This window comes from Amycolatopsis sp. PS_44_ISF1 (assembly GCF_032335455.1).
GTDB lineage: Bacteria > Actinomycetota > Actinomycetes > Mycobacteriales > Pseudonocardiaceae > Amycolatopsis.
This window is the reverse complement of sequence record NZ_JANUXO010000005.1, coordinates 57,672-115,342: the sequence shown is the minus strand read 5'-3', so window position 1 is coordinate 115,342 and position 57,671 is coordinate 57,672. Positions and strand designations below refer to the sequence as shown.

Genomic DNA, 57,671 nt, shown 5'->3' with positions numbered 1-57,671 from the left:
TGAACGAAAAACTGGGCCGCCGCCGCACGATCATGGTGGCCGCGGTCATCGTCATCGCCGGCACCGTCGCGGCGAGCGTCTCCCCGACCTTCGCCCTGCTCATCGTCGCCCGGCTGGTGATCGGCGTCGGCATCGGATTCTCCTCCTCCACCGTGCCGACCTACCTCTCGGAACTGGCCCCGGCCCGCCTGCGCGGCGCGATGGGTGCGCTGAACCAGATCTTCATCGTGCTCGGCATCCTGATCGCGTTCCTGGTCAGCTACGGCCTCGGCCCGTCCGGCAACTGGCGGCTGATGTTCGCCGGTGCCGTCGTGCCCGCCGCCGTCCTGCTGATCGGCCTGCTCTTCCTGCCCGAGACCCCGCGCTGGCTGGTGGCCCAGGGCGAGGAGGACGCGGCTCGGTCCGTGCTGATCAGCTCGCACGGCACCTCGGTGAACGTGGACGAGGAGATCGGCACCATCCGCGAGGTCATCCGCCTCGACACCGAAACCGCGAAGACCCGCTTCCGCGACCTGCTCACGCCGATGGTCCGGCCGATGCTCGTCGTCGGCCTGCTGCTCGCCGTCGGCCAGCAGTTCAGCGGTGTCAACGCGGTGAACGCGTACTTCCCGACCATGCTGATCGGCCTCGGCTTCGCCACCCAGGCGGCGCTGCTGTCCGGCGTGCTGCTGGGCGTGACCAAGTTCCTGTTCACCGCGTGGGTGGTCTTCGTCGTCGACCGCTGGGGCCGCAAGCCGCTGCTGCTGATCGGCAACGTGATCATGGTGCTCACGCTGGTCGCCGCCGGGCTGGTCGTGCACCTGGTGCACGACACCGGCACCAAGGGCGTCCTGATGCTCGTGGCGATGGTGCTCTACCTGGTCGGCTACGAGCTGGGCTGGGGCGCGGTGGTGTGGGTGATGATGGCCGAGGTCTTCCCGCTCAAGGTCCGCGCCGCGGGCATGGGCGTCAGCAGCGTGGTGCTGTGGGCGGCGACCGGCGTGATCAGCGCGGTCTTCCCGATCATCTCCGACCCGGGCGTGCTCGGCATCGGCGGCTCGATGTTCCTGTTCGCGGCCATCAACGTGGTGCTGTTCGCGCTCACCCGGTGGCTGGTCCCGGAAACCAAGGGACGCACGCTGGAGCAGATCGAGCTGGACCTGCGCGGTGGCCGCCGAGGCGCGGTGGAGGCGGCCTGAATCCTTCCGGCGCGGCGGCCGGGCGCGGCGGGCCCCTTCCCCCCTCCGCGCCCGGTGCGGAAGTGTTTTCGGGTCCACTTCGGACGGCTTTCGCGCACTTGTCCTTGGCCCGGACGCGAGCACGGTGCTGTACTGCCCTCCTGAGCCCGAGGAGGTGCCGCCGTGAGCGAGTTCCCCGGCCGCGGGCCGGCTACGGGACGCCACCGGCTGCCCGACCCCGGCGAACCGGCGCCGGACCGGCCGCCTGCCCCCGGGACGATCCCACCGCGGACCGCCCACCAGCTCGCCCTGGAGACCCTGGTCTCGACCACCGAACAGGGCTACCGGCTGCGGCGGCTGCTGTGGGACCGGTACGCCCGGGTCTGCGAGCTGTGCGTGGCCACGATGTCGGTGGTGGAGCTGTCGGCCCACCTGGGCCTGCCGCTCGGCACCACCCGCACCCTCGTGGAAGACCTGCTGGCGGAACGGCTGCTGCGGGCGCACCAGCCGGTCGGCACCTACGCCTCGGAGGCCCGCACCGAGGTGCTGGACCGCGTGCTCGACGGGCTGGACCGGCTGTAGGGCTCGGTTAGAGTCGGCCCGGTGACGGTGATGACCGCGGTGGCCCGGCTCGACCGGTGGATCCGGACCGAGTTCGTCGAGCACAACACCGAGCTGGAAGAAGCCTACTTCGCCGAACGGCGGGAGATCGTCCACCGGCGGCCGGAGCTGGAGAAGGTCAAACAGGCACTGGTGGCCGAGGGCAGCCACCTGATCCGCGCGGTGTCCGCCGCCGGACCGCTGCCACCGGCGAGCCGGGAGAAGTACCAGTTGCTCGGCATGGTGGGCTTCTACCTGGCCGCCTGCCGGCGACACGAGGTGACTGCGCTTTCCGAGGACACTGCGTCTTTCGAAGACGCTGCCTCCGGCAGCAGTGCACCCGCCCATGGCGCCGGGCCGCCCGGGAACACCGCGTCGTTCGAGCCGGTGTGGTCGCTGGCGCAGCGGCTGGGTTCGGCGCTCGGCGTGGCGCCGCGGTTCGTGTTCGCGCACCAGGCGCTGTACAACCCGGCGGTCCGCGACCGCTACCAGACCTTCACCGCACTGCCGGACGAAACCGTTTTCCTGACGAGCAACGGCCTCGCCGTGCTCGCGTACCAGCGGGCCGCCGACGCGCTGCGCCGCATCCCGCCCATGGGCGTGTCCAATCCGCTGACCACGTACCTGCTGGAGACGGCGCTGTCCGCGCTGGAGGACGTGCTGCGGTTCACCCAGGACCTGGGCCGGGCGCTGGACGTCGACCGGTTCTTCTTCAACATCCGGCCCTACTTCAAGTCCCACCGCGTGGGCCCGGTCGAGTACCGCGGCGCGAACGCGGGCGACTTCTCCGCGATCAACGAGCTCGATCTGCTGCTCGGCCTCGGCGACACCCGGGATCCCTTCTACCAGAACGTAATCGCGGAAAAGTACGCTTACCTCGCTCCCGAAGACCAAGCGCTGCTGCGCGCGGTCGTCGACGAGGAATCACTGCTGGCCCGGTTCCTGCGCGAACCCGAACCCGGACCCCGGCTGCGGCGCAACGCCGAGCTGTTCCTGGCCGTCTGCCGCGCCCACGGCGCCGCCTCCACCTACCACCACCACCGGCTGGTCAAGCCGTTCCTCGTGGTCCCGGCGGAGCAGGCCCCGGCCGAACGGCTGAGCGGCATCACCGCCAGCGGTCCTCCGCTGGACGTGGTCGTCGCGGCCCTTTCGCGGTTGAGCGACCTCCGCTCGGCCCGCGACCGGCCCGGGGTGCCGACGGCGCGAGCAGCGCTGGAACGCTTGCGCTCGTTGATTTCCGACCCCTCACCCGCCGTCTCCCCGCGGTGACCTCCGGTCGTCGAACCGCCGTCAGCAGCTCAAGAGCAGGCTGGTGATGGCCGAGCAGGAACGCGAAGCCCGGTCGTTGGCGGCATTCGGGTCCGCGGGGGAACTCTGCTGCCGCTGGACCGAAGTGGTGAAGGTGCCGATGGTGAGCAGCTCGGCCTCGGCGGTGAAGCTCGCCTTGGCCGAAGACCCGGACGGGATCGACGGGACGGTGCAGTTCACCGTGCGCCCGGAGGCGGTGCAGGACGAGGACTTCGAGAACACCAGCCCGGACGGCAGGCTCGCCTGGAGCTTGACGCCGGTGGCCGCGTCCGGCCCGTGGTTGGCCGCGGTGATCGTGTAGGTGGCCTGCGAGGCCAGCAGCCCGTCCGACGAAGCGGCCAGCGACACGGCGACGTCGGCCGAGCCCGCCGCCGGCCCGACGGTGAGCGCGGCACCGTCGAGGATGTCGAACGCGTAGTTGTCACCGACGAACTGGTGCTGCAGCGTCAAAGCACCGAGCGGCGCGGTGTCCTTGACCTTGAGCGTGAACGTGACGGTGGCGCTCTGCAACGGCGCGAGATCCCCGACCACGGCCCGGTAGCTGCTGCCCAGCGCCCCGCAGGCGACGTCGCAGGACACCAGGTCGGCGACGTCGGTGATCGCCGCCTCCTGGCCGTAGAGCGCGGGCTTGGCCCCGCTGACGATGAAGTTCTCCGGGTTGTAGATCGTTTCGGTGACCGTGAAGGTCGCCCCGCGCGACAGTGTCGTCTGGCTCACGACGACCGCACTGGTCGGCGTGTCGGCCGACGCCACCCCCGGCGCCCCGAACACCATCACCACGGCGGCTGCCGCCATCGACAGAATCGTGGTGATCCGCCGTCGTCTCAGCAGGCTCATGTCATTCCTATTTCGTTCGGGGAAGTACCGACGTGACATTTCGGGAGGCAGGTGGAAGCGGTCGACGGTCCCTCCGTCGTCAGAACCCCGTGGTTCGTTACACGGCTTTCACCCTGCCCACGCCCGCCCACGAGCCGCCCCCCAGTCACCGGCAACCCTAGGCGGGGCGGGCTGCCCGGGGCGCGAGCATCCGACGCCCGCGGCAGGCCAACTGCGAGCTACCGCCTGCGATCGGTGCGCGGTGGACTGTGGGCCGCGGTCCGTGGGCCGCGACCGGTCGTTCGCGGTCTGCGCGTGGTGGGCGGTCCGTGGCGGGCACCCCGTGCCTCCGTTCGCCGGGTCCTACGATCGGCTTCCGGGTCCGGGCTCAATCCGGCAGCAACGGCGCCTCCACTCCCGCCTCGTACCCCAGCAGGGCCGCGCGGGTGACCGCGCCCGCGCCGAACCGGTCGCGCAGCCCGTCCAGCGTCGTGTCCAGCTCGTCGCCGTCCGCGGCGTCGAACGGCAGGGCCAGCTGCACCGAGCCGTCACCATCCAAATTGGACAGCGAGACCCCGATCAGCGTCAGCCCCCGGTCGTGGACCAGCGACTGCGATTCCCGCAGCAGCCGGCGGGCCGTCGCCAGGATGGTCTCCGTGTGGTCCGTCGGCTTCACCAGCGTCCGCGAGCGCGTCGCCCGGCTGAAGTCCGCGAAACGCAGGCGCAGGACCACCGTGCGGCAGACCCGTTTCGCCGCGCGCAGACGGCGCGCGAGGCGGTCGACGGTGGCCACCACGATCTCGTCCAGCTCGGCCATCGAGCGGCGACGGCGGCCGAGCGCGCGCTGGGACCCCATCGAACGACGGCGACGGGCCGGCTGGACCGGCCGCGGATCCCGGTTGCGGGCCAGTGCGTGCAGGTGCAGGCCCGGACCCCGGCCGAGCAGCGAGACCAGGTCCACCTCCGGCATCGCCGCCACCTGCCGCACCGTGTGCACGCCCCGCTCCCGCAGCTTCGCCGACGTCACCTTCCCCACTCCCCACAACCGCTCCACCGGCAGCGGGTACAGGAACTCCAGCTCCCGGCCGTGCGGCACCACCAGCAGCCCGTCCGGCTTCGCGACGCCGCTCGCGACCTTGGCGAGGAACTTCGTCCGCGCGACGCCCACCGTGATCGGCAGCCCGACCGCGCCCAGCACTTCCGAACGCAGCCGCGCCGCGATGCGCGACGGCGAGCCCGCTATCCGCAGCAACCCGCCGACGTCCAGGAACGCCTCATCGATCGACACCCCTTCCACCATCGGCGTGGTGTCGCGGAAGACCGCGAACACGGCCTTGCTCGCCGCGCTGTAGGCCGGCATCCGCGGCGGCACCACCACCGCCTGGGGACACAGCCGCCGGGCCTGCGCCCCGCCCATCGCGGTGCGCACGCCGCACGCCTTCGCCTCATAACTCGCCGCCAGCACCACGCCGCCGCCGACGATCACCGGCCGGCCACGGAGCCGGGGATCGTCGCGCTGCTCGACCGACGCGTAGAACGCGTCGAGGTCGGCGTGGAGGATGGGTCCTTCGCTCGTCACGAACATATGTTCGCATCCAGCACCGACGAAAACCGGCATCCCGTCACTCCAATGGAGCAATCCGACGGAAAAATCGGCAAGCTGAGCAGGACCAGTCCGACTCAGTGAGCAGGATGCGAGAGCGGTCGGCGACGAGCGCACGGGGTGCGGCGGATGTCCGCCTCCGGCGTTCGGAGCAACACCGCTACCCCGGGTGGACGCGGCGGTGCGCCGGCCGGGGCGTCCGGGGCTGGTCGGCGTGCGGGGCCGGGGAGGGTCGGCTTAGGCTTGTTCCCGTGCGGCTGGTGCTGTTCGACCTCGACAACACCCTGGTCGACCGGGCCGAGGGGCTTCGCCGGTGGGCCTGGGAGTTCTGCGCCGACCACCGGCTCGGCCCCGAAGACGCCGAATGGCTGGTGGCCGCCGATCGTGACGGGCTGGAGCCGCGGGACACGTTCTTCGCCGCGGTTCGCGCACGGTTCTCGCTGTCGGAGAGCGTGGCGGAGCTGATCGAGGACTTCCGTGAGCGCAACTCCGCGTTGATCCCCGTGGTCCCGGGCGTGCGCTGCGGGTTGCCGCGGCTGCGCGCCGCAGGCTGGCGGATCGGCGTGGTCACCAACGGCGACGCCGATGAACAACTGGGCACCCTCGTCCGCACGGGTCTCGCCGGGATGGTCGACGGCTGGGCGATCTCCGCGCACGAAGGCGTCGGCAAACCCGACCGGCGGCTGTTCGAGATCGCCGCCGGACGGTGCGAAGCCCCGCTCGACGGCGGCTGGATGGTCGGCGACTCCGCCGCGGCGGACATCACCGGCGGCCGCGCCGCGGGCCTGCACACGGTGTGGGTCCACCGTGGCCGCCGCTGGCCCCAGGACGACGGTGCCCCCGACCACGTCGTGGGCGACGCGGCCGGGGCGATCGAACTGCTGCTGGGCTGAAAGCCCCCGGCGGACCCGGATTTCCGGCGGAGCCGGTGCTCCCGTGACGCCGGTGCCCGAGCGGCTCAGCTCTCGGAGTCGATCTTCCAGACGCCGTCTTCCTGCACCATGCGGTAGTGGTGCGGGTCGGTCTCCTTGCCGCCACCGGGCCTGATGTACGTGACATCCGCGTTCAGCGTGTCGGAACCGGTCTGCTGGACGTTCGACACCGAGACGCCGCTGAACTGCCGCCAGTACCGCTTGTAACTGTCCAGGGTCTGTCCCCGTTTGGCGAGGAAGTTCTTGGACAGCAAGGTGAACCCCGTGTCGGTGTTCCCCGGCAGCAGGCCGAAGTAGTTCTGCAGGGCCTGCACGGTGGTCTGCGACGGGTTCGCGCTGGACGAGGGCGGAGCGCTGGACGAAGTCGGGGGCGCCGAGGACGAGCTGGGCGGCGTCGTGGGGATCGTGGGCGTTGCCGGTGACTCGGACGGGCTCGGGGCCGGGGAGGAAGCCGGCGGCTGGGAGCTGGACGGCGAGGGTCCGGCGGTGTTGCCGCTGGTGTTGCGGTTCACGAGCACGATCGCCACGACCGCGAGCACCACCAGCAGCGCGCCGATCCCGGCGAGGATCATGGGCCGCCGTCTCCGGTCCACCCCCGGGCTTCCCGGCGGGGCCGAGGCGGCGGAGGAGCCGGCCGCCCCGGAACCCACAGCCTCCGAATCAGCGGCCTCCGAACCGGCCTTGGAACCAGCAGCTTCCGAATCGGCGGCCGCAGCGGCGGAGGCCGAAGCGGCGAGCGCGACGGGCTTGGTCCGGGGCAGGGTCAGCGGTTCGGGAACCGTCGCGACCGGGGTGACGCCGCCGTCCAGCTCGCGCAGCTCGGCCAGGACCTCCGTCATCGACGGCCGGTCCTCCGGCTTCAGCTCCAGCAGCTTGAGCAGCAGCGGCTCGAGCCGTCCGGCCCGCTCCGGCGGGATGATCTCGCCCGAGGACACCCGGTACAGCAGCGCGATCGCGTTGTCGGCGGTGCCGAACGGCGGCGCGCCCTCGACCGCCATGTACAGCGTGGCGCCGAGCGCGAAGACGTCCGACGGGAACGTCGCTTCCTCGCCGCGGGCCGCCTCGGGCGCGAGGAACGCGGGGGTGCCGGAGATCTCGCCGGTGGCGGTCAGGGTCACGTCGCCGACGGCGCGGGAGATGCCGAAGTCGGTGACCTTCACCGTGCCGTCCTCGCCGAGCAGGATGTTGCCCGGCTTGACGTCGCGGTGCACGATGCCCGCCCGGTGCGCGGCGGCCAGCACGCCGGCCAGCTGCACGGCGACCGGGATGACCTCGTCGACGGTCATCGGGCCGTCCTCGTGCAGCTTCGCCGAGAGGCTGCGCGAAGGCAGGTACTCCATGATCAGCCACGGCCGATCCTCGTGCTCGACCACGTTGAACACGGAGATCGCGTTCGGGTGCTGAAGCCGCGCGGCGATCCGGGCCTCGCGCATGGCCCGGCTCTTGGCCTCGGCCACCTTCTCCTCGCCCTGGTTCACGGGCATGAGCAGTTCCTTGACCGCGACCACCCGGCCGAGGATCTTGTCCTCCCCGCGCCAGACCATGCCCATGGCGCCGCTGCCGATGAGTTCGACGAGCTGGTAGCGACCGGCGACCTGCCGGCTCTCCTCGGTCAACGGACTACCCCTCGGTGCGGCGTTCACGGACGGCGACCACCAAGTTTTTCACGGCGCCCGCACGCCGGTCCAGACGACCCACCTGAGCTCGCCGGGGTTGCCCCTCGGGGCCGGACCCGGACACCCTGATCCCATGAGCCCGGCCGCCCCCACGTTCCGGAAGGTCTTCGCAGTGGCCGAATTCCGGGCGCTGTGGCTGGCCCACGTGCTGTCCGTAGCCGGCGACCAGCTCGCCCGGGTGGCGCTGACCGTGCTCGTGTTCGACCGGACGGCCTCGGCCGGCTGGGCCGCGCTGGCCTACGCGCTCACCTACCTGCCGGATCTGCTCGGCGGCGCGCTCGGCGGGCTGGCCGCCCGCCACCCGCGGCGGTCGGTGATGGTCGTGGCGGACGGGCTGCGGGCCGCGCTCGTCGCGGTGATGGCGATCCCCGGGCTGCCCTGGCCGGTCGCCGCGGCGCTGCTCGTGGTGGTCCAGCTGGCCGCGGGCCCGTTCCAGTCCGCGCGCCAGGCCGTGCTGCCGGACCTGCTGGGCGCGGACCGGCTGCCGGTCGGCCAGGCCGTCCTGTCCTCGACCTACCAGGCCGCACTGGTGATCGGCTTCGGCGCGGGCGCGGCAGTGGTCGCCTGGCTCGGCGTGACCGGGGCGCTGTGGGTGGACGCGCTGACCTTCGCCCTCTCGGCGGTCGTCCTGCGCCGGGGGCTGCGGCCGTACCCGGTGGCGGTGGCGGATTCCCACGCGCCGCAACGGTTGTCGCAAGGCGCCGCGCTCGTAGCGGGCTGCCGGCTGGTGGCCGCGGACCGGAAGCTGCGGTCGTTGCTGGCGATCGCCTGCTGCTGCGGGTTCTACGTGATCCCGGAGGGTCTGGCGGTGCCGATCTCGGCCCAGCTCGGCGGACCGGGAGCGCTGGGCTGGCTGCTCGTCGCGAACCCGGTCGGCACGGTGCTGGGCGCGCTGCTGATCAGCCGGCTCCCGCGGACGCGCCGGCTGCGGCTGCTGGGCCCGCTCGCGGTGCTGACCAGCCTGCTGCTGCTGCCGACCGGCTGGTCGCCCGGGCTGATCCCGATCGTCGGGCTCTGGACGCTGTCCGGAGCCTGCTCCGCGCACGACCTCATCACGCAGGTGCAGTACAGCCTGGCCGCACCGCCGGAGCAGCGGGGCCAGGTGATCGGCGTCGCGATCGCGGCGCTGCGGGCCGCGCAGGGGGTGGGCATCGCCGCCGCGGGCGCCCTCACGCAGGTGCTCGCGCCGACCGCCGTGGTCGGTGTCGCGGCGGCGGCCGGGTCGGTGGTGGCCGCGCTGGCCTCCGCGGCCTGGACCCGCGCGGCGTGGCCCCGCCGAAGCCCCCTCGGCGGGACCACACCGCCCGCTGCGGGCTGACCGCTGGTCACCCCGGGTGTCGTCTCGTTCACCTCCCGGACCGGAGTCGGGTGGCCGTGCGACGGCTCGGCGTCACCGGGTCCAGTTGTTGTCACGCATGTCTTTCACCTCCTCGTCGGGATGGCGCTCGGCCGGGTACCGGATTTCAGGCGGTCCAGTTGTTGTCGCGCATCGCACTCGCCTCCTCTCGGGCTCGTCGCCGGGTGGTGGGCCGTCGGCCGTCAGCAGGTCCAGTTGTTGTCGCGCACGGGCTTGCCTCCCTTCGGTCTCGCATCGCGGCTGGTCAGCGGGCCTCAGCGGGTCCAGTTGTTGTCGCGCACAGCGCGTCTCCCCTCATTCGTCACGGCACCGCCGATTGCGGCGGTTACGTCCAGTTGTCGTCACGCAGGCCGGTACCTCCCTCCCTCGGCACGAATACCCAGCTCGACCCCGGGCGCACGACCGCTCGCCGTCACGCGCGGTCATCGCCTCCCCGCGGCGAGGCCCCCGCGCTGGGCTGTCCGGGCGAACTTGCCCGGCCCGCTCCCACAGTCCGGGCCACGAGCGTCACCTGGAGCCCCGCTTCGATTACCGTAGAAAGCCGACCGGGTGAGGTGAAGAGTGCGCGGAGGGACAGGCCGGCCGGACGGCTGGTTCGCGAGCTGGCGGCTGTGGCGGTTGCCTCCCCGGGTGCGCACCTACGTGCTGGTGGTGAACTTCGTCGCGGTCGCCGCATCGGTGGGCACGGCCCGGCTCGCGCCGGTGCACCGCCTGGACCTCGTCCGGTTCGCCGTGCTGGCCGCGTGCGCGGTCGCCGCGATCGAGGCGACCCGGCACATCGAGCGCAAACGCGAGTACAACCGGGCGCCCACCGTCGCCTACGTGGACACCAAGGCCGTGTGGAGCATCGCGGCCGTCATCGCCCTGCCCGCCGTGCTCGCGTCGGCGATGGTCGTGCTCACCTACGCGGTGGCGTGGTGGCGGATCTGGCCGCGCGAACGGCCCGTGCTCCCGCACCGCTGGATCTTCTCCGCCGCCACCGTGCTCTGCGGCACCCAGGCCGCCGTGCTCGTGCTCGCCGCCGGTCTGCACCTCTACCCCGGCGTCCCGGGCCCCGGTTTCCGGTCCGGCCTCGGCGACCTGGCCGTGATCGCGCTGGCTTCCGTGCTGCGCTGGGCGATCAACACGGCCCTGGTGATGATCGCGATCGGGTTGTCGAGCTCCCCCCGGTCGATCTCCGAGCTGTTCTCCGGCTTCGGCGACCAGCTCCTGGAGGCCGGCGCGATCGGCCTCGGCCTGGTCACCGCCACCCTGCTGGTGCTGGCCAACCCCCTGGTGCTGGTGGGCGTGGTCGTCGCGCTGGTGGCGCTGCACCGCGGCCTGCTGCTGACCCAGTTCCAGCGGGACGCGCGCACCGACGTCACCACCGGGCTGGCCACCAAGCGCTGGTGGCGCACCCTGGCCGAGCAGTACCTCGAACGCGCCCGGGCCGGTCACGGCTCCGTCGGCGTGCTGCTGCTCGACCTCGACCACTTCAAGGCCATCAACGACACCTACGGCCACCCGACCGGCGACCTGGTGCTGCGCGAGATCGCCATCGCCCTGCGCGACGAGGTGCGGGAGCAGGACGTGTGCGGCCGGTGGGGCGGTGAGGAGTTCGCCGTCGTCGTGCCCAACGTGCCCAGCGTGGAACACCTCGGCCGGCTCGCGGACCGCATCCGCCGCCGCGTCCCCCGGGTCGCGGTCGTGCTGCCCGACGGCGAAACGGTGATCACCGACGTCACCGTGTCCATCGGCTGCGCCGTCTACCCGGCCGAGCACCTCACCGGCGTCGACGACGTGCTGGTGGCCACCGACACCGCCCTGTACCGGGCCAAGCAGGCCGGGCGCAACCGCGTGGAGCTGGCCACGAGCTGACGGGCCGGAAATCCATCCGGGCGAGGGAGTCCGGAGAGCTTGCGAACGGCGTCCCAGCCGCGCGGAGAGCCCCGTGCCGAGGATCCGGGTCCAGTGGTCGGCCCGCACTCCGCGCAGAGCCGACTCGAAACCCCGCGGCTCACTCGTCGAGGGGAGCCGTGAGGCTGCCGCCCTCGGCCCGTGAACCGACCGCATCCCGACGGCCACCACGACGCAGGCCGGTGGCCGGACCCGATTCCGGGCGCCCACCCTCCGCCACGGCCACGATTGCGGTGGATGTTCCGGACAAACTGCCCCGATCCTCGATTACCGGCGCCGGCTCGCGCTCCAGTCGTGCCACGATGGGCGGTGAGGGCCCGTCGCCAGGGTCCGCGAGGAGGTCGGAGTGCCCGACTGGGATGGCCGTGGGCTGCCGCCGGTCGCGCAGGCGCGCGTCGACCGGTTCGCTTCTTCGGGGCTGCGCACCTCGCTGCTGAGCGTGCCGGGCGCGGTCGGCGCCGAGGTCGCGGGCTTCACCGCCGTCGGCGAGGTGATGGGCTGCGTCGTGGAGCGGGTCGGCTGGGCCCCGGTGTACGGCATGACGCCGAACCAGCAGGTCGGCCTGTACGGCGACGCGCTGCGCCGGGGCTACGGCGTCGCGCTCGACCGGCTCCGGCTGGAGGCGAAGGCGATCGGTGCGGACGGCGTGCTCGGCGTCGCCCTGTCGGCGACCCCGCTCGACGAGAGCGTGCAGGAGTTCGTCGCGCTCGGCACGGCCGTGCGCGCGGACTCGAAACAGCGCCCGGGCCGCGTCTTCACCACCGAGCTGCCGGGCCAGGACGTGGGCAAGCTGATGCAGGCCGGCTGGGTGCCCGCGGACATCGTCACCGGCATCGCCGCGCACACCACCTTCGACTACAACCTCCAGTACCAGACCACCGTGTGGGCCGGGAACACGGAGGTCGACGCGCACACGCGGCTCGTCACCCACGTGCGGTCCGACGCGCGTGGGCAGTTCCGGCGCGCGGTCAAGGCGACCGGGGCCGACGGTGCGATCGTCTCGCGGATGACGCTCAGCACCTGGCCGCTGGGCGAAGTCGGCGTCGCCGGGGTTTCGAGCGTGTTCGGCACCGCGATCGGCCGCTTCCACCGCGGGGCGGTCGCGACGACCTCCGCGCTCACCATCCTGCCGCTCAACCGAGTCTGAAAAGGAGTCCCTGTGACCACTGTGGACCCCAGCGCCCAGCACATCCCCGAGGACGCGATGCGGCGGCTGGCCGAGATGCGGCCGGGCCAGTCGACCAGCCTGTTCACCTCGGACCTGAGCGTGAACGAGTTCCTGCTCGTGCGCGAGGCCGGCTTCCGCCCGCTCGGGCTGGTGCTCGGCTCGAGCATCTACCACGTCGGCTTCCAGATGGGCCGGTGGAGCAAGAACCAGGAGCTGGACCGGCTCTCCGCCGCCATGTACCACGCGCGCGAGCTGGCCATGTCCCGGATGGAGGCCGAGGCCGACCTGCTCGGCGCGGACGGGATCGTGGCCGTGCGGCTGGAGATCGAGTTCAAGGAGTTCGGCAACGACCTGGCCGAGTTCATCGCCGTCGGCACCGCGGTGAAGGCCGACGAACCCGGGGAATGGCGCAACAACACCGGGAAGCCGTTCACCTCCGACCTGTCCGGGCAGGACTTCTGGACGCTCGTGCAGGCCGGTTACGCGCCGCTCGGCATGGTGATGGGCTCGTGCGTCTACCACATCGCGCACCAGCGGTTCCGCCAGGCGATGGGCAACATCGGGCAGAACGTCGAGATCCCGCAGTACACCGAGGCGCTCTACGACGCGCGTGAGCTGGCGATGTCCCGCATGCAGGCCGAAGCCGAGCAGCTACGGGCCGAGGGCATCGTGGGCGTGCAGCTGCTTTCGCTGCCGCACCGCTGGGGCGGGCACACCACGGAGTTCTTCGCGATCGGCACGGCGGTGAAACCGCTGCGCGCCGACCACCACATCACCAAACCGCAGCTCGTGCTGCCCCTGACCGACTGATGGCCGGCGCCGAGCTGGACTTCCACCTGCTGGTCGCGACGCTGCGCACCGACCGCGCCGACGTCGAGTCCTACAGCCGGGTGCTGTCGGAAACCCTGGGCGCGGCCCTGCCCCCGGGCATGGTCGAGGTCGACCGGCGCCGCACGTTCGCCGACCGGGTCGCGGGCCGCCCGGGCCGGCCGGTGGAGGTGCGGGTGCACACCCCGGACCAGCTCCTGGTGCTGGCCGACGGCCGCACCGGCGGCGTCGCGGCCGAGATCCGCCAGGTGGTCCGCGGCGTGGTGATCAGCCGCCGCGACACCGAACTGGACGAGTGGCTGACCGTGCTCGCCTCGCAGTTGCAGTCGCTGGCGTCGCGCGACGAACGCGCCCGCACCGCCCTGGCCCGGCTCCTGGGCGGCTGATCGGGCGGCTGGCCCGGCTCCCGGCGGCCGCGACTGTCCGATGTAGATGGTCGACCGGCGCCGGGGCGGTGGCGCCGCTGATGTCGGCCGTTGCGGCGGGCGTGGTCCTGGACGATGAAGGCGACGACCGTACCGACGGGATTGCGGGCGGCCGAGCACGGCGGTGCGGGTGATTTCCGCGGTGGTCTGCTCGGCGGTGCGAGCGGGACGGTGTCAGGCCCCTTCCTCGGCGAATCCCGGGCGGGACTGTTTCCGGACCAGTCTGCGCGTGGCCCCGGCGATGGCGTTGGTGGCCACCTTCGCGGCCAGTTCGGGCGTGCCGCCCGCGTCGAGCAGCACCGCCTGGGTGAACATCGGGCTCAGGTGCGCGGCGACGGTCTGGCGCAGTTCTTCCGGGGCGGTCCCCTCGCCTCCCGCTCCGCTCCAGACCGTGACGGTGACCGTGTCGAACAGGCGCTGCAGGGCCTGCCGGTGCTCGGCGTAGGCCTGCGCCAGCCGCTCGGGCAGGCGACGTGAGGCGAACTCCCAGTACAACCGCCCCGCCCTCGCCGCGCGCTCGTGCATCACCAGGGCGAAGTCGGCCAGCCAGGCGCGCCAGTCCTCGCCGGAGCAGTCCGCCACGGCGTCCAGGTAACCGGCCGACGCGGTCGCGATGGCTTCGCTCAGCAGGTCTTCACGGGTGGCGAAGTAGCGGAACACGGTCCGGCGGCCGACCTCGGCCAGCTGGGCGATGTCGTCCATGCTCACGTCGAGCCCGTGGTCGATCAGTCCGCGCTGGGCGGCCTGGAGCAGTGCGTCGACCGTGGTCTGACGCCGCTGTTGCTGCACCTGGGTGAGTTCCGGCGTGTTGTTTGTCATCGTCCGCACCCCCTTCGAAGCCTTGACACTCACGAGTGCCACAGTGGCAGTATGTAGTTACACGATGACACTCTGAAGTGCCATTCTTGCGTGCCCTGAGCAGGATAGGAGACGGGATTGACATCGACCGATTCACAGCAGGGTCGGCTCGAACAGCGCATCGAGCGGTTGTTCGCCACTGACCGCCAGTTCGCCGACGCCCGGCCCGTCGAGGCCATCGCCGAAGCGGCCGAGCGGCCGGGCCTGCGGCTGTCGCAGATCGTGCAGACCGTGATGGAGGGCTACGCCGACCGCCCCGCGCTGGGCCAGCGCGAGACCCGGCCGGTCGAGGACCCCGGTACCGGCCGCACCTCGCTGGAACTGCTGCCGAGTTTCGCCACCATCACCTACGGCCAGGCCTGGGAACGCGCTCGCGCGATCACGACCGCGCTGAGCGGCGACCCGGTGGGCGTCGGCGACCGGGTCTGCGTACTGGGTTTCGCCAGCATCGACTACACGGTCATCGACCTGGCCCTGGTCCGGCTGGGCGCGGTCGCCATCCCGCTGGCGAACACCGCCTCGCAGGACCGGTTGCAGCCCATCGTCGCCGAGACGGCACCGGTGCTGCTCGCGGCCGGCCTCGACTCGCTGGACAGCGCGGTCGAGCTGGCGCTGGCCGGTTCCACCATCCGGCGGCTGGTGGTGTTCGACTACCACCCCGAAGCCGACGACGAGCGCGAAACCTTCGAAGCCGCCCGGGCGCGGCTGACCGCGGCCGGCTCCTCCGTCGCGCTGGAGACGCTGCAGGCCGTGGTCGAACGCGGCCGCGCGCAGCCCGAGGCCCCGGCCGCGGTCACCGAGCAGGACGACGCGCCGGCCCTGCTGATCTACACCTCCGGCAGCACCGGCCTGCCCAAGGGGGCGATCTACCCCGAACCCCTGGTGTCGAACTTCTGGCGCCGCGCGGGCGCCTGGCTGCCCGGCACCACGAGCCCTTCGGGTTCCACCCCGTCGATCGTGCTCGGGTTCATGCCGATGAGCCACCTGATGGGCCGGGTCATCCTGTACACCGCGCTGCGCAACGGCGGCACCGCCTACTTCGCCGCCAAGAGCGACCTGTCGACGCTGCTGGAGGACCTGGCGCTGGTGCGCCCGACCTCGCTCGACTTCGTGCCCCGGATCTGGGAGATGCTGTTCCAGCACTACCAGAGCCAGCTGCACCGGCGCACCGCGGACGGCCCCGGCGCCCAGGACGAGGTGCTGGCCGACATGCGGCAGAACGTGCTCGGCGGCCGGTTCGTCTCCGCGCTGACCGGTTCGGCCCCCATCTCGCCCGAGCTGAAGGCGTGGGTCGAAGCCCTCACCGACGTGCACCTGACCGACGGCTACGGCGCGACCGAGATCGGCATGGTCCTGCGCGACGGCCGGATCACCCGGCCCCCGGTGCTCGAGTACAAGCTGCTCGACGTGCCCGACCTGGGCTACTTCACCACCGACCGGCCGCACCCGCGGGGCGAGCTGGCGGTGAAGTCGGCCTACGTGTTCGGCGGGTACTACAACCGGCCCGAGGTCACCGCCTCGGTCTTCGACGAGGACGGCTTCTACCACACCGGCGACATCGTGGCCGAGACCGAACCGGAGCACCTGACCTACCTCGACCGCCGCAACTTCGTGCTGAAGCTGTCGCAGGGCGAGTTCGTCACGGTCTCCCGGCTCGAGTCGGTGTTCGTGGAAAGCCCGCTGATCAGCCAGATCTACGTGTACGGCAACAGCGCGCGCACGTACCTGCTCGCGGTCGTGGTGCCCACCGCGGACGCGCTGGCCGACGCCGGTGACGCCGAGGCGCTGAAGCCCGCGATCAGCCGGGCGCTGCGGGACATCGGGAAGGCGAAGGGGCTCCAGTCCTACGAGATCCCCCGCGACTTCCTCGTCGAGACCACGCCGTTCAGCCTGGAGAACGGTCTGCTGACCGACATCCGCAAGCTGGCCCGACCCAAGCTCAAGCAGCGATACGCCCCGCTGCTGGAGGAGCTCTACCAGGAACTGGCCGAGGCGGAGACCGGTGAGCTGCAGACCCTGCGCCAGAGTGGGGCCGACCAGCCGGTACTCGACACCATCCTCCAGGCCGTCGGCGCGCTGCTCGGCGCGTCCGCGGACGAGCTGCGGCCGGAATCGCGGTTCACCGAGCTGGGCGGGGATTCGCTGTCGGGCCTGACCTTCGCCAACCTGTTGCGCGACATCTTCGGCGTCGAGATCTCCGCGGGCGTGCTCGTCAGCCCGGCGAACGATCTGCGGAGCATCGCCGCGTACATCGAGAAGCTGCGCGCGCCCGGGGCCAAGCGGCCGACCTTCAGCGCGGTGCACGGCCAGGACTCCGGCGGGATCCGGGCCGCCGACCTGAAGCTGGACAAGTTCCTCGACGCCGGCCTCCTCGCGGCGGCGCCGAACCGGCCGCGGGCCGCCACGGAGCCCCGCACCGTCCTGCTGACCGGGGCCACCGGCTTCCTCGGCCGGTACCTGGCCCTGCACTGGCTCGAACGGCTGTCCACTGTAGACGGAAAGCTGGTCTGCCTGGTCCGGGCCAAGGACGACGCGGCCGCGCGGCAGCGCCTGGACGACACCTTCGACAGCGGCGACCCGGAGCTGCTGGCGCACTACCGGTCGCTGGCCGAGGGTCACCTCGAAGTGCTGGCCGCCGACAAGGGCGAACCCAACCTCGGCCTCGACCAGGACGTCTGGCAGCGGCTGGCGGACACCGTGGACTGGATCGTCGACCCGGCGGCCATGGTCAACCACGTGCTCGGCTACGACCAGCTCTTCGGGCCCAACGTGGTGGGCACGGCCGAGCTGATCCGGCTCGCCCTGACCACCCGGCTCAAGCCCTACACCTACGTTTCGACCCTCGGGGTGGGCGAGGGGATGGAGCCCTCGGCCTTCGTCGAGCAGGTCGACGTCCGGGAGGCCAGCCCGGTCCGCCGGTCGCGCGAGAGCTACGCGAGCGGTTACGCCGACAGCAAGTGGGCCGGCGAGGTGCTGCTGCGTGAGGCCAACGACCTGTGCGGGCTGCCGGTCTCGGTCTTCCGCTGCGACATGATCATGGCCGACACCCGTTACGCCGGGCAGCTCAACGTGCCGGACATGTTCACCCGCACCATGTTCAGCCTGGCCGCCACCGGCGTCGCGCCCGACTCGTTCTACCGGCCGGGCCCCGGCGGCGAGCGGCCGCGCGCGCACTACGACGGGCTGCCGGTCGACTTCATCGCCGAGGCCATCACCACCATCGGCACCCAGGTGACCGACGGGTTCGAGACCTACCACGTGGCGAACCCGCACGACGACGGCATCTCGATGGACACCTACGTCGACTGGCTGGTCGAGGCGGGCTACCGGATCGAACGCATCGCGGGCTACGACGCGTGGCTGCGGCGGTTCGAGGCGGCCCTGCGGAACCTGCCCGAGCAGCAACGCCACCACTCGCTGCTGCCGCTGATCCACAACTACCAGCAGCCGATGCCGGTCACGAACACCGGGATGGGGCCGGCCGAGCACTTCCGCGCGGCCGTGCAGCAGGCGAACATCCCGCCGGACAAGGACATCCCGCACATCACGCCCGCGGTGATCGTGAAGTACCTGAGCAACCTCCAGCTCCTCGGGCTGCTGTAGCTCCCGCCGGTCGGCCCGCCCGGACGGTCCGGGCGGGCCCCGGCGCCGGATCGAACAGAAAGGCCCTTCCCGCCGGATCCGGCGGGAAGGGCCTTTCTGGTTTCAGTACTGCCTAGCCGGTGGTCAGGCCAGCTCGAGACCGTAGGACTGAAGCTCCAGGGTCAGCGGGTAGAAGTAGCTGGTCTGGGTGTCGCCGCCGGACAGGGTGCCGAGGCCGGTCGAGCCGTCGTAGGCCGGGCCGCCCGAGTCGCCGTGGTCGGTGTGGGCGGTGGTGCCGAACTCGTGGTTGAGCACACCGACGTCGAAGTTGACCGACTCGTCGACCGAGGTGACCTCACCGCTGCCGCCGCCGGTGGTCGAGCCCTGCTTCTCCATCTGCTCGCCGACGGTCGGCGAGCCCGCGCTGGTGATGGCCTGGCCGGTGTTGATCTCGCCCGGGCCGGAGCCGTTCGGGCGGGTCAGCAGGCCGGAGTCCGCCCCGGGGCAGTCACTCTCGACGACCTGGGCGCCGGAGACGTCGTCACCGGACCAGGTGCCGCCGAGGTTGGTGCAGTGGCCCGCGGTGAGCAGGAACGGCGAACCGTCCCGGGTCACGTTGAAGCCGAGCGAGCAGCGGCCCTGGTCGTTCTGGATCGCGTCGCCGTCGGCGATGTAGAGCGACAGCTTTCCGGCGAGGTGCTCGATCCGGGCCGAGTCGCCGAGCTTCGCGGCGGCCGCGGTGACCTTGTCCGCCGTGGCCTTGGAGGCCGAGTCGTAGATCTTGACCACGACCTGGTTGTTCTTCGTGTCGATGCCCCAAGCGGTCTGCGGCACGTCCTTCACCGCGTCGAGGGAGTTCTTCGCCGAGGTCAGCGCCGCGAAGCTGTGCTTGACCATCTTCGTGGCGAAGCCGGCGGCTTCGGCCTTCTGCTGCGAAGCGGCATCGGTGACGTTCACGACCGCCTTGCCGTGATCGAGGAAGATGCCGCCGCTCGCCGTGCCGAGACTGCCGGCGACCTGCGTGGCCTGGTTGATGGCCTGCGCTTGCATCTGCGCGAAGGCCACCGGGCTGGCCGACGCGGCCGACGAGCAGATGCCCGCCGTCAACGCCGCGGCCGAGAACAAGGTGAAGCTCGCGACGACCGTTTTCCGGGAAGTCATGGAATCTTCCTCCAGTTGTGCTGGACGGATCCTGCGCGACCTGGGTCACGCACCATGGGGACGCCCCACACCCTCGTTGCCCAGAAACCGATGCACCACCGACGAAGGTTGGTTAATAACCAAGATATGCGGCAAATGGGACATCCGGCCGCCGTTCAGGGGAGCCGCATTGCCCCGGACGGCCTCACCCGCAGCGGATTTGCTCCGGCGATCACCCAGCGGAAGTTCCTTCGGCCCGGCGAACGTGGTCCTGGTAACCCGGATGGCGCTTGAGGTACCCGGCGATGAACGGGCAGACCGCCACGATCACCCGGCCGCGCTCCACCACGTCGTCCAAGGCGGCCTTCGCGAGCACCTGGCCGAGACCACGTCCGCCGAAGGCTTCGTCGATCTCGGTGTGGGTGAAGACGGTCTGGTTCCCGCGTTCGGCGTACCGGGCGAAGCCGGCCAGTTCGCCGTCGGCGAACAGCTCGTAGCGGCTCCGCTCGTCATGGCGGACCACCCGGGTCTCTTCCTCGCTCATGGTCACTCCTCGCAGTCGGGGCATCCGGGTGAACGCCGCAGGCCCGCGCCTCCTTCCCGCGCCGGAGCCGAAACCACCACCGCGCGAACGGGCCGCTCGCACGCGTCCGCCCCGATGATCTTCACCGTGGAGCGACGAAACCGCACCCGGAACCGATCGCGCGGTGACCCGCGCTGCGCCGCCCGAGCGACGAGGTCTTCCCGTTCGTGTGGTCGCGCCCCCCGGGGCTTCCCGGGCCCGGGCCCTTTTGATTGCCTCACCAGGCCCGCTCCGCCGAACCAGGGAAGGACAGGGAAGCCGCGTGCAGCCGTTCGCTCTGCCCGAGTTCTACATGCCGTACCCGGCCCGGCTGAACCCGCACCTGGAGAGGGCGCGGTCGCACAGCAAGGGCTGGGCGTACACGATGGACATGATCGACGCGCCCCAGCACGGTGCGGTGATCTGGGACGAGCACGACTTCGACTCCCACGACTACGCGCTGCTCTGCGCCTACACCCACCCGGACGCGGGCGCGCCCGAGCTGGACCTGGTCACCGACTGGTACGTCTGGGTCTTCTACTTCGACGACCACTTCCTGGAGTTGTTCAAGCGCACCGGCGACACCGCCGCCGCCCGGGCCCACCTCGGCCGGCTGGCGTCGTTCATGCCGGTGACCGGTGAGATCACCGAGGCGCCGGGCAACCCGGTCGAACGCGGGCTGGCCGACCTGTGGGACCGCACCGTGCCGCTGCGGTCGGCGGGCTGGCGGCGGCGGTTCGCCGAGAGCACGCGGAACCTGCTCGAGGAATCGCTGTGGGAGCTGGCGAACATCAACGACGGCCGGATCTCCAACCCGGTCGAGTACATCACCATGCGGCGCAAGGTCGGTGGCGCGCCCTGGTCGGCGAACCTGATCGAGCACTCGGTGCACGCCGAGGTGCCGGACGCGATCGCCGGGAAGCGCCCGATGGAAGTGCTGCGCGACTGCTTCGCCGACGCCGTGCACCTGCGCAACGACCTGTTCTCCTACCAGCGCGAGGTGGAGGAGGAGGGCGAGCTCTCCAACGGCGTGCTGGTGTTCGAGGAGTTCCTCGGCGGCTCCACGCAGGAGGCCGCGGACACGGTCAACCACCTGCTCACCTCCCGCCTGCACCAGTTCGAGCACACCGCGCTGACCGAGGTGCCGGGCCTGTTCGAGGAGCACGGCGTGGACCCGGCCGGTCGCGCCGGGACCGCCGCCTACGTCAAGGGCCTGCAGGACTGGCAGTCCGGCGGGCACGAGTGGCACCTGCGCTCCAGCCGGTACATGAACGAAGGCGCGCTGGAGCGGCGCGGCGGCCCGGAGCCGCTGGGCGGACCGGCCGGGCTGGGCACCTCGGCCGCGCGGATCTTCTCTTCGCTGGCCGCCACGGCGCCGCAGCGGCTGCGCAGCTTCCGGCACCGGCCGTTCGAGCCGGTCGGCCCGGTCGAGCGGCCCGAGGTCACCGTGCCGTTCCCGCTGACGCTGAGCCCGCACCTGGACCGGGCGCGGGAGAACGTCGTGGTCTGGTCCGAGGCCATGGGCCTCCTCGACGGAGTGGTCTGGGACGAGCACCGGCTGCGCGCGATCGACCTCCCGCTGTGCGCCGCGGGCATCCACCCGGACGCGACGCCGGAGCAGCTCGACCTCACCAGCGGCTGGCTGACCTGGGGCACCTACGGCGACGATTACTACCCGGTGGTCTTCGGCAGCACCGGCGACGTCGCGGGCGCGAAGGCGATGTCGGAGCGCTTCCGGTTGTTCATGCCGATCGACGACGAGCCCGCGCCGGCCCCGCTGAACGCGCTGGAGGCGGGGCTGGCCGACCTCTGGCTCCGCACCGCCGGGCCGATGGCCCGTGATTCGCGGCGAGCGTTCCGCCGGGCGGTGGACGAGATGACCGGGAGCTGGGTCTGGGAGCTGGCCAACCAGAGGCAGAACCGGATCCCGGACCCGATCGACTACCTCGAGATGCGCCGCAAGACCTTCGGCTCCGACCTGACCATGAGCCTGTGCCGGATCGGCCACGGCCGGGCCGTGCCGCCCGAGATCTACCGGACCCGGGTCGTCCAGGCGATCGAGCACTCGGCGATGGACTACGCCTGCCTGCTCAACGACCTCTTCTCCTACCGCAAGGAGATCCAGTACGAGGGCGAGCTGCACAACGCGGTACTGGTGGTGCGGAACTTCCTGGACGTGGGCGAGCAGCGGGCGTTCGAGGTGGTGGCCGACCTGATGGCCGCCCGGATGCGGGAGTTCCGGCACACCGTGGAAGTCGCCCTGCCGGTGCTGTTCACCGAGTACGATCTCGACGAGGGTGCCCGCCGGACCCTGCTCGGGTACACCGAGGAGCTGAAGAACTGGCTCGCGGGCATCCTGAACTGGCACGAGGGCTGTCGCCGCTACACCGAGCCGGAACTGAGCTACCGGCCCGCCCCGGCCGCCGGGACGGGCCCGGCCGTCCACCGGTTCACCGGGCCCACCGGGCTGGGCACCCGCTCGCTGAGGATCGCCGCGCCCCCGGCCCTTCCGGTGAGCCCGGCGGGGTGAAACCCGACAAGGTGCGACCGGCCACTCCGCCGGGCGTTTCGCGGCCGAGCCGGTGATACTCGACTGCGTGACCGGCCTCAACCTGCACTTCCTCGGCCACGCGACCACACGGGTCGAACTCGGGGGTCGCGTAGTCCTCACCGATCCCGTGCTCACCTCCTGGGTCGGCCCGCTGACCCGGGTCGCCCCGCGGCCCGACGCGGCCGCGTGGTCCGACGTGGACCTGGTACTGATCTCCCACCTGCACGGCGACCACCTGCACCTGCCGTCGCTGCGGCTGGTGGGGCGGCGCACGCGGATCCTGGTGCCACGGGGCGCCGGAACCTGGCTCACGAAGCGCGGCTTCCCCCACGTCGAAGAACTTTCGCCCGGGGAGACGCTGACCGACGGCGGGCTCCGGGTCACCGCCACCCCCGCGCTGCACTCCGGTCACCGCTGGGGGCCGCGGCTCACGCACGGTCCGCGGAGCCCGGCGCTCGGGCACCTCCTCGAAGCCGACGGCGTGCGCGTCTATTCGGCCGGTGACACCGACCTGTTCGACGGTATGGCCGGCCTCGGACCGCTCGACGTGGCCCTGCTGCCGGTGTGGGGCTGGGGACCGAACCTCGGCCCGGGGCACCTGACGCCCGAGCGCGCGGCGGAGGCGGCGAAGCGGCTTCGGGCCGACGTGGTCATCCCGGTGCACTGGGGCACGCTGGCCGTGCCCGGGATCCACCGCACCGCGCGGATGCGACGGCTGCTGGTGGAGCCGCCGCGGACGTTCGCGGCGGAGGTCGCCCGGCTGGGCCTGCCCACCGAGGTGGTGCTGACCCGGCCCGGTGCCGAGGTCGCGCTGCCCGCCCCCGGGGACCGGGTGTGAACTGGACCGACCCGTCGGCGATCGGCTACCCGGCGCTGTTCGGCGGGGTCCTGCTGGGCTCGGTCATCCCGATCGTGCCGACCGGCGCGGTGGTCGGCGCCGCCGCCGCGGTCGCCACCACCACCGACCACCTCTCGCTGCCGCTGGTCATCGTGCTCGCGGTGCTCGGCGCGTACCTGGGTGACGTGCTGACGTTCGCCGTCCCCCGGCTCGGCAGCGAACCGCTGCTGCGCTGGGTCGAGCGCCGCCAGCAGGCCGACCGGCTGACCCGGGGCCGCGAGCAGTTCGCCCGCCGCGGCTGGCAGCTCGTGGTGATCGGCCGGTTGGTGCCCGCCGGGCGCATCCCGGTGCTGCTCGCCGCGGGCACGCTGAGCTACCCGTGGCGGAAGTTCCTGCCCGCCGGACTGGTCGCCTGCGTGCTGTGGGCCGTCGCCTACTCGCTGCTGGGCATCATCAGCGGCGGCATCTTCGATTCACCGCTGATCGCGACGCTGCTCGCCACCGTGCTGGTGCTGCTGGTCACCGTCGCGATGGCGCTGCTCGGCCGGCTGCGCCGCAAGCCGGAGCGGACGCCGGGGAACGCGGTGACCGGCCCCGGCAAGGGACGGCTGCTGCGGGGCGGGCGCGTCGTCGCCCGCGTGCTCCTGGTCTGGGCCGCGGTCACCGGCGCGCTGCGCCTGCTCGACCTCGGGCTGGACGGGTTCTCGATGCGGTCCTGGTGGCAGCCCACGGTGTGCGCGCTGATCCTCGGCCTGCTGACCTCGGTGCTCTGGCCGCTGGTGGTCCGGATCGCCTGGCCGATCGCGTACTTCACCCTCGGCGCCGGCACCTTCCTGCTGTTGAGCGCGGCGACGCTGGCCGTCCTGCAGGCCGTGCCCGGGGTGCGGCTGGACGACTTCAGCTCGGCGGTGATCGTCACGGTCGCGATGTCGGCGGTCGGCGCGGTGATCTCCAGCCTGCTCGCGATCGACGAGGACGAGATCTTCTTCCGCCGGGCGGCCCGCCGCCGTCGCCGCCAGCCCCCCGGGGCCGGACCGGGCGAGCCGGAGGTTCCCGGGGTGCTCTTCCTGCAGATCGACGGGCTGGGGTACGACACCGTGCGCCGAGCCGTGCGCGACGGCGACATGCCGACGTTCGCCGCCTGGCTGAACGAGGGCACCCACGCGCTCACCCGCTGGCACACCGACTGGAGCTCGCAGACCGGCGCCAGCGTGTGCGGCATCCTGCACGGCTCGAACCACGACATCCTCGGCTTCCGCTGGTACGAAAAGGATCGCGACCACGTGATGGCGTGCGCGCACCCGGCCGACGCGGCCGAGATCGAGCGCCGCCACACCAACGGCCGGGGCCTGCTCTCGGGCGACGGCGCGAGCCGCGGCAACCTGTTCTCCGGCGACGCCGGGCACGTCAGCCTGACCATGAGCTCGCTCCCGGTGCTGGTCCCGCGCACGCTGCGCGGACGCCGCCGTGACCGGGTCGGCGCCGGCTACCGCGCGTACTTCGCCAATCCGGTGAACGTGCTGCGGACGTTCGGCGTGGCGCTGGCCGACGTCCTGCGCGAGCTGTCCGCGGCCGCCAAGCAGCGCCGGGCCGGCGTGCGCCCGCGGATCCCGCGCGGTGGCTTCTACCCGCTCGCGCGGCCGGGCACCACGGTGATCGCCCGCGACGTCGTGGTGTCGGCGATCATCGGGGACATGCTGGCCGGACGGCCGGTGGTGTACGCCGACTTCCTGGGCTACGACGAAGTCGCGCACCACTCCGGCATCGAGCGCTTCGACACCCTGGAGGTGCTGCGCTCGATCGACCAGCAGTTCGCGCGGCTGCAGCGGGCGAGCCGGATCGCGCCGCGGCGCTACCACATCGTCGGGCTCTCCGACCACGGCCAGACCCAGGGCCAGGCCTTCGTCGACCGGTTCGGCGAGACGGTGGAGGCGCTGGTCGGACGCCTGTGCGGCGGTGAGCCGGTGGCCGAGCCGAGCCGACGGCGGCAGGCCGGGAGCTGGCTGGTGAACGCGGCGCTGGCCGAGGCCGGCAGCACCGGGGGCCCGATCGCGCGCCGGCTGCGCGAGCGGGTCGAGCAGGCCGAGGGCGCGCCAGACCGCCCGCGCACCCCCGGCGGCTCCCCCGGGGCGGTCGCCCGGGTGGCGCCCGGGGTGGTCGCCGTGGTGTCCGGGCACCTGGCCATGGTCTCGTTCACCGAGCACGAGGGCCGGGTCGAGCTGGAGACCATCGAGCGGGAGTACCCGGACCTGCTGCCCACCCTGGTCGACCACGACGGGATCGGCTTCCTGCTGGTGCGCAGCTCGGAGTTCGGGCCCGTGGTGCTGGGCCGCGAGGGGCTCAAGCGGCTCGCCACCGGCGTGGTGATCGGCGAGGACCCGCTGGCCGGCTACGGGCCGTACGCCGACGAGCTGGTGAACCGGGTCGACACCTTCCCGCACTGCGCGGACGTCATGATCAACAGCCGGTACGACCCGGAGTCCGACCAGTCCTCGCCGTTCGAACGGCACGTCGGCTCGCACGGCGCGCTCGGCGGACCGCAGCAGCGCGGGTTCATCGTGCACCCGAAGGAGTTCCCGGCGCCGGGCGAGCCGGTGGGCGCCGAGGCCGTGCACCACGTGTTCCGCGACTGGCTGACCTTCCTCGGCCATCCGGAACCCGTTGTCCCAGAAGAGAAATCCACTCCTGTCCCCTCGGAGGTCGTGTGATGAAGCCGGTGGTCTACGGCGCCAGCTGGTGCCCGGACGTCAAGCGCAGCCGCGCGCTGCTCGACACCTCGGGCACCGAGTACGACTACGTCGACATCGAGACCGACCCCGGGGCCGAGGCGCTGGTCCGGGAGCTGCAGGGCGGCCCGCGGCGGATCCCGACCATCGTCTTCGGCGACGGCACCCACCTCGTCGAGCCGAGCGACGACGAGCTGACCGCGCACCTTTCCCGGTGACCCCGCTGACGGAGCTTCCGCTCGGCACCCGCGTCGTCGTGCGATACCGCGTCGAGGGCGGCTTCACCGACGCGCTCGGTCCGCTGCGTGAGCGCGACGCCGAAACCTGCACGGTGGAGACCAAGCGCGGCCTCGTGGTCGTCCCGCTGGACGCCGTGGTCGCCGCCAAGCCCGTGCCGCCGCAACCGGTCCGGCGGCGCGGGAAACCGGGTGGCGCCACCGCGCCCGGGCTGTGACGATCGGGGCATGACCCGATCGTTCGAAGAACTGGTGGCCGAGGCTTCGGCCGTTTCCGTGGCGGGCTGGGACTTCTCCTGGCTGGAGGGCCGGGCCACCGAACAACGGCCTTCGTGGGGCTACCAGCGGCTGATCGGCGAACGGCTGGCGCAGGTCGAGTCCGCTTTGGACATCCAGACCGGTGGGGGCGAGGTGCTGGCCGGGGTGCCGGTGCTGCCGCCGCTGACGGTGGCGACCGAGTCGTGGCCGCCGAACCTGGCCAAGGCCGCCGCGCGGCTGGAGCCGCGGGGCGGGGTGGTCGTCGCGGACACCGACGAGCCACCGCTTCCGTTCCAGGACACCACGTTCGAGCTGGTGGTCAGCCGTCACCCGGTGCGGGCCTGGTGGGACGAGATCGCCCGCGTGCTGCGCCCGGGCGGGACCTACCTCTCCCAGCAGGTCGGCCCGGCCAGCGTGTTCGAGCTGGTGGAGTACTTCCTCGGCCCGCAGTCGGCGCAGGTGCGCCGGGGACGGCACCCCGAGGACGCCCGGGCGGCGGCCGAGCGTGCCGGGCTGGAGGTCGTCGACCTGCGGCCGGAGGCGCTGCGCACCGAGTTCTTCGACGTCGGCGCGGTGATCTACTTCCTGCGCAAGGTGATCTGGATGGTGCCGGGCTTCACCGTGGAGGCTTACCGGCCGCGGCTGCGGGAGTTGCACGAGCAGTTGCGGGACGGGCCGTTCGTCGCCACCACCACGCGGTTCCTCATCGAGGCCCGGAAGCGGAAGTGAGAGTCGGGGCGAGGCCGAAGGTGCGGGTAGGGCTCCAACGTCGGCGGCGATTCCCGGCGCCTGCGCACTGCGCTGCTCCTCGGCGAGCGGAACGGCACCGCCCTGTCCGAACCGGCCGGCCGGTCAGCTCGCGCGCGCGATGGCCGTCTCGATGCCGTCCAGCAGCAGTTCCAGGCCGGCGTCCAGGCTGAGCCAGGCTTCGCGTTCGAGGTAGGACTCCGGGCCCGGCGGCGGGGCCTGGCCCTCGCCCAACCGGGCGACCAGCGGATACCGCTCGGCCAGGTCCGGGACCAGCTCGCCCAGCAGGGACGAGCGCGCCTGCCACCAGTCCGCCTCCGAGCGGCCCGTCTCGCGGGCGGCCTGGCGGGATTCGGCGGCGGTCCGGACCGCGCCGCGCACGACGTTGAGCAGCGCGCCGAAGATCCAGCGCACCCGGGCGACCGGCAGCCCGGTGGCCAGCAGCACCCGCAGTACGAGCTGCTGCATCCGGAACTCCCCCGGCCCTAGCACCGGCCGCGCGTAGGAGACCTGCAGGAGCCACGGGTGCCGCAGGTGGAACTGCCCCAGCTCGCGGGCCAGCTCGACCACCGCGGGCCGCCAGCCGGACGAGAGGTCGTGGTCCTCCCGCAGCTCGCCGAGCACGTGGTCGTACATCAGGTCGATCAGCTCGCCCTTGCCGGGCACGTAGGTGTAGAGCGCCATCGCGGTGCGCCCCAGCCGGTCGCCGACCGCGCGCATGGACAGCGCCGCCAGGCCCTCGGCGTCGGCGATCTCGACGGCGGCGGAAACGATGCGGCCGACGCTCAGCCCGGGCTTCGGCCCCGGCGCCGTTCTGGCCGGGCCGCCCGTGCGCCACAACAACTCCATCGAACGGCGGGTGTCTCCCTGCCCGGCGAACACGACCACGGACGGCTCCTCACCCCTCGGACGACTCCTGACACCCTAAGCCGTCCGGGCACGACGCCCGGTCCGCAGGACCCGGCGCGGTCGCCGTGAGCCGGTGGCCGGACGTGCCGCCGCCGAAGCCCGCATCTCCCCTTCCACCACCAAGTGGACGGACGGCCCGGGAGGGGCCGCCCGTCCACCGGTGAACCGCTCCCGCTCAGTCGGCCAGCTCGATGGCCAGCGCCGGGCAGATCTGGGCCGCTTCCCGGACCTGCTCGTGCAGCTCCGCGGACGGGTTCTCCTGCAGCAGCACGACGATGCCGTCTTCCTCGCGCTGGTCGAACACCTCCGGCGCGGCCAGGACGCACTGCCCCGCCCCGACGCACCGGTCCTGGTCGATGACCACCTTCATGGCTTTTCCTCCCGAAAGATTCACCAGGTCACGGGCAGCTCGTGCAGCCCGTAGACGACCATGTCGTGCTTGAAGTCCAGTTCGCCGACCGGGGCGGCCAGCCGGAGCGTCGGGATGCGGCGGTACAGCGTGCTGTACACGACCTGCAGCTCGACCCGGGCCAGCGGCTGGCCGAGGCACTGGTGGACGCCGTACCCGAACGCCACGTGGTGGCGGGCCTTGCGGGTGACGTCGAGCTTGTCCGGGTCCGGGAACGCGCCGGCGTCGCGGTTCGCGATGTCCGAGGCGCCGATCATTCCGTCACCCCGGCGGATGGCCTGGCCGCCGATCTCCAGGTCCTCCAGCGCCACGCGCCGCCGTCCGGTGTGGACGATGGTGAGGTAGCGCAGCAGTTCCTCCACGGCGTTGGCGATGAGCGCGGGGTCGCCGTCGCGGACCAGGTCCAGCTGGTCCGGGTGCTCCAGCAGCGCGGTGGTGCCCAGCGCGATCATGTTGGCCGTGGTCTCGTGGCCCGCCACCAGGAGCAGCTGGCCCATCGACGCGACCTCTTCGACGGTCATCGCCCCGCTCGCCACCTGCTCGGTCGCGAGCCGGCTGAGCACGTCGTCGGCCGGTTCGGCCAGCTTCTGCTCGACCAGGCCGCCGAGGTAGGCGAGCAGCTCCTCCATGGCGCCCAGCGATTCCTCGGCCGTGGACTCCTTCGAGATCAGGATCTTGCTGACCCGGTGGAAGAACTTGCGGTCCTCGTACGGCACGCCGAGCAGCTCGCAGATCACCAGCGAGGGCACCGGCAGGGCGAAGGACTGCACCAGGTCGGCTGGCTTCGGCCCGGCCAGCATCTCGTCGATCAGCTCGTCGACGATCTTCTGGATCCGCGGCCGCAGCCGCTCCACCTTCTTCACCATGAAGTCGCCGGTCAGCAACCGGCGCTGGGCGCCGTGCTCCGGCTCGTCCATGGTGATGAACGCCTTGGCCCGCTTGCGCCGCGCCGCGATGCCGGGCGACTGCGGCGGATAGCCGGACCGCTCCGAGTCGGCACTGACCCGCGCGTCGGCGAGCATCGCGCGGACGTCTTCGTAGCGCGTGAACAGCCACGGCTCACTGCCGTCCCAGATCTTGACGCGGGACACCGGTTCGTCGTGCAGCCGGCGGTCGAGTTCCGGCGGCGGGTCGAACGGGTTGCCCCCGCGCGCCATCGGGAACTCGAGCGCGTCGGACAGGGCCTCCGACATTTACGCCTCCTACGCAGAGTCACCAAACGAATGTTTGGACACTTACTGAACATATGTTAGGCAATCTGGGCCGCGGTTGGCCACCCCGCGGAAGAAGATCACCGGTACGGCCGAGAACAGGCGGTGCGAAACGGGAGGAAACGCCCTGACTCAGGCGAAAACGAGCGAGACCAGTTCGTCGACGAAGGGCAACACCGACGCCGCTCCACCCCGGCGCGGCGAGTTGTGGAACAACGCGACGCGACCGTGCGCGCCGACGAACGCGATCACCCCGGCGCGGTCGGCCGGCACCCGCAGCGGGTGCCCGGCGGCGTCGCAGCGCGCGAACCCGGCGGTGACCAGGTCGACGATGTCCAGCAGCGGACCCTTCGGCCGCGCGTCCGGGGAGGTCCGGGTGGAGCCGTTCGCCGTCATCAGCCGGTAGTGGCCGGGGTTGTCCATGGCGAACTGGCAGTACGCGCGGACGAGCGCGCGGACCCGGCCCACGTCGTCGCCCGGGTCCTCACTCGCCTCGGCCGCCTCCATCGCGGCGCGCAGCCGGGCGAACTCGTACTCCAGCAGGCCCTCGACCAGCGCCGACCGGTCGGTGAAGTGCTGGTAGATGCTCGCCGGGGCGATACCGACGGCGCGCGCGACACCGCGGATGGTCAGGCCGTCCTCGCCGCCGAGCTCCGAGAGCAGCCGGCTGGCCGCGTCCAGGATCTCCCCGCGCAGCCGGTCGCCCTCACCCCACCTGTTGCGGGTGCGAGGGGCACTGACCTCGACCTCTTCCGGCACGTCCCCATTCTTACCGCTTGCCCGGCCCCGGCGCGGGCCGCCCCCGCCGGGCGCGGCGAACCCGTTACGACACCGGCACCGGCGGGCCGACTCATGCACGGATGAGCATGTCAACCCGGGGAAGGTGTTGGGAAATCACCAGGGGCCGGATCGTACGAAAGTCGGGTCACAAACCGGCGGAAACTGCCTAGGTTTGCCACTGCGCGCGCAAATCAGGCAAATCCCCCTCCCCTGAGGAGCTTTCCGATGTCGAGGAAGTTTCTGCTGTCCGGCGCGATCGCCCTGGCCGTCGCCGCCGCCCCGCTGGTCGCCGGTCCGGCCACCGCCGCCCCGGCCACCGGCCAGCAGGCCGCCGCGGTCACCACGGTGTACTACAGCACCTCCGGTGCCCCGTCCTTCCGCTCCGCCATCAACGCGGGCGCGGCCAACTGGAACCGGTCGGTGACCAACGTGAAGCTGGTCGAACGCTCTTCGGGCGCCTCGCTGCGCTACACCGAGGGCAACGACTCACGCGGCTCGTACGCCCAGACCGACGGTCACGGCAGCGGCACCATCTTCATCGACTACACCCAGGCGCAGCAGTACAACAACACCCGCATCACCGCGCACGAGACCGGCCACGCCCTCGGCCTGCCCGACCACTACTCGGGCCCCTGCTCGGAACTGATGTCCGGCGGCGGCCCCGGCCCGTCGTGCACCAACGCGGTGCCCAACTCGCAGGAGCGCTCCCGGGTGAACTCCCTGTGGGCCAACGGCTTCCGCGTCAACACGGCGGCCCCGCAGCAGCGCATCTACGAGGACCTGCCGGTGCTGACCCACTGACCCGCAGAACCTCCTGACGTGCCCCGGGGCCGGCTCCTCCAACGGGAGCCGGCCCCGGTTCCGGGTGCCTGCGCGGGACGCCCTGATGGTGTGACCATCACGCGTCTTCGCCCGGGCCGAGGTGGAACAGTGCGACGGATGGCTCACAACATCAGGTAGTTCTGTCGTCCGGGTACTTCGTGAATTTGAAGATCCAGCTGCTTGAACCCAGGTACGGCCTTCACAGAACTGCTGGCCGAGGCGGTAAATGCCGTTTGTCGGTGGGTGCGGCTAACGTCAGGCGGGTGTTGACCACCCTGGCCGTCGAAAACTACCGCTCGCTGCGAAACCTGGTGCTCCCACTGTCCCGGCTCACCGTGGTGACCGGGGCCAACGGGAGCGGGAAATCCAGCCTGTACCGGGCGTTGCGGCTGCTGGCCGACGCCGCGCGAAACGGCGCGGTGGCCGCGCTGGCGCGAGAGGGCGGGTTGGCCTCGACCCTGTGGGCTGGACCCGAATCCGTGGGCCGCGCCGTGCGGGCGGGCCTCGCGCCGGTTCAGGGCACGGTCCGGACGAAGCCGATCGCGCTGCGGCTCGGCTTTTCCGGCGACGATTTCGGGTACGCGCTGGACCTGGGCCTGCCGGCGCCGTCGGAGAGCCTGTTCGACCACGATCCGGAGTTCAAGCGCGAGTGCGCGTGGAGCGGTCCGGTGCTACGGCCGGCCGGCCTGCTCGCCGACCGGGCGGGCCCGGTGGTCCGCACCCGCGGTGAGACCGGCGCGTGGTCCGGTGAGAGCCACCGGATCGGGCTGACCGACAGCATGCTGAGCGAGTTCGCGGATCCGCGGGCCGCACCGGAGCTGCTCGTGCTGCGCGAACGGATCCGTTCGTGGCGCTTCTACGACCAGTTCCGCACGGACGCGGAAGCGCCCGCCCGGTTGTCCCGCATCGGCACCCGCACCCCCGTGCTGCACCACGACGGCGCCGACCTCGCCGCCACCCTGCAGACCATCCACGAGATCGGCGACCGCGAAGGCCTGGCCACCGCCGTCGACGACGCCTTCCCCCGCTCCCGGCTGCTGGTCGAGTCCATCGGCGGACGGCTGGGGCTGCGCTTCCACCAGCACGGCCTGCTGCGCCCGCTCGACGCCGCGGAGCTGTCCGACGGCACCCTGCGCTACCTGCTGTGGGTGGCCGCCCTGCTCAGCCCGAGGCCGCCGGAACTGCTGGTGCTGAACGAACCCGAGACGAGCCTGCACCCGGACCTGCTGCCCGCGCTCGCCGCACTGATCACCCGGGCGGCGAAGACCACGCAGCTGGTTGTCGTCTCCCATGCCCGTCCGCTGGTGCAGGCGCTGGAGGCAATCGCCCCGGAGGCCAGCACCCTGGAGCTGGCCAAGGAATTCGGCGCCACCGTCCTGGCGGGCCAAGGGCGGCTGGACCAACCGTCCTGGCACTGGCCGAAGCGGTGATCCGGGCCGAGATCGGCTCAAGCCGGATCACGATAGCGGTGGAGCAGCCCGTTGAACGCGCGCAACTTGTCGACCGCGTCCTCAGGCATCGGGTCAGGGTGGGAGGGCATGACCTGGTTGCGGATGAGTACGACTCAAGATCCACCGAGGGGTTCGGTCCAGCTCACCGAGTAGAAAGAACGGCACAGAAACGAACTCCCGCTGTGGTGTCCGCTAAAGCGCAGCCACCGCGGTGCGCCGGTATTCGCTGGGATTGACTCCGCGTACCCGCTTGAACGCCGCGCTGAAGCCGAACGGATCCGCGTACCCCACCGTCCGCGCCACTTGCGCGATCGTGGCCGAACGCTCGGCCAGCAGGTCGGCCGCCAGGGTCATCCGCCACCGCGTCAGGTAGGTCAGTGGCGGCTCCCCCACCACTTCCGCGAACCGCTTCGCCAGGGTCGACCGCGAAACCCCCGTCCGGGCGGCCAGCGCGGCGACCGTCCACGGCGCCGCCGGTTCGGCGTGCAGCAGGCGCAGTGCTTCGCCGGCCACCGGGTCGTGCTGGGCGGCCCACCAGTCCGGGGGTTCGCCGCCGGGGCGGTCGAACCAGTCGCGCAGGGTGCAGACCAGCATCCAGTCCAGCAACCGGTCGAGCACCACCTGCTGGCCCGGGGTGTCGACGGCGGCCTCGGCGGCGAGGTGGTCGAGCACGGCGTCGGCGGTGCCGCCGTCGTCCGCGCGCAGGACGACGGGGAGCGCCTCCAGCAGCCGGCGGCTGATCTCGCCGCGCACCGGGTACGCGCCGACGATCAGGGTGGTCGCGCCGTCGACGCCGCCGCGATCGGCCCAGCCCAGCCGGTGCCGGGTGCCGCCCTGGTCCGGTGTCGCGCAGAACTGCCCGCACGCCACCGGTTCGGCCTCGGTGCCGGGCTCGTCGACGAAGCGGAACGTCGAGGGTCCGCGCACGACGATGGTCTCGCGGGCCCGCAGCGGTTCGGGCCGGCCGTGCTCCGGCACCAGCCACCCCGCCCCGGTCACCACGGTGCACAGGGTCAGCGGCGCGCCGTCGACGAAGTGCAGCGCCCATGGCGGCGTCAGGGTCGAGCGGCCGAACAGCGAGCCGTGCGCCCGCACCCCGCGGATCAGGTCACTGAACACGTCCACCGGCGCCAGATTAGACGAACACGCAGGCGAACCGGCGTCTGAGCTATGGGACCGTCCGGTCCGGCCGGGTTGAATTCACCGACATGACCACTCCCCGCCCCGGCACCGATGTCCTGACCGCCGAAGACCTCGAGTTCCTGCGCCGCCCCCTGCACGGGTTCCTGACCGTGGCCGCGGGCCCGGTCCCGCCCCAGCCCCGGCCGGTCTGGTTCGAGGCCACCGACGAGGGCGAGATCCAGTTGTTCAGCGAGCCGGACGCGCTCAAGGTGCGCCGGCTGACCCGTGACCCGCGCGCCTCGATCGTCGTCGCCGCGCCGGTGGGCGAACGCGAGCGGTGGATCGCGATCGCCGGCCGCACCACCGTGGCGACCGGCGGCGGGCCGGAGCTGGCCCGCCGCCTGGCCGCGCGCTACTGGGACCTCGGCGACCCGGTCCGCGCGGAAAACCTGGCCGGGCTGCTGGTGCCGGAGCCGGTCCGCCTGGTGCTCCGCCCGGAGACGGTGCGGCGCTACCGGTTCTGAACCCCGGCGCGGACGGTCTCACCGGCCCCGACCCCGGCCGTGCTCTCCCGGATCTCCAACGAGAACGGCGGCTGGACCTCGCGGGGCGCGCCGTCCGCGCCGGTGGTCAGCCGGGCGTTGATCAGCTCGATGGCCGCCTCGGCGATGGCGGCCTTGTCCGGGGCGATGGTGGTCAGCGGGGGCAGGCTGAACGCGCTCTCCTCCGTGTTGTCGAACCCCACGATCGCGATGTCGCCGGGCACGTCGAGCCCACGCTCGGCGGCCGAGCGCAGGGCGCCCACGGCCAGCAGGTCGTTGAAGCAGAACACCGCGTCCGGCGGTTCGTCGAGCGCCAGCAGGTCCTTCATCGCCGCCGCGCCGACCGCGCGGTGGTACTTGGCCGCCGGAGCCAGCAGCGAGTCCACAACGGACAGTCCGGCGTCGGCCAGCGCCGCGCGGTAGCCCTCGAGCCGCAGCGAGGCGGTACCCCGCTCCGGGTTGACGCCGATCGCGGCGATCCGGCGGCGGCCCAGCGACAGCAGGTGCGAGACGGCGGTGTGCGCGGCCACCACGTTGTCGATCGCCACCCGGTCGATCGCCAGGTCCACCGCGTGCTCGCCCAGCAGCACCATCGGGATCCCGTCGGCCGGGTCCGGGAAGTCCGCCGCCTCCAGCGCCTCCGGGTGCACCAGCGCGCCGTCGACCAGGTGCGGGCCCAGCGAGTCGAGGGTGGCCCGCTCCCGGGCGCGGGTGCCCTGGGTCTGCTCGATCAGCACGCTCCAGCCCCGCCGCTGCGCCGCCGTGATCACCAGGCCGGCCAGCTCGCCGAAGTACGGGATGCTCAGCTCCGGCACCATCAGGGCGAGGAAGCCGGTGCGGCCGCGCCGCAGGTTGCGGGCACCGACGTTGGGCCGGTAGCCGGTGGCGGCCAGCGCCGCTTCGACCCGACGCCGGTTGTCGGGCTTGACGAACGCGTATCCGTTCACCACATTGGACACGGTCTTCACCGACACTCCGGCGAGTGTGGCGACGTCCTTGAGCGTCACGGCCAACGCCGACTCCCCTCTGTTCGGGAGCCGGGGACCACACCCCCGGCGACCACGAAGCATAACGACTATTTGCCTGTTTACAACGTTGTTCCAACGATGTAAAAAAGGTACCAGGCTCCCGCGGTGACCCCGATCACCCGGTGAGCGGGTCATCGCCGTAGCTGTCCCGAGGAGTCCACCGTGTCCGCCGTGCCCACCGCGTCCCCGTCCGTCCCCGCCCGCCGCGCCCGGCTGGTCCTCGTGACCGGTGCCGCCGCGGCCCTCGTCCTGACCGGCTGCACCAGCCGGGAGGAAAGCTCCTCCGCGCCCGCCAACGGCACCGGTCCCGCGGCTTCGGCCGCCTCCGCCGCCCCGGCCGCGGACGGCTGCACCCTGGCCAAGACCGGCTACCCCAAGGTCGACCTGAAGACCGCGGTCGTCGGCTTTTCCCAGTCGGAGAAGGAGGCCAACCCGTTCCGGATCGCCGAGACGCAGTCCATCCGGGACGAGGCGGCCAAGCTCGGCCTCCCGGCCGACCACCTGCTCACCACCAACGCGCAGAGTGACCTCAACAAGCAGATCAGCGACATCAAGTCACTGCTCGACCGGGGCGCGCAGCTGCTCGTCGTCGCCCCGCTGAACTCCGACGGGCTGGCCCCGGCGCTCGACGCGGCCAAGGCCAAGAAGGTCCCGGTGGTCACCGTCGACCGCCAGGTGACCTCCAAGGCCTGCACCGACTACCTGACCTTCATCGGCTCCGACTTCGTGCAGCAGGGCCATCGCGCCGCCGCCGCGCTGGCCAAGTCGACCGGCGGCACCGGCAAGGTCGCGATCCTGCTCGGCTCCTCGGGCAACAACGTGACCACCGACCGCACCAAGGGCTTCAAGGACGAGCTGGCCAAGACCCCGGGGCTGACGGTGGTGGCCGAGCAGACCGGCGAGTTCGACCGGTCCAAGGGCCAGAACGTGATGGAGCAGCTGATCCAGACCCACCCCGACCTCACCGCCGTGTACGCGGAGAACGACGAGATGGGCATCGGCGCGGTCAACGCGCTGAAGACCGCGGGCAAGCAGCCGGGCAAGGACGTCAAGATCGTCTCGGTCGACGGCACGCGCAACGCCGTGCAGCTGATCGCCGACGGCAGCTACAACGCCGTGATCGAGTCCAACCCGCGCTTCGGCCAGCTCGCCTTCCAGACCCTGCAGCAGTTCGAGGACGGGCAGCCGATCGCGGCGAGCATCGTGATCTCCGACGACTCCTACGACGAGTCCAACGCGGCCCAGAAGGTCGGGAACGCGTTCTGATGACCAGCGCGGCCGAGGAGGACGTGGTGACCACGTCCGCGCCGGTGCTCGAGGTGGCCGGGGTGACCAAGCGGTTCCCCGGCACGGTGGCCCTCGACGACGTCTCGTTCTCCCTGCGCCGCGGCGAGGTGCACGCCCTGGTCGGGGAGAACGGCGCCGGCAAGTCCACGTTGATCAAGGTCCTCACCGGGGTGTACCGGCCGGACGAGGGCGAGGTCCGCCACCTCGGCGAGCCGGTCGGGTTCCGCCGGCCGGTCGACGCGCAGCGGGCCGGGATCTCCACCATCTACCAGGAGGTCAACCTCGTCCCGCTGATGAGCATCGCGAGCAACGTCTTCCTGGGCCGCGAACCGCGCACCCGCGCGGGCCTGGTCGACTGGGCGAAGATGAACGCCGGGGCCCGCGAGCTGCTCAAGGGGTACGGGATCGAGGCCGATGTACGGCGCCCGCTGCACACGCTCGGCGTCGGCGCGCAGCAGATGGTCGCGCTGGCCCGGGCGGTGTCCACCGAGGCCGGTGTCGTGGTGATGGACGAGCCGACCTCCTCGCTCGAACCGCGCGAGGTGGACACGCTGTTCGAGGTGCTGGCCCGGCTGCACGCCGAGGGCATCGCGGTGATCTACGTGAGCCACCGGCTCGACGAGCTGTACCGGATCTGCGACAGCGTCACGGTGCTGCGCGACGGCAAGGTGGTCCACAGTGGACCGTTGAAGCCGCTGCCGCGGATCGAGCTGGTGTCGATGATGCTGGGCCGCGAGATCCGGCAGATCCGCGACGAGGGCGTGACCGCGTTCGGCGAGGAGCACCACGCCGAACGGGAGCCGTTGCTGCGCGCGGAGCACCTTTCCGGCGGCCACAAGCTGCACGACGTGTCGGTCAGCGTGCGGCCCGGTGAGGTGGTCGGGCTGGCCGGGCTGCTCGGCTCCGGGCGCAGCGAGACGGCGCGGGCGCTGATCGGCGCGTTCCCGCTCGACGGCGGCACCGTGCTGGTGGCCGGGAAGCCGCTCAAGCGCGGCCGGATCGCGGCCGCGGTGCGGTCCGGGATCGCCCTGCTGGCCGAGGACCGCAAGGCCGACGGGATCATCCCGAACCTGTCCGTGCGCGAGAACATCGTGCTGGCCGCCCTGCCGTCGCTGTCCACATTGGGCTTCGTCAGCCGGGCCAAGCAGGACCGCGTGGTGCAGACGTTCATGGAGCGGCTGCGGATCAAGGCGGCGAGCCCGGAGCAGAAGGTCTCCGAGCTCTCCGGCGGCAACCAGCAGAAGGTGCTGCTCGCCCGCTGGCTGGCCACCGGGCCGAAGGTCCTGCTGCTCGACGAGCCGACCCGGGGCATCGACGTCGGCGCCAAGGCGGAGGTCCAGGCCCTGATCGACGAGCTGGCCCGCGAGGGCCTGGCCGTACTGCTGATCTCCTCGGAGCTGGAGGAGCTGCTGGACGGCGCCGACCGGGTGGTGGTGCTGCGCGACGGCTCCGTCGCCGGCGAGCTGTCCGGCGCGGCCATCACCGAGGACAACGTGCTGGCCGCGATCGCGGCGGGGGGCGAAGATGGCGACTGAAGAGCTGGTGGCCCCGGCCGCGCCCGGGGAGAGCCGGGTGCGGGTGGCGGCCTGGCTGCAGAACTACGGCGTCTACCTGGCCGTGGTGGTGCTGCTGCTGTTCAACGTGGTGTTCACGGAGAACTTCCTGACCGCGGGCAACTTCCGCACGCAGCTCGTGCAGGCCGCGCCGGTGGCCATCGTCGCGCTCGGCATGGCGCTGGTGATCGGCACCGAGGGCATCGACCTGTCGGTCGGCTCGGTGATGTCGGTGGCCGCGGCGTTGATCCCGCTCTACCTCGGCGCCGGGCCGGCCACCGCGGTGGTCGTGGCCGTGCTCGCCGGGGTGCTCTCCGGTCTGTTCAGCGGTTTCCTGGTGGCGCACCTGGGCATCCAGCCGATCATCGCGACGCTGGCGTTGCTGGTCGGCGGACGCGGGCTGGCGCTGGTGATCGCGCACGGCCAGCTGGTCCAGCTGCACAACCGGGACTTCCTCGCGCTCGGCACCGGCGACCTGTTCGGCGTCCCGGTGATGGTGCTGATCGCCGCGGTGCTGGCCGCGCTGGCCGGTCTGCTGGTGCGGCGCACCACGTTCGGCCGCCACCTGGTGGCGGTCGGCGGCAACCGGCCGGCCGCGACCCTGGCCGGGCTGCCGGTGAAGCGGGTGCTGGTGGGGGTCTACGTGATCTCCGGTGCGCTCGCGGCCGTGGCCGGGGTGCTGTCCACGGCGCGGCTGGCCGCGAGCGACCCCAACGATCTGGGCCTGCTGATGGAGCTGTCCGCGATCACCGCGGTGGTGGTCGGCGGCACGCCGCTGACCGGCGGCCGGGTGCGGGTGCTCGGCACGGTGTTCGGCGCGCTGCTGATGCAGCTGGTGCACGCGACCCTGATCAAGCACGACCTGCCGGACTCGGCCGCGCAGATGGTCCAGGCGGCCATCATCGTCGCGGCCGTCTACGTCGCCCGTGAGCGGAGCAGCCGATGACCACCGTGACCGAGACCGAGACCGCGGCCACCGAGCGCGGGGCCTCGCTGGCCGCGGTGGTCCAGCGCCAGGGCGCCGCCGTGGTGCTCGTGCTCGGGATCGTGGCCGCCTGGTTCGCCTTCCCGCGCTTCGGCTCCGCCGACAACCTGCGCGACCTGGCCCTGCAGGGCTCGTTCCTGGCCGTGATCGCGCTGGGCATGACCTTCGTGATCATCTCCGGCGGGATCGACCTGTCCGTGGGCTCGGTGTACGCGCTCGGCGGTGTGCTGGCCGCGTACGGCTCGCGGTACGGGCTGTTCGTCGCGATCGTGCTGCCGCTGGTGGTCTGCGCGCTGATCGGGCTGGTGAACGGGTTGCTGATCGCCCGGACGAAGATGGCGCCGTTCATCGTCACGCTGGCTTCGCTGCTGTTCGCGCGAGGGCTGCTGCTCGCGCTGACGAGCGAGGGCGCCACCACCTACAAGGTCCCGGACGGCTCCGCGTTCCTGTGGCTGGGCCAGGGCACGATCTTCGGTGTCGGCGTGCCGGTGTACCTCGCGCTGGTCCTCTTCGCGATCGGCGGGGTGGTGCTGCGGCGGACGCGGTTCGGGCAGTCGGTGTTCGCTCTCGGCGGCGCCGAGCAGTCCGCGCTGCTGATGGGACTTCCCGTGGCGCGCACCAAGATCACCCTCTACACGCTCAGCGGCACGCTCGCCGGGCTGGCCGGCGTGCTCACCGCGGCGTACCTGCAGTCCGGGGTCACGGTGCTCGGCGTCGGCACGGAGCTGGACGCGATCTCGGTGGTGGTGATCGGCGGCACGCTGCTGACCGGCGGCGCCGGCACGATCCTCGGCACGCTCGTGGGCGTGCTGCTGCGCATCCTGATCCAGAACGTGATCAACCAGGTCGGCACGATCGACTCCAACTACCAGACGGTGGTCAGCGGTGCTTTCCTGCTGATCGTCGTCGTGATCCAGCGGTTACTGGCTCGTTCTCGCAGGTCCTGACCCCGTCCCACCCCAGGAGGTCCGACGATGTTCCGTCCTGCCCGCAGACCCGGCCGATGGGCCACGGCGGCGGCCGCGCTCGCCGTGGTGCTGTCCGGTCTGTCCAGCGCCCCGGCCACGGCCGCGGCCGATCCCCCGCAGTGGCACCGGCTGACCCCGCCGCTGACCACGCCGTGGACGAACCAGGTGTCCCCGGCCAACGCGCTGCCGGACTACCCCCGTCCGCAGCAGACCCGCGACCGGTGGCAGAACCTCAACGGCGTCTGGGAGTTCGCGAAGGCCCAGCCCGGCGAGGCACCCCCGATCGGCCGCCCGCTCGGCGAGCGGATCCTGGTGCCCTACCCGGTCGAGTCGGCGCTGTCCGGGATCATGCGCCACGAAACCCAGATGTGGTACCGGCGCAGCTTCTCGGTCCCGGGCAACTGGCAGGTCGGCGGCCGGGGCCAGCGGCTGCTGCTGCACTTCCAGGCCGTGGACTACGACGCCACGGTGTACGTCAACGGCAAACAGGTCACCCACCACACCGGCGGGTACGACGCGTTCTCGGTGGACGTGACCGACGCGCTGACCACGGCCAGGAACCAGGAGATCGTGGTCGGGGTCGCCGACCCGAACGACGCCGGCGGCCAGCCGCTGGGCAAGCAGCGCAAGCCCGGCGACGGGATCTTCTACACCCCGTCCTCGGGGATCTGGCAGACCGTGTGGATCGAGCCGGTCACCCCGGCGCACATCGACCACGTCGACACCACCCCGGACCTGGCGGGCAACTCGGTGCTGGTGAACGCCGTGGTCGGCGGACCGGCGCGGCAGCGGGTCGAGGCCATCGCCTACGACCACGGGCGCGTGGTCGGCTGGGCCACCGGTGAGGCCGGCAAACCGTTGCGGCTCAAGCTGAACCGGCCGCACCTGTGGACCCCGGACGACCCGTTCCTCTACGACCTGCGCGTGTCACTGTCCTCAGGGGACAGTGTCGGCTCGTACTTCGGGATGCGCTCGATCTCGGTCGGCAAGACCGCCGACGGCAAGCAGCGCATGCTGCTCAACGGCAAGTTCGTCATGCAGCTCGGCCCGCTCGACCAGGGCTTCTGGCCGGACGGCATCTACACCGCGCCGACCGACGCCGCGCTGAAGTTCGACCTGGAGCAGGAGAAGGCGCTGGGCTTCAACATGGTGCGCAAGCACATCAAGGTCGAGCCCGACCGCTGGTACTACTACGCGGACAAGCTCGGGCTGATGGTCTGGCAGGACATGCCGGCGATGAAGGACGACGTCGAGGCCACCCCGGCCGCGCAGGTGAACTTCGAGTCCGAACTGCACCGGATGATCGACCAGCACCGCAGCTTCCCCTCGATCGTCACCTGGGTGCCGTTCAACGAGGGCTGGGGCGACTACGCCGTGGGCCGGATCGCCGACCAGGTCAAGGCCTGGGACCCGACCCGGCTGGTGGACGCGGAGTCCGGGGTGAACTGCTGCCGGTCCGAACCGGACAGCGGCCGCGGGAACCTCTACGACGACCACACCTACACCGGGCCGGGCACCCCGACGCCGGACGCGACGCGCGCCGCCGTCGACGGTGAGTACGGCGGGCTCGGGCTGAAGGTGGCCGGGCACGAGTTCGACGCCTCGGGCAGCTTCGCCTACGAGATGGAGCCGGACAGCGCCACGCTCACCAGGCGTTACGGCGAGCTACAGCAGCGGCTCCTGCTCGCGGCCCGGCAGTGCGGCGTTTCGGCCGGCGTGTACACGCAGACCACCGACGTCGAGAAGGAGGTCAACGGCTTCTTCACCTACGACCGTCAGGTGAAGAAGATGGACTTCGCGGCCGTGCGGGCGGCGAACCAGGCGGTGATCAAGGGCGCCACCGGAGCGCCGGTCAAGGGCCCGCAGACGGCGAAGGGCACCCCGGGCCTCGACGGGATCGCCGCTTACCCGTTCGACGAGAACACCGGCACCACGGCGGCCGACGCGGTCGGCCAGCACAACGCCACCCTCGTCGGCGGGGCCTCCTGGACCGCGGGCCACAGCGGTTCCGCCCTGGCGGTGAACGGCTCCGGGCAGTACGCCGACACCGGCGCGCCGCTGGTGAAGACCGACGGCAGCTACAGCGTCGCGGCCTGGGTGAAGTTCACCTCGCTGGGTGATGGCTTCCAGACCGTGGTGAGCCAGGACGGCAGCGACCACAGCGCGTTCTTCCTGCAGTACTCCGGCGCCGACCACAAGCTGGCGTTCAGCTTCGTCGGCGTGCGGGCGCTGGCGCCGATGACGCCGGAGGCCGGGCGCTGGTACCACCTGGTCGGCGTCCGTGACGCCGCCACGGGCCAGCTCGCGCTGTACGTGGACGGCAAGCAGGCGGTGAGCCGCAACGTCTGCCTCGGCGAGGCGTCGGACGGCCACACCGTGATCGGTCGCGGCCAGTACGGCGGGAACCCGGTCGACTACCTCGACGGTGCGGTCGACCAGGTGCACGTCTACGACCGGGCGCTGACCGGCTCGGAGGTGGCCACGCTCTACAGCTCCGGGGCGTGAGCGATCGACACCGAGGAAGGCCGTCACGGGTTCGCCCGTGGCGGCCTTCCGCGCGTCCCGCTGGTAGGAACGGGAGCATGACCGAAGAAGAGCGTTACGAACTCGGCGTCCGGACCATGGACGCCATCGGCGACGGCAGCGCCCAGCGGGTGCTCGACTCGCTCGGTGACGTCGCGCCGGACCTGGCGCGGCAGATCGTCTCCTGGGGGTTCGGCGAGGTGTACTCGCGGCCCGGGCTGGTGCCGCGGGACCGGCAGTTGCTGACCATCGGCATGCTGACCGCGCTCGGCGGCTGCGAACCGCAACTGGAGGTGCACATCGGCACCGCGCTCAACGTCGGGCTGACCCCGGCGGAGATCGTCGAAGCGCTGCTGCAGTCCGCGGGGTACTGCGGGTTCCCGAAGGCGCTGAACGCCACGTTGGTGGCCAAGAAGGTGTTCGGCGAGCGTGGACTGCTGCCGGTGGGCGGCGCGTAAACGAGCCGGGTCACCGGTTCGCGGCCGGTGGGCGGCCGCTGCCGTCGCCACGGCCTCGGTCGGGTGGGCCAACGGCCACACCCCGGCGGCGAACACGGAGCCCGCGAAGTGGCTCGCCCCCACGGCCCGGCCGCATGACGAGAACAGCTCGTGCACGGCGGCGCCGGACAGCACCGGCACCGCCGCTCCCGGGCTACCGGACCCGGTCCTCCCGGCGGGCCTGCACCCGCCGGTAACTCCAGATCAGCAGCGCGAACAGGATCAGCCCGGACAGGATCAGGCTCGATCCCGCGCTCCACCCGCCGAACGGCAGCGACTTCACCAGCCCCCACACCACCCCGGCGGCGATCAGGGCCAGCCCGGCCACCACCGAGCCCGCGATCCGCAGCGGCGAGGAGACGCTGTCCTCCGCCGCCTTCATCGCCCGCTTGCGCACCGGTTCGACGAACTTCTTCAGCGCCGGGAACTCCGAAGCCAGCACGACCAGCCCGGCCAGCACCAACAGCAGCCCGGGCCCCGGCAACACCAGCAGCACCACGCCGACCACCACCAGCACCCCACCGAGCACCGCGGCGCCCACCCGCTTCACCGGTCTGCCGACTCCCACGCGCTTTCCCCTCCCGTGTCCGATTCCGCCAGTGTGCCCGCCCCGGTGCGGCGGTGCGCGGCGAAGCCCCGGACCGCCTCCGATGTGGACGGCCCCGGCGGCGAGCCGCGACCTACCCGCCCAGGTGGACCGCCAGCCGGTCGAGCCAGTCCCCCGTGCCCTGCTCGCGCCAGGACGGGTCTTCGTGCCCGTCGAGGAAGGTGCCCTGCTCCGTGAGCACCAGCCGGGTCCCCTCACCCTCGGGGACGAGTTCGACGGTGGTCACCGAGAGGGTGGTGACGACGCCCTTGGCGCTCAGCCGGCCCGAGTAGACGATCCGCCGGTCCGGCACGATGTCGTGGTAGTCGCCGGTGAACACCAGCTCACCGGCCGAATTCACCTCCCGGCCGCCGACGCGGAAGTCCAGCGTGTGCTCGCCGCCCGCCGTCGCGAACCAGGCCGCCTTGGCCGCCGGGTCCGACCACGCGGCGAACACCTTCGCGGGCGGCGCCGGGTACTCGCGTTCGAGCGTGAAGGTGGCGTGTCTGGTCGAAGTCATGCCGTGCTCCCTGGATCGGGTCCTGCCGGATCATCGGTGAGGAAGCCGCCGAGCCGGTCGAGCCGGTGCTCCCAGTCGGTGCGTTGCGCGCCCAGCCACTCCTGGGCCGCCCGCAGCCCCGCCGGTTCGAGCCGGCAGGTGCGGACCCGGCCGTGCTTCTCCGAGCGCACCAGCCCGCAGTCCTGCAACACCTGAAGGTGCTGCATCACCGCGGACAGCGACACGGCGAACGGCCCGGCCAGCTCACTCACCGCGGCCGGCCCGCGGACCAGCCGTTCGACGAGCTCGCGCCGGGTGGAGTCGGCCAGCGCCTGGAACACCCGGTCGAGCCCCTCCACACCGTCGACCATGACCTCGACTATGCGCCGGGACACCTTGATAGTCAAGTGGACGCTTAAGTTTCATCACCGGGCGGCAGGCCGCTGGTTCCCGGAGCGGCGGGTTACTGGAATTCCGTCCTGAAAGCCTTGCACGCCAATGGAAATGCTTCGATGCTCAGCCGGGCGATAGTCCGTACCGCCCTGACCTATCCCCCCCCCGGCCCAAACACGGTTCGGCGAAGAACTCAGCGCGCGGCCTTCAGCGACTCGTGCGTCGGCGCGTCCGGGACGTGTGAAGGGCGCTTCGACTCCAACTCCTTGCGCAGCACCGGGATCACCTCTTCACCCAGCAGGTCGAGCTGCTCCAGCACGGTCTTCAGCGGCAGGCCGGCGTGGTCCATCAGGAACAGCTGGCGCTGGTAGTCGCCGAAGCTCTCCCGGAAGGTCAGCGTCTTGTCGATGACCTCCTGCGGGCTGCCGACGGTCAGCGGGGTCTGCTCGGTGAAGTCCTCCAGCGAAGGCCCGTTCCCGTAGACCGGCGCCCGGTCGAAGTACGGCCGGAACTCGTTCCACGCGTCCTGCGACCTGGGCCGGATGAAGGCCTGGCCGCCGAGGCCGACGATGGCCTGGTCGGCCTGGCCGTGGCCGTAGTGCTCGTAGCGCCGGCGGTAGTACTCGATGAGCTGCTGGTAGTGCCGGGTCGGCCAGAAGATGTGGTTGGCGAAGAAGCCGTCGCCGTAGAACGCGGCCTGCTCGGCGATCTCCGGGCTGCGGATCGAGCCGTGCCAGACGAACGGTGGCACGCCGTCGAGCGGGCGCGGGGTGGAGGTGAAGCCCTGCAGCGGTGTGCGGAACTCGCCCTCCCAGTCCACCGCCTCCTCGCGCCAGAGCCGCCGCAGCAGCGCGTAGTTCTCGATGGCCAGTGGAATGCCCTGGCGGATGTCCTGGCCGAACCAGGGGTAGACCGGGCCGGTGTTGCCGCGGCCCATCATCAGGTCCACCCGGCCGTCGGCGAGGTGCTGCAGCATCGCGAAGTCCTCGGCGATCTTCACCGGGTCGTTCGTGGTGATCAGCGTGGTCGAGGTGGAGAGCACGAGCTTTTCCGTGCGCGCCGCGATGAAGCCGAGCATGGTGGTCGGCGACGAGGGCACGAACGGCGGGTTGTGGTGCTCCCCCGTGGCGAACACGTCCAGGCCGACCTCCTCGGCCTTGAGGGCGATCCGGACCATCGCCTCGATGCGCTCGTGCTCCGACGGTGCCGTGCCCGTGGTGGGGTCGGTCGTGACGTCGCCCACCGTGAAGATTCCGAACTGCATGACCGCTCCTCGACGCTGGTGTCCCCGGGTCCGTGCTCTTAGTATCACGCTCAACCACTCGCGCGAAAGATATATTTCTCCTCGACCACCCCGGTGACCTGGGACACGCTGCGGGGCCACATCCGGACCCGAGGGCGCCGAACCTGTCGGTGGGTGCGGATATCCTGCAGTACGGTGTCAGCCCGGGAGCACAGCTCCGGTGCGCACCGCCCCTTTGTCCACCGCCAGCTTGTCTTGATCCGGGAGAGCGACCTCGTGACTGCCGAAACTCTGTACGGGGCCGACGACCTCACGCATCTCGAGGGCCTCGAAGCGGTCCGCAAGCGCCCCGGGATGTACATCGGCTCCACCGACAGCCGGGGCATCAACCACCTGTTCTCCGAGGTGGTGGACAACTCGACCGACGAGGGCGTGGCCGGCCACGCCAGCCGCGTGGTGGTCACCCTGCACGCCGACGGCAGCGTGCAGGTCGACGACGACGGGCGCGGCATCCCCACCGGCACGCACGCCAAATCCGGCCTGTCCGGCGTCGAGCTGGTGCTCACCCGGCTGCACGCCGGCGGCAAGTTCGGCGGCTCCGGCTACAAGACCTCGGGCGGCCTGCACGGCGTCGGCGCGTCGGCGGTGAACGCGCTGTCGCACCGCTTCGACGTCACGGTCAGGCAAAACGGCCAGGTGCACCAGATGTCGTTCGCGCACGGCGTGCCCGGCACCTTCGACGCACCCGGCCCGAAGGCCAAGTTCACCCGTCGCTCCGGGCTGACCCCGGCCGGCAAGATGAAGCGCGGCGAACGCAGCGGCACCTCGATCCGGTACTGGTACGACGCGCGGTACTTCGAAACCGGTTCTTCGCTCGACGTCGAGGGGGTGCGGACCAAGCTGCGCAACACCGCCTTCCTCGTCCCCGGCGTCACCTACGTGCTGCGCACGGCCATCGAGGACACGATCACCGAGGAGACCTTCCACTACCCGCACGGGCTGGTGGACATGGTCGACTTCCTCACCCCGGCCGGCGAGAAGCCGGTCTGCGGCACCTTGGTGATCAACGGCGAGGGCACGTACAAGGAGAACGCGGCCGACGCCAGCGGCGTGATGCAGTCCAATGTGGAGCGCCGGGCCGAGGTCGAGGTGGCCCTGCGCTGGGGCACCGGCTACGAGCGCACGGTCGAGTGCTTCACCAACACCATCCGCAACGTGCACGGCGGCACCCACCGGCGCGGCTTCGACCGTGCCGTGACGAGGTCGCTGCAGGAGGCGATCGGCAAAACCCGCGGGCTGCTCAAGCCCAAGGAGGACCCGCCGACGCTGGAGGACGCGCTCGAGGGCATGACCGCGGTGATCCACGTGCGCATCCCGGAGCCGCAGTTCACCTCGCAGACCAAGGACGAGCTGTCCACCGCCGGCATCACCCGGGTGATCCAGGGCGTCGTGGACAAGCACGTCAAGGCCTGGGTCGACGACCGCAGGACCAAGTCCGAGGCCAAGGTCGTCCTGCAGAAGGTGGTCGACGCCGCGCGCGTGCGGCTCACCCAGAAGCAGCAGAAGGACGCCGCCCGCCGCAAGACCGCGCTGGAGGGCGCGGCGATGCCCCCGAAACTGGTCGACTGCCGCACCACCGGAGTGGCCCGCAGCGAGCTGTTCCTGGTGGAGGGCGACAGCGCCCTCGGCTCGGCCCGGATGGCGCGGGTCTCGGAGTACCAGGCCCTGCTGCCGTTGCGCGGCAAGATCCTGAACGTGCAGAAGGCCTCACTGGGCGACACGTTGAAGAACGCCGAGATCGCCTCGATCGTGCAGGTGCTCGGCGCCGGCACCGGGCGCACGTTCGACCTGGCCACCATGCGCTACGGCCGGGTGATCCTGATGGCCGACGCGGACGTCGACGGTTCGCACATCCGGACGCTGCTGATCACCCTGTTCGCCAAGTACATGCGCCCGGTGATCGAAGACGGCCGGCTGTACGCGGCCATGCCGCCGCTGCACAAGCTGGTCACCAAGGGCCGCAGCCCGGAGACGCACTTCACCTTCACCCAGCGCGAGATGGAGACGAAGCTCGCGGAGCTGGAGAAGTCCGGCAAGCACGTCGTCACCCCGGTGCAGCGGTTCAAGGGCCTCGGCGAGATGGACGCCGACGAGCTCTGGGAGACCACGATGAACCCGGCCACCCGCGCCGTCCGGCGGATCGGCCTCGACGACGCCGAAGCCGCCGAGACCGCGCTGGAGCTGCTGATGGGCGAGAAGGTCGAGCCCCGGCGCAACTGGCTCGTCGAATCCTCCGACCGCGTCGACCGCGAAGCCATCGACGTCTGATTTTCCTTCGTTCCCAAGGAGTTGTGAGCCATGGCTCGCCGTAGCAAGACCCCGGTGACGCGGGTGGACGCGAGCGCGTTCGACCAGCCGGGAGCCCAGGTCTTCGACAACCCGTTGCAGACCGAGATCGAGGACTCCTACCTGGAGTACGCCTACTCGGTCATCCACTCCCGCGCCCTGCCCGACGCGCGCGACGGCCTCAAGCCGGTGCACCGCCGCATCATGTACTCGATGAACGAGAACGGCTACCGGCCGGCTCACGCGTACGTGAAGTCGTCCCGCGTGGTCGGCGACGTCATGGGCAAGTACCACCCGCACGGCGACGTGGCCATCTACGACGCGATGGTCCGGCTGGCCCAGGGCTTCTCGATGAACGCCCCGCTGATCGACGGGCACGGCAACTTCGGCTCCCCGGACGACGGACCGGCCGCTTCGCGTTACTGCGTGGTGGGCGACACCCGGATCCGCCTCGCCGACGGTTCCAGCCCGCGGATCGCCGAACTGGTGAACCTGCCGGCGGACACCGAGGCGGACGCCGACTTCGAGGTCCTGGACAAGGACGGCAAGGCCGTTCGGGTGGACAAGGTCTTCAACTCCGGGGCCCACCCGACGGTCCGGATCGCCACCAGTTCGGGTTTTTCGATCCGGGGCAGCGAGAACCACCCGGTGCTGTGCCTGGAAGCACCGATGGGCGTGCCGGTCTTCCAGTGGCGGCAGCTCGACGAGATCCGGCCGGGCACCGTGGTGTGCCTCGCCCGCAACGCGTGGACGCAGGTGGTGCCGACGGCGCGCGAGCACGCCCTCGGAGTCCTCGCGGGCGCCTGGGTGTCCGAAGGCCCCGTGGGCGAGGACCGCGCGAGCGAGCTGCTGCCCGAGTTCGAGGCGCAGGACCGTGCGGGTGAGCTGGACGCTTTCCGGGCCGGCCTGTCCTCGGAGTTCCACGGCCAGGCGCGGAGCGGGTTCGTGCCCGAGTGCGTGTGGAACGGCGGGTACGGGGTCAAACGGGCCTTCCTGACGACCGTCTTCGAAGACGGTCATCTGTCCTCGGCCGGCGGGGTCTCCCTCCGGTGCCCGATCGCCGGCGCCCGGCTCACGGGTGAGGTGCAGGAGCTGCTCGCCGAGTTCGGTGTGCCGGCCACCCGCCGCCGGCACACCGGGCCGGACGGATCGGTGGAGCACCGGCTCGTCGTGTCCGGGCGACACGACGTCCGGGCGTTCGCCGAGCGGGTCGGTTTGCCGGCGCCCAAGGAGGCCGAGCTGCGGAGCCTGCTCCGGCGGCCCGCACCGCGAGCGACCGGCGGTGACCGGGTGCCGTTCGTGGCCGAGTACGTGCTCGGTGCGCTGGAAAGCGGGAGCGCCCGCCTCGCCGGGGACGAGCTCGACCGGGTCGATCAGTGGGAGACCGAGCGGCAGCGGATCATCGACCGGATCGAGGACCCCGAGGTCCTGTCGACGATCCTGCCGGTGATGGACTCGGGCTACCGGTTCGAAGAGGTCACCGAGGCCGCCTCGGCCGAGCCGGCCGAGGTCTACTCGGTGCGGGTCGTCTCGGAGGACCACTCGTTCCTGGCCGGCGGCTTCGTCAACCACAACACCGAAGCCCGCATGTCCCCCGAAGCCATGCTGCTCGTCGGCGAGCTCGGCGAGGAGACCGTCGACTTCCGCGCGAACTACGACGGTTCGCTGGAGGAGCCGTCGGTGCTGCCCGCGGCCTTCCCGAACCTGCTGGTGAACGGCACCTCCGGGATCGCGGTCGGGATGGCGACCAACATGATCCCGCACAACATGGGCGAGATCATCAACGCGGCGCGGTGGCTGATCACCCACCCGAACGCCACGCTGGACAAGCTGATGGAGATCGTGCCCGGGCCCGACCTGCCGACCGGCGGGGCGCTGCTCGGGCTGGACGAGGTGCGGCGGGCGTACGAGACCGGCCGCGGGGTCGTGCGGATGCGCGCGAACGTGGAGACCGGGCCGCTGGAGGGCAGCCGCGGGCGGCAGGCCATCACGGTCAACGAGCTGCCCTACGGGGTGGGGCCGGAGAAGGTGATCGAGAAGATCACCGACGAGGTCAACAAGTCCAAGCGGCTCACCGGCATCGCCGACGTCAAGGACCTCACCGACCGCGAGAACGGCACCCGGCTGGTGATCGAGTGCAAGGTCGGGGTGAACCCGCAGGCGCTGCTGGCCGACCTGTACCGGCTGACCCCGCTGGAGCAGTCCTTCGGCATCAACAACCTGGTGCTGGTCGACGGCCAGCCGCGCACGCTCGGGCTCAAGGCCCTGCTGGAGGTCTTCCTCAAGCACCGCTACGAGGTGGTCACCCGGCGGACCCGCTACCGGCGCCGCAAGCGCGAGGAGCGGCTGCACCTGGTCGAGGGCCTGCTGACCGCGCTGCTGAACATCGACAAGGTCATCAAGCTGATCCGGGAGAGCGAAAACGCGCAGGCGGCCAAGGACGGCCTGATCTCGCGCTTCAAGCTCTCCGAGATCCAGGCGACCTACATCCTCGACACCCCGCTGCGCCGGCTGACCAAGTACGACCGGCTGGAGCTGGAGGCCGAACAGGACAAGCTGCGCGAGGAGATCGCCGAGCTGTCCACGATCCTCGACGACGAGTCGGTGCTGAAGAAGCTCGTCTCTTCGGAGCTGGCGCAGATCGCCAAGGACTTCACCACCGAGCGGCGCACCCGGCTGATCGACGGTGACCTCAAGGAGGTGCTGGCGGCCTCGAAGCCCTCGGGTCCGCTGGAGATCACCGACGACCCGTGCCAGGTGATCCTGTCGGCCACCGGGCTGGTGGCGCGGACGGCCGCCGAATCGGAAGAGGCGTCGGAGGTCCGGCGCCGCAGCGGGCGGGTGAAGCACGACGCCGTCTCGGCCGTCGTGCACACCACCGCGCGGGGCCAGGTGCTGCTGGTGACCAGCCGCGGGCGCGCGTTCAAGACGGAAGTGCTCCCGTTGCCCGTGCTGCCGGAGCAGGCCGGCACGGTGTCGGTGCGCGGCGGGATGGCGGCCAAGGAGCTGGTGCCGCTGGAGAAGGGCGAGACGGTGGTCGGCATCGCCCCGCTCGGCGAGCAGGCGGGTGATTCACCGGGCCTGGCCCTGGGCACCCGCGGCGGGGTGGTGAAGGTGTGCGCACCCGAGTGGCCGGTGCGGTCGGACGAGTTCGAGGTGATCTCGCTGAAGCCCGGGGACGAAGTGATCGGCGCGACCTGGCTGACCGACGGCGGCGAGACTCTGGCCTTCGTCTCCTCCGAGGCTTCTCTGCTGCGCTTCGCCGCTTCGCTGGTCCGGCCCCAGGGGCTCAAGAGCGGCGGGATGGCGGGGATCAACCTCCCGTCCGGCGGCAGCGCGGTGTTCTTCGGCGCGGTGCGCACCGACGACGAGGAGCACGGCGAGCCGATGGTGGTCACGGCCACCGGGCAGAGCGTCAAGGTGACCCCGTTCAGCGAGTACCCGGCCAAGGGCCGTGCCACCGCCGGGGTCCGGGCCCACCGGTTCCTCAAGGGCGAGACCGGGCTGACGGTGGCCTGGATCGGCCCGCGACCGGCCGGTTCGGCCCGCAACGGTGACGCGGTGGAACTACCGGAGGTCGACCTGCGCCGCGACGGTTCCGGTCACGCCCACCCGGGGCCGGAAGTGGTGGGGCACGTGATCGAACGGGACTGAGCCGCTTCCGGTCCGGGCCACCTCGGGCCCGACCGGCCACGGCGGCTCAGTTGCCGGGGGTTCCGGGCTGAGACGTCACCGAGCCGGGCGGTTCCCGAGCCGGGCGTCACGGGGCCGGGCGGTTCCCGGGCCCGGCGATTCCCGAGCCGGGCGGCTCGGTGCTGGTCGGAGTCTGGGCCGGGCGTCACGGGACTGAGCGGCTCGGTGCTGATCCGAGTCTGGGCCGGGTGGTTCCCGGACTGGGCGGCTCGGTGCTGATCGGTGTCCGGGCCGGGCGTGGCCAGGGGCCGGGTGCGAACCCGCCCGGCCCCGAAGGCGGCGACCCGGGGAAGCCGGTCCTGCCCGCTCGGTGCTTCCCTCCACTGTGGACCCGTCCTGAGCCTCCACCCCGACGACCGGCTCGGGGCACTCGCGGCGCAGCCCACGAAGACCTCCCGGCCTCGCCGCCGAACGCCCGGGGGCAGACCCGCTGTTCGGCCACCCGTGCGCGCGGGCCGACGACCCGCGCCCGTCCTGCTCCTTCAGCCGCTGCAACCGGCCGGAAAGGTGCGTGGATCACAGAGGCTTTACCTCAACACGAAGGCAAGGCTAGCCTCACCTCCGATCACGATCGAGGGGGCGAGCTTGAGCATCGAAGAGCTGACCCGCGCGCAGGCGGCCCGGCCGGCGCGCCAGGGCACCTTCCGGCGGTGGCTGCACCGCAAACCGGTGCGCCGGGCGCTGATCGTGACGCACCGGTGGACCTCGCTGGTCCTCGGGCTCTTCCTGGTGCTGGAGACGACTTCCGGCGCCGTGCTGCTGTTCCACCCGGAGTACTACCGGGCCACCCACGGCGATTTCTACCGGCACACCTACAGCGCTCATCCGATCGGCTTCCAGCAGGCGCGGGACATCGTCGCCGCGGCCCACCCGGAGTTCGCCCCGGCCTGGGTCAGCGCCGACGGCGGCATCCTCGCGGTCGGCGACGCGGACTACGCGCGGGTCTTCGCCGTGGATCCCGGCACCGCGCGGATCAACGGCGAGGCGCGGGTCGAGGACGGGGTGATGGGCTGGCTGGCCAACCTGCACGACTGCGGGCTGACCTGCGCGAGCGACCCGGGTTACGTCTCGTGGCTGGCCGCGCCGGTGCCGTCGATCGGGTTCGACTGGCCGCCGGGGCTGAGCTGGGGCCTGCTGGTCCTGGTGGTGCTGGGCCTGCTGATGGTGCTGCTGGCGGTCACCGGGGTGGTGGTCTGGTGGCCCGGGTTCCGGCGGTTGTCCCACGGCTTCCGCGTCCGCACCGGGAAGGGCCGGTTCGCCCGCGACTTCGACCTGCACAACGTGATCGGCATCGTGACCGTGCCGTTCGTGCTGATGTGGGGCGTCACCGGCGCCGCGTTCTACCTGCCGCCGGCCAAGGACGCCTGGCTGGCCATCACCGGCGGCGCGCCCGCCGACCCGGCCCAGTACTCGTTCACCGCGCACCCCGTCGCCCCGGGCACCCCCGAGATCGGGATCGAGCGGGCGGCCGCCGCGGCCCTGGCCGTCACGCCGGGCGAGGTGCGTTACCTGACCACGGCGCAGAACGGGTACTACAGCGTCTCGATCGCCAGCCCCGGTTACCAACCCTACGGCGCGCGGACCTTCTTCGGCGGCGACCAGACGGTGTACGTGGACAGCCACGACGCGAATCACGTGTCCGATGTGGACGCGAAATCGCAGCCGGGGGCGAACACGTTCTACGAGCGCGTCTTCGAGCCCGCCCACTTCGGCTGGCTGGTCGGCCCGTGGTGGCGGATCTTGTGGTTCGTGCTCGGCCTGGCCCCGCTGGCGCTGATGCTCACCGGGCTGTCCACCTGGTTGTTCCGCACCGGCTCGAAGCGCCGCCGCCGGCGGGCGAGGGCGGAACGGGGGGCGGCGTGATCGAATCCCTGGCCTTCACCACCACGGTGGTGTGCGTGGCCGGCGGGCTCGTGGTGCTCGGCACCGGGCTCGCCGGCCGCTACCGCCGCCGCCGGGCGCGGCCCGCGCTCGGGGTGATCGAGCTGGCCCTGCTCGTCCAGGCGGTCGCCGACGTGGCCGGGCTGCTCGGCGGCGCCCATCCCCGTGAGCCCGGCACGCACCTGGCCTACCTGGTGACCTCGCTGGTCGTCCTGCCCGCCGCGCTGGCCACCGCCCCCGACGACGGCCGGTGGGCCGCGGTGCTGATCGCCGTCGCGCTGCTGGTCCTGGCCGTGCTGGTGGTCCGGATGCAGACCACCTGGCGCCCGGCCTGACCGGCGACGTTTCACCGCACCGCTCGGCCCGTGCCCTGATCCGGCCGAATCAGCGGCCCGGCTTTCCCACCGGGCCGCCGGGATTCGGGCCCGTCCGGCGATGAGCCCAGCCAGTGGGAGCCGGTCGGCGACCACTGATCGGCCCCCGCGGCGCCACCCGGTTCAGGCCGCGCCGCGCTCGGTCGCGGGGCGGCGGCGCAGATCCGCGCGGAGCAGGGCCGGCGGCCGGTAGGTCTGGTCGAGCGTGCCGACGTCGGTGCCCGGCGGCACGATCGCGTCGATCCGGTCGAGCACCTCGTCGGTCAGCTCGACTTCGAGACCGGTCAGCAGGTCTTCGAGGTGGGCCATCGTGCGCGGGCCGATGATGGCGCTGGTCACCCCGGGGTGGGTGATGGCGAACGCCAGGGCCAGGTGGGTCAGCGGCAGCCCCGCCGCCTCGGCCACCGGGATGAGCTGCTCGACGACGTCGAGCCGGCGCTCGTCGGTCAGGTGCCGGGCCAGGCCCGCGCGGCGCAGGTCGTTGTCCTGGCCCCGGCGGACGCGGCCGGTGAGCAGCCCCTGCCCGAGCGGCCCCCACACCAGCGTGCCCATCCCGTGGCGCTGCACCAGAGGCAGCACCTCGCGCTCGATGCCCCGGTTCAGCAGCGAGTACGGCGGCTGCTCGGTGTGCAACGCCACCAGCCCGCCCCGCGCCGCCGCCCAGTGGGCCTCGACCAGATCCGAGGCGGGCAGCGCGGACGACCCGATCGCCCGGACCTTGCCGCTGCGGACCAGGTCGGACAACGCGGAAAGGGTTTCCCCGAGTTCGGTGTCGGGGTCGGGCCGGTGGATCTGGTACAGGTCGAGGTAGTCGGTCTGCAAGCGGCGCAGGGAGTCCTCGACCGCGGTGGTGATCCAGCGCCGTGACGCGCCCTGCCGGTTGGGGTCCTCCCCCATCGGACGGCCGAACTTGGTCGCGAGCACCACCCCGTCCCGGCGGCCCTTGAGCGCCTTGCCCACGATCTCCTCGGAGTCCCCGTAGGAGTCGGCGGTGTCGACGAAGTTGATCCCCGCGTCCAGCGCCCGGTGGATCACGCGGATCGAGTCCTGCGGGTCGGGGTTGCCGATCGACGTGGCGAACATCAGCGTGCCGAGGGCGTACGGGCTGACCTTGATGCCGGTCCGGCCGAGCGTGCGGTACTGCATGACGGGCTCCTGGGGTTGCGGCCGGCGCGCGGCGGATGCCGTACCCTCGACCTAAGCGGAAAGCTCTTCCGCAACCATACGGAAAGACTTTCCGGTTATGCAAGCCGAGGAGGGTTGTGACCGGCAACACGACACCAGAGCCGTCGCCCCGAAGGCGGCGCGCCGACGCCCAGCGCAACGTCGACGCCCTGCTCGAAGCCGCGAAGAAGGTGTTCGACACCTCCGGCGTGGACGCCCCCGCGAAGGAGATCACCGATCTGGCCGGTGTCGGCGTCGGCACGCTGTACCGGCACTTCCCGCAGCGCTCGGACCTGGTCGCGGCCGTGGTGCAGAGCGGGATCGACGCCTGCGCCGAGGCCGGTCCCGTCTTCGCTGCCCAGCACGAACCACTGGACGCACTCGGGCGGTGGATCCACCGGTACACCGAGTTGCTCGGCACCAAACGAGGGCTGGCCTCGGCGCTGCATTCGGGCGATCCCGCGTTCGACGCCCTGCCCGGCTACTTCATGCAGCGGCTCGAACCCACCCTCACCGCACTGCTCGAGGCCGCGGACGGCGAAATCCGGTCCGACGTCAGCGCGAAGCAGTTGCTCAACGCCATCGCCCTGTTGTGCCAGCCCATTCGCGGCGAGGAGTTCGGCCACAACCAGCACCTGGTCGCCGTCCTCGTCGACGGACTGCGGAAGCGCTGAGACCCGACTACTTGCCTCAGTGGAAAGAAGTGAGTACTTTCCCAGTAGGCAAGTAGTCAACGGGAGGTAGTCATGCCCCAGCAGGACGAGCAGCAGCAGGCCGCCGAAGCGCTGGCATCGGTCCGCGCGCACCAGGAACGGACCCGGCGGGCGGCGCGGCTGCCGTGGTGGGTCTACGCGGTGGTGTTCGTGGTGACCGCCGGCGGCTCGGCCGCCACCGACTTCATCTCGCTCAGCGGCGCGAAACTGGTGGCGGTGCTGGTCATCGTCGCGCTGGTGGCGGCGTTCGTGGCCGGCCGGTACGAGCGGTCCTCGCTGCTCGGCCGGGCGCGCGGGGTGCAGCAGCGGCAGCCGTTCGTGCCGTGGGTGTTCGGGGTGGTGCTGGCCGTCGGGGTGCTCGGCGCGTGGCTGATCGCCCGGTACGGCACCGGTTTCGCGCACCGCCTGGCCGATTCGGCCGGGCTGGGCCAGTACCCGAACACCGTGGTCGGGGTGGTCTACGGCGTCGCGTTCACCGCGCTGTTCGCGCTGGGCCAAGGTCTGGTGGCGGCCTCGCAGCGGCACGCGCGGGCATGACCGCACCGCAACTGGACCGCCTGTTGTCGGACCCGACCCGGCTGGCGCTCATGTCCGTGCTCTGCGCGGCCGAGTGGTGCGAATTCGCCTTCCTCCGCGACGAAGTGTCCCTTTCGGACTCCGCCCTGTCCAAGCAGTTGGCGACCCTGAAGAAGGCCGAGTACATCGAGCAGCGGCGGACCTACCTCGGCCGGGTGCCCAAGACCTCGGTCCAGGCCACCGGCGAGGGGCGGCAGCGGTTCCTCGAGCACGTCGAAGCGTTGCAGCAGATCGTCGCGCGGACCCCACGCCGTTCGGAAGCCACTTGAGCGACCGTGCGGGCCCGTCAGGCCACGTGGAACGACTGGGCCGCACCACCGTTGCAAGCCGACTGGACCAGTTGCACGCTGTCGGCCGCCGAGCCGCCGGGCACGGTCAGGCACTTCCCGCTGTGCCGGACCACGAAGTGGTAGTAACCGCCACCCTCGGAGACCGGCTGCCACTGCTGGTTGCCCCCGCCACCGTAGGCCCAGAGCTGTAGCCCCGCGTTGTCCGTGGTGGCCACATTGGACACATCGATCACCTGCGCCGGGTCGATCCGGCTGTTCACCCGGGCGTACCCGCCGCTGGTCGGCGCGAACTGGAACTGCTGGGCGTCCGTGGAATTGCAGGTGTACTGCTGGATCACCGTGCCGTCGGCCGAAGCCGCGGACCGCGCGTCGACGCACTTGCCGGTGGCCTTGCTCACCACCGGGTACCAGGCGGTGGGCGGGATACCGCCCGAGGGCGGGGTGCCACCGTCACCCGTGGCCCCGCCCAGCCAGCGCAGGCCGTCGAGCACGAACTCGTTCTGGTCGGCGCCGGCGAAGGTCGAGGACAACGCGGTGTCGGTCTCGTAGTTCATCTTGTTGT

At 71.6% G+C, this 57,671-nt stretch carries 50 protein-coding genes and 1 pseudogene (2 of these 51 cut by a window edge); 33 read left to right on the top strand and 18 right to left on the bottom strand.

From position 1 onward, the window contains the following. The 3 genes from NYF13_RS34115 to NYF13_RS34105 all read left to right on the top strand — a co-directional run. On the top strand, positions 1-1,178 hold the 3' portion of the coding sequence (locus NYF13_RS34115) for a sugar porter family MFS transporter (RefSeq protein WP_315662118.1). It extends 217 nt beyond the left edge of the window; the window shows 1,178 of its 1,395 coding nt (coding positions 218-1,395); the start codon falls outside the window, past its left edge; its stop codon occupies positions 1,176-1,178. 162 nt (positions 1,179-1,340) lie between these two features. Beyond that, positions 1,341-1,739 (top strand): DUF742 domain-containing protein, encoded by a 399-nt coding sequence (locus tag NYF13_RS34110; RefSeq protein WP_315662116.1) that lies wholly within the window; start codon positions 1,341-1,343, stop codon positions 1,737-1,739. A gap of 30 nt (positions 1,740-1,769) precedes the next feature. Further along, positions 1,770-3,026, top strand: a complete 1,257-nt coding sequence (locus NYF13_RS34105; RefSeq protein WP_315662499.1) for a monodechloroaminopyrrolnitrin synthase PrnB family protein — start codon at positions 1,770-1,772, stop codon at positions 3,024-3,026. Positions 3,027-3,047: 21 nt separating this feature from the next. Here NYF13_RS34105 and NYF13_RS34100 read toward each other — a convergent pair whose 3' ends face one another. Both NYF13_RS34100 and dinB read right to left on the bottom strand, forming a co-directional pair. Continuing rightward, positions 3,048-3,902: a hypothetical protein gene (locus NYF13_RS34100; RefSeq protein WP_315662114.1), complete on the bottom strand. Its 855-nt coding sequence runs from the start codon at positions 3,900-3,902 to the stop codon at positions 3,048-3,050. 367 nt (positions 3,903-4,269) lie between these two features. Beyond that, complete coding sequence (gene dinB / locus NYF13_RS34095) at positions 4,270-5,466, bottom strand: DNA polymerase IV (RefSeq protein ID WP_315662113.1); 1,197 nt, start codon at positions 5,464-5,466, stop codon at positions 4,270-4,272. A 269-nt stretch (positions 5,467-5,735) separates the two neighbouring features. Here dinB and NYF13_RS34090 point away from each other — a divergent pair, with 269 nt between their 5' ends. Then, a complete protein-coding gene (locus NYF13_RS34090) occupies positions 5,736-6,377 on the top strand; it encodes an HAD family hydrolase (RefSeq protein ID WP_315662112.1) in 642 nt (213 codons plus the stop codon). Positions 6,378-6,442: 65 nt separating this feature from the next. On the opposite strand, the gene NYF13_RS34085 is transcribed toward NYF13_RS34090, so the two are convergent. Further along, entirely contained in the window at positions 6,443-8,032 is a 1,590-nt protein-coding gene (locus NYF13_RS34085) for a serine/threonine-protein kinase (protein WP_315662110.1), read from the bottom strand. 133 nt (positions 8,033-8,165) lie between these two features. On the opposite strand from NYF13_RS34085, the gene NYF13_RS34080 reads away from it, so the two are divergent. The 5 genes from NYF13_RS34080 (at position 8,166) to NYF13_RS34060 (ending at position 13,727) form a co-directional block, all read left to right on the top strand. Then, complete coding sequence (locus NYF13_RS34080; RefSeq protein ID WP_315662109.1) at positions 8,166-9,410, top strand: MFS transporter; 1,245 nt, start codon at positions 8,166-8,168, stop codon at positions 9,408-9,410. A gap of 669 nt (positions 9,411-10,079) precedes the next feature. Next, positions 10,080-11,306, top strand: a complete 1,227-nt coding sequence (locus NYF13_RS34075) for a diguanylate cyclase (RefSeq protein ID WP_396287855.1) — start codon at positions 10,080-10,082, stop codon at positions 11,304-11,306. 385 nt (positions 11,307-11,691) lie between these two features. Beyond that, positions 11,692-12,492: a heavy metal-binding domain-containing protein gene (locus NYF13_RS34070; protein ID WP_315662107.1), complete on the top strand. Its 801-nt coding sequence runs from the start codon at positions 11,692-11,694 to the stop codon at positions 12,490-12,492. A gap of 12 nt (positions 12,493-12,504) precedes the next feature. Then, positions 12,505-13,323, top strand: coding sequence for a heavy metal-binding domain-containing protein (locus NYF13_RS34065; RefSeq protein WP_315662106.1), 819 nt, complete (start codon positions 12,505-12,507; stop codon positions 13,321-13,323). Beyond that, positions 13,323-13,727 (top strand): hypothetical protein, encoded by a 405-nt coding sequence (locus tag NYF13_RS34060; RefSeq protein ID WP_315662105.1) that lies wholly within the window; start codon positions 13,323-13,325, stop codon positions 13,725-13,727. Before NYF13_RS34065 ends, NYF13_RS34060 begins: the two co-directional genes overlap by 1 nt. A gap of 213 nt (positions 13,728-13,940) precedes the next feature. Here NYF13_RS34060 and NYF13_RS34055 read toward each other — a convergent pair whose 3' ends face one another. After that, a complete protein-coding gene (locus NYF13_RS34055) occupies positions 13,941-14,585 on the bottom strand; it encodes a helix-turn-helix domain-containing protein (RefSeq protein WP_315662104.1) in 645 nt (214 codons plus the stop codon). A gap of 117 nt (positions 14,586-14,702) precedes the next feature. On the opposite strand from NYF13_RS34055, the gene car reads away from it, so the two are divergent. Next, positions 14,703-18,227 carry a carboxylic acid reductase gene (car, locus tag NYF13_RS34050; protein WP_315662103.1) on the top strand — a complete coding sequence of 1,175 codons (3,525 nt, stop codon included), beginning with the start codon at positions 14,703-14,705 and terminating at the stop codon, positions 18,225-18,227. 123 nt (positions 18,228-18,350) lie between these two features. On the opposite strand, the gene NYF13_RS34045 is transcribed toward car, so the two are convergent. After that, entirely contained in the window at positions 18,351-19,367 is a 1,017-nt protein-coding gene (locus tag NYF13_RS34045; protein WP_315662102.1) for a S1 family peptidase, read from the bottom strand. A gap of 211 nt (positions 19,368-19,578) precedes the next feature. After that, positions 19,579-19,890, bottom strand: a complete 312-nt coding sequence (locus NYF13_RS34040; protein ID WP_315662100.1) for a GNAT family N-acetyltransferase — start codon at positions 19,888-19,890, stop codon at positions 19,579-19,581. 301 nt (positions 19,891-20,191) lie between these two features. Here NYF13_RS34040 and NYF13_RS34035 point away from each other — a divergent pair, with 301 nt between their 5' ends. The 7 genes and pseudogenes from NYF13_RS34035 (at position 20,192) to NYF13_RS34005 (ending at position 27,246) form a co-directional block, all read left to right on the top strand. After that, positions 20,192-22,438, top strand: a complete 2,247-nt coding sequence (locus NYF13_RS34035) for a terpene synthase family protein (protein ID WP_315662098.1) — start codon at positions 20,192-20,194, stop codon at positions 22,436-22,438. Between the two features lie 67 nt (positions 22,439-22,505). Continuing rightward, positions 22,506-23,297, top strand: coding sequence for an MBL fold metallo-hydrolase (locus NYF13_RS34030; protein ID WP_315662097.1), 792 nt, complete (start codon positions 22,506-22,508; stop codon positions 23,295-23,297). After that, a pseudogene (locus tag NYF13_RS34025) lies at positions 23,294-23,734 on the top strand (DedA family protein); the annotation flags it as partial. The gene NYF13_RS34030 and the pseudogene NYF13_RS34025, both read left to right, overlap by 4 nt. A 147-nt stretch (positions 23,735-23,881) precedes the next feature. After that, a complete protein-coding gene (locus NYF13_RS34020; protein WP_396287854.1) occupies positions 23,882-26,005 on the top strand; it encodes a phage holin family protein in 2,124 nt (707 codons plus the stop codon). Next, on the top strand, positions 26,005-26,241 hold the full coding sequence (locus NYF13_RS34015) for a glutaredoxin domain-containing protein (protein WP_396287823.1): 237 nt from the start codon (positions 26,005-26,007) through the stop codon (positions 26,239-26,241). The genes NYF13_RS34020 and NYF13_RS34015 overlap by 1 nt, the downstream gene beginning before the upstream one ends. Further along, the gene (locus NYF13_RS34010; RefSeq protein ID WP_315662095.1) at positions 26,238-26,477 is read left to right on the top strand and encodes a ferrous iron transport protein A; all 240 of its coding nucleotides are present in this window, start codon (positions 26,238-26,240) and stop codon (positions 26,475-26,477) included. The genes NYF13_RS34015 and NYF13_RS34010 overlap by 4 nt, the downstream gene beginning before the upstream one ends. 10 nt (positions 26,478-26,487) lie before the next feature. Beyond that, on the top strand, positions 26,488-27,246 hold the full coding sequence (locus NYF13_RS34005; protein WP_315662094.1) for a class I SAM-dependent methyltransferase: 759 nt from the start codon (positions 26,488-26,490) through the stop codon (positions 27,244-27,246). Between the two features lie 123 nt (positions 27,247-27,369). Here NYF13_RS34005 and NYF13_RS34000 read toward each other — a convergent pair whose 3' ends face one another. From NYF13_RS34000 to NYF13_RS33985, 4 genes are all read right to left on the bottom strand, one after another. Further along, a complete protein-coding gene (locus NYF13_RS34000) occupies positions 27,370-28,152 on the bottom strand; it encodes a TetR/AcrR family transcriptional regulator C-terminal domain-containing protein (RefSeq protein WP_315662093.1) in 783 nt (260 codons plus the stop codon). A 196-nt stretch (positions 28,153-28,348) separates the two neighbouring features. Further along, on the bottom strand, positions 28,349-28,543 hold the full coding sequence (locus NYF13_RS33995; RefSeq protein WP_315662092.1) for a ferredoxin: 195 nt from the start codon (positions 28,541-28,543) through the stop codon (positions 28,349-28,351). Positions 28,544-28,563: 20 nt separating this feature from the next. Further along, positions 28,564-29,775, bottom strand: a complete 1,212-nt coding sequence (locus tag NYF13_RS33990; RefSeq protein WP_315662091.1) for a cytochrome P450 — start codon at positions 29,773-29,775, stop codon at positions 28,564-28,566. A 150-nt stretch (positions 29,776-29,925) separates the two neighbouring features. Next, a complete protein-coding gene (locus tag NYF13_RS33985; protein WP_315662090.1) occupies positions 29,926-30,552 on the bottom strand; it encodes a TetR/AcrR family transcriptional regulator in 627 nt (208 codons plus the stop codon). Between the two features lie 246 nt (positions 30,553-30,798). On the opposite strand from NYF13_RS33985, the gene NYF13_RS33980 reads away from it, so the two are divergent. After that, positions 30,799-31,374 (top strand): snapalysin family zinc-dependent metalloprotease, encoded by a 576-nt coding sequence (locus NYF13_RS33980; protein WP_315662088.1) that lies wholly within the window; start codon positions 30,799-30,801, stop codon positions 31,372-31,374. Between the two features lie 284 nt (positions 31,375-31,658). After that, complete coding sequence (locus NYF13_RS33975; RefSeq protein WP_315662087.1) at positions 31,659-32,825, top strand: AAA family ATPase; 1,167 nt, start codon at positions 31,659-31,661, stop codon at positions 32,823-32,825. Positions 32,826-33,038: 213 nt separating this feature from the next. Here the strand turns inward: NYF13_RS33975 and NYF13_RS33970 are convergent, their stop codons facing one another. Then, positions 33,039-33,971: an AraC family transcriptional regulator gene (locus tag NYF13_RS33970; RefSeq protein WP_315662086.1), complete on the bottom strand. Its 933-nt coding sequence runs from the start codon at positions 33,969-33,971 to the stop codon at positions 33,039-33,041. Positions 33,972-34,054: 83 nt separating this feature from the next. Between NYF13_RS33970 and NYF13_RS33965 the strand changes: the two genes are divergently transcribed. Continuing rightward, a complete protein-coding gene (locus NYF13_RS33965) occupies positions 34,055-34,492 on the top strand; it encodes a pyridoxamine 5'-phosphate oxidase family protein (RefSeq protein ID WP_315662084.1) in 438 nt (145 codons plus the stop codon). Here NYF13_RS33965 and NYF13_RS33960 read toward each other — a convergent pair. Next, positions 34,480-35,523, bottom strand: a complete 1,044-nt coding sequence (locus NYF13_RS33960) for a LacI family DNA-binding transcriptional regulator (RefSeq protein ID WP_315662083.1) — start codon at positions 35,521-35,523, stop codon at positions 34,480-34,482. The two genes, NYF13_RS33965 and NYF13_RS33960, sit on opposite strands and share 13 nt — an antisense overlap. A 177-nt stretch (positions 35,524-35,700) precedes the next feature. Here NYF13_RS33960 and NYF13_RS33955 point away from each other — a divergent pair, with 177 nt between their 5' ends. From NYF13_RS33955 to NYF13_RS33930, 6 genes are all read left to right on the top strand, one after another. Then, positions 35,701-36,804, top strand: a complete 1,104-nt coding sequence (locus tag NYF13_RS33955; RefSeq protein ID WP_315662082.1) for an ABC transporter substrate-binding protein — start codon at positions 35,701-35,703, stop codon at positions 36,802-36,804. Beyond that, complete coding sequence (locus NYF13_RS33950; RefSeq protein WP_315662081.1) at positions 36,804-38,360, top strand: sugar ABC transporter ATP-binding protein; 1,557 nt, start codon at positions 36,804-36,806, stop codon at positions 38,358-38,360. Before NYF13_RS33955 ends, NYF13_RS33950 begins: the two co-directional genes overlap by 1 nt. Continuing rightward, a complete protein-coding gene (locus NYF13_RS33945) occupies positions 38,350-39,324 on the top strand; it encodes an ABC transporter permease (protein ID WP_315662079.1) in 975 nt (324 codons plus the stop codon). The genes NYF13_RS33950 and NYF13_RS33945 overlap by 11 nt, the downstream gene beginning before the upstream one ends. Continuing rightward, a complete protein-coding gene (locus tag NYF13_RS33940; protein WP_315662077.1) occupies positions 39,321-40,310 on the top strand; it encodes an ABC transporter permease in 990 nt (329 codons plus the stop codon). Before NYF13_RS33945 ends, NYF13_RS33940 begins: the two co-directional genes overlap by 4 nt. Before the next feature lie 27 nt (positions 40,311-40,337). Further along, positions 40,338-42,836: a LamG-like jellyroll fold domain-containing protein gene (locus NYF13_RS33935; protein WP_315662075.1), complete on the top strand. Its 2,499-nt coding sequence runs from the start codon at positions 40,338-40,340 to the stop codon at positions 42,834-42,836. Positions 42,837-42,913: 77 nt separating this feature from the next. Continuing rightward, a complete protein-coding gene (locus NYF13_RS33930) occupies positions 42,914-43,312 on the top strand; it encodes a carboxymuconolactone decarboxylase family protein (RefSeq protein ID WP_315662073.1) in 399 nt (132 codons plus the stop codon). A gap of 193 nt (positions 43,313-43,505) precedes the next feature. Here NYF13_RS33930 and NYF13_RS33925 read toward each other — a convergent pair whose 3' ends face one another. The 4 genes from NYF13_RS33925 to NYF13_RS33910 form a co-directional block, all read right to left on the bottom strand. After that, the gene (locus NYF13_RS33925; protein ID WP_315662071.1) at positions 43,506-43,919 is read right to left on the bottom strand and encodes a PGPGW domain-containing protein; all 414 of its coding nucleotides are present in this window, start codon (positions 43,917-43,919) and stop codon (positions 43,506-43,508) included. 112 nt (positions 43,920-44,031) lie between these two features. Further along, entirely contained in the window at positions 44,032-44,457 is a 426-nt protein-coding gene (locus tag NYF13_RS33920) for an SRPBCC domain-containing protein (RefSeq protein WP_315662069.1), read from the bottom strand. Then, positions 44,454-44,807: a metalloregulator ArsR/SmtB family transcription factor gene (locus NYF13_RS33915; RefSeq protein WP_315662496.1), complete on the bottom strand. Its 354-nt coding sequence runs from the start codon at positions 44,805-44,807 to the stop codon at positions 44,454-44,456. Before NYF13_RS33915 ends, NYF13_RS33920 begins: the two co-directional genes overlap by 4 nt. Positions 44,808-45,022: 215 nt before the next feature. Then, a complete protein-coding gene (locus NYF13_RS33910; protein ID WP_315662067.1) occupies positions 45,023-46,093 on the bottom strand; it encodes an LLM class flavin-dependent oxidoreductase in 1,071 nt (356 codons plus the stop codon). A gap of 255 nt (positions 46,094-46,348) precedes the next feature. On the opposite strand from NYF13_RS33910, the gene NYF13_RS33905 reads away from it, so the two are divergent. The 4 genes from NYF13_RS33905 to NYF13_RS33890 all read left to right on the top strand — a co-directional run bounded on the left by NYF13_RS33905 (position 46,349) and on the right by NYF13_RS33890 (position 54,327). Next, on the top strand, positions 46,349-48,400 hold the full coding sequence (locus NYF13_RS33905; RefSeq protein ID WP_315662065.1) for a DNA topoisomerase IV subunit B: 2,052 nt from the start codon (positions 46,349-46,351) through the stop codon (positions 48,398-48,400). Between the two features lie 30 nt (positions 48,401-48,430). Beyond that, complete coding sequence (locus tag NYF13_RS33900) at positions 48,431-52,072, top strand: DNA gyrase subunit A (RefSeq protein ID WP_315662063.1); 3,642 nt, start codon at positions 48,431-48,433, stop codon at positions 52,070-52,072. Positions 52,073-52,696: 624 nt separating this feature from the next. After that, a complete protein-coding gene (locus tag NYF13_RS33895) occupies positions 52,697-53,974 on the top strand; it encodes a PepSY-associated TM helix domain-containing protein (protein WP_315662061.1) in 1,278 nt (425 codons plus the stop codon). Continuing rightward, positions 53,971-54,327 (top strand): hypothetical protein, encoded by a 357-nt coding sequence (locus tag NYF13_RS33890; protein WP_315662060.1) that lies wholly within the window; start codon positions 53,971-53,973, stop codon positions 54,325-54,327. The genes NYF13_RS33895 and NYF13_RS33890 overlap by 4 nt, the downstream gene beginning before the upstream one ends. Before the next feature lie 162 nt (positions 54,328-54,489). Here the strand turns inward: NYF13_RS33890 and NYF13_RS33885 are convergent, their stop codons facing one another. Beyond that, entirely contained in the window at positions 54,490-55,512 is a 1,023-nt protein-coding gene (locus NYF13_RS33885) for an aldo/keto reductase (protein WP_315662058.1), read from the bottom strand. Between the two features lie 116 nt (positions 55,513-55,628). Between NYF13_RS33885 and NYF13_RS33880 the strand changes: the two genes are divergently transcribed. The 3 genes from NYF13_RS33880 to NYF13_RS33870 all read left to right on the top strand — a co-directional run bounded on the left by NYF13_RS33880 (position 55,629) and on the right by NYF13_RS33870 (position 57,088). Further along, a complete protein-coding gene (locus tag NYF13_RS33880; RefSeq protein ID WP_315662056.1) occupies positions 55,629-56,204 on the top strand; it encodes a TetR/AcrR family transcriptional regulator in 576 nt (191 codons plus the stop codon). A gap of 72 nt (positions 56,205-56,276) precedes the next feature. Next, positions 56,277-56,780, top strand: a complete 504-nt coding sequence (locus NYF13_RS33875) for a hypothetical protein (RefSeq protein WP_315662055.1) — start codon at positions 56,277-56,279, stop codon at positions 56,778-56,780. After that, complete coding sequence (locus tag NYF13_RS33870) at positions 56,777-57,088, top strand: transcriptional regulator (protein ID WP_315662053.1); 312 nt, start codon at positions 56,777-56,779, stop codon at positions 57,086-57,088. The genes NYF13_RS33875 and NYF13_RS33870 overlap by 4 nt, the downstream gene beginning before the upstream one ends. Positions 57,089-57,105: 17 nt before the next feature. Here NYF13_RS33870 and NYF13_RS33865 read toward each other — a convergent pair whose 3' ends face one another. Then, positions 57,106-57,671, bottom strand: partial view of a ThuA domain-containing protein gene (locus NYF13_RS33865; RefSeq protein WP_315662051.1) — the 3' portion only. It continues 736 nt past the right edge of the window; 566 of the gene's 1,302 nt are visible here — the last part of the coding sequence; the start codon falls outside the window, past its right edge; the stop codon is at positions 57,106-57,108.

What these genes read in the sequence shown, in the direction of transcription:
- NYF13_RS34105 (WP_315662499.1), top strand. Translation starts at nt 1,770, where the DNA reads ATGACCGCGGTGGCCCGGCTCGACCGGTGGATCCGGACCGAGTTCGTC.
- NYF13_RS34015 (WP_396287823.1), top strand. Translation starts at nt 26,005, where the DNA reads ATGAAGCCGGTGGTCTACGGCGCCAGCTGGTGCCCGGACGTCAAGCGC.
- NYF13_RS33900 (WP_315662063.1), top strand. Translation starts at nt 48,431, where the DNA reads ATGGCTCGCCGTAGCAAGACCCCGGTGACGCGGGTGGACGCGAGCGCG.
- NYF13_RS34060 (WP_315662105.1), top strand. Translation starts at nt 13,323, where the DNA reads ATGGCCGGCGCCGAGCTGGACTTCCACCTGCTGGTCGCGACGCTGCGC.
- NYF13_RS33945 (WP_315662079.1), top strand. Translation starts at nt 38,350, where the DNA reads ATGGCGACTGAAGAGCTGGTGGCCCCGGCCGCGCCCGGGGAGAGCCGG.
- NYF13_RS34005 (WP_315662094.1), top strand. Translation starts at nt 26,488, where the DNA reads ATGACCCGATCGTTCGAAGAACTGGTGGCCGAGGCTTCGGCCGTTTCC.
- NYF13_RS34100 (WP_315662114.1), bottom strand. Translation starts at nt 3,902, where the DNA reads ATGAGCCTGCTGAGACGACGGCGGATCACCACGATTCTGTCGATGGCG.
- NYF13_RS33950 (WP_315662081.1), top strand. Translation starts at nt 36,804, where the DNA reads ATGACCAGCGCGGCCGAGGAGGACGTGGTGACCACGTCCGCGCCGGTG.
- NYF13_RS33965 (WP_315662084.1), top strand. Translation starts at nt 34,055, where the DNA reads ATGACCACTCCCCGCCCCGGCACCGATGTCCTGACCGCCGAAGACCTC.
- NYF13_RS33870 (WP_315662053.1), top strand. Translation starts at nt 56,777, where the DNA reads ATGACCGCACCGCAACTGGACCGCCTGTTGTCGGACCCGACCCGGCTG.
- NYF13_RS33935 (WP_315662075.1), top strand. Translation starts at nt 40,338, where the DNA reads ATGTTCCGTCCTGCCCGCAGACCCGGCCGATGGGCCACGGCGGCGGCC.
- NYF13_RS33920 (WP_315662069.1), bottom strand. Translation starts at nt 44,457, where the DNA reads ATGACTTCGACCAGACACGCCACCTTCACGCTCGAACGCGAGTACCCG.
- NYF13_RS34040 (WP_315662100.1), bottom strand. Translation starts at nt 19,890, where the DNA reads ATGAGCGAGGAAGAGACCCGGGTGGTCCGCCATGACGAGCGGAGCCGC.
- NYF13_RS34045 (WP_315662102.1), bottom strand. Translation starts at nt 19,367, where the DNA reads ATGACTTCCCGGAAAACGGTCGTCGCGAGCTTCACCTTGTTCTCGGCC.
- NYF13_RS33940 (WP_315662077.1), top strand. Translation starts at nt 39,321, where the DNA reads ATGACCACCGTGACCGAGACCGAGACCGCGGCCACCGAGCGCGGGGCC.
- NYF13_RS34080 (WP_315662109.1), top strand. Translation starts at nt 8,166, where the DNA reads ATGAGCCCGGCCGCCCCCACGTTCCGGAAGGTCTTCGCAGTGGCCGAA.
- NYF13_RS34055 (WP_315662104.1), bottom strand. Translation starts at nt 14,585, where the DNA reads ATGACAAACAACACGCCGGAACTCACCCAGGTGCAGCAACAGCGGCGT.
- NYF13_RS33875 (WP_315662055.1), top strand. Translation starts at nt 56,277, where the DNA reads ATGCCCCAGCAGGACGAGCAGCAGCAGGCCGCCGAAGCGCTGGCATCG.
- NYF13_RS33930 (WP_315662073.1), top strand. Translation starts at nt 42,914, where the DNA reads ATGACCGAAGAAGAGCGTTACGAACTCGGCGTCCGGACCATGGACGCC.
- NYF13_RS33915 (WP_315662496.1), bottom strand. Translation starts at nt 44,807, where the DNA reads ATGGTCGACGGTGTGGAGGGGCTCGACCGGGTGTTCCAGGCGCTGGCC.
- NYF13_RS33910 (WP_315662067.1), bottom strand. Translation starts at nt 46,093, where the DNA reads ATGCAGTTCGGAATCTTCACGGTGGGCGACGTCACGACCGACCCCACC.
- dinB (WP_315662113.1), bottom strand. Translation starts at nt 5,466, where the DNA reads ATGTTCGTGACGAGCGAAGGACCCATCCTCCACGCCGACCTCGACGCG.
- NYF13_RS33980 (WP_315662088.1), top strand. Translation starts at nt 30,799, where the DNA reads ATGTCGAGGAAGTTTCTGCTGTCCGGCGCGATCGCCCTGGCCGTCGCC.
- NYF13_RS33885 (WP_315662058.1), bottom strand. Translation starts at nt 55,512, where the DNA reads ATGCAGTACCGCACGCTCGGCCGGACCGGCATCAAGGTCAGCCCGTAC.
- NYF13_RS33990 (WP_315662091.1), bottom strand. Translation starts at nt 29,775, where the DNA reads ATGTCGGAGGCCCTGTCCGACGCGCTCGAGTTCCCGATGGCGCGCGGG.
- NYF13_RS33995 (WP_315662092.1), bottom strand. Translation starts at nt 28,543, where the DNA reads ATGAAGGTGGTCATCGACCAGGACCGGTGCGTCGGGGCGGGGCAGTGC.